Origin of the sequence: Streptomyces muensis (assembly GCF_021474425.1) — a bacterium.
GTDB lineage: Bacteria > Actinomycetota > Actinomycetes > Streptomycetales > Streptomycetaceae > Streptomyces > Streptomyces muensis.
Genome location: NZ_JAKEIP010000013.1, coordinates 1 through 56623, shown reverse-complemented (window position 1 = coordinate 56623; position 56623 = coordinate 1). Strand labels below are relative to the sequence as shown.

At 68.1% G+C, this 56623-nt stretch carries 59 protein-coding genes and 2 tRNA genes (1 of these 61 cut by a window edge); 30 read left to right on the top strand and 31 right to left on the bottom strand.

Annotation, left to right across the window (positions count from 1 at the left end):
* From L0P92_RS06190 to trxA, 7 genes are all read left to right on the top strand, one after another.
* Positions 1-182: the 3' portion of a DUF6049 family protein gene (locus L0P92_RS06190; protein ID WP_234761492.1), read on the top strand. 2227 nt of this gene lie to the left of the window's left edge; only the last 182 of its 2409 coding nucleotides appear in the window; its start codon lies beyond the left edge, outside the window; it ends in the stop codon at positions 180-182.
* A 45-nt stretch (positions 183-227) separates the two neighbouring features.
* Positions 228-2468: a murein biosynthesis integral membrane protein MurJ gene (gene murJ, locus L0P92_RS06185; protein ID WP_234761491.1), complete on the top strand. Its 2241-nt coding sequence runs from the start codon at positions 228-230 to the stop codon at positions 2466-2468.
* Positions 2469-2604: 136 nt separating this feature from the next.
* Positions 2605-4320: a protein kinase family protein gene (locus L0P92_RS06180; RefSeq protein WP_234761490.1), complete on the top strand. Its 1716-nt coding sequence runs from the start codon at positions 2605-2607 to the stop codon at positions 4318-4320.
* A gap of 30 nt (positions 4321-4350) precedes the next feature.
* Positions 4351-5091, top strand: a complete 741-nt coding sequence (gene sigM, locus L0P92_RS06175; protein ID WP_234761489.1) for an RNA polymerase sigma factor SigM — start codon at positions 4351-4353, stop codon at positions 5089-5091.
* The gene (locus L0P92_RS06170) at positions 5088-6026 is read left to right on the top strand and encodes an anti-sigma factor family protein (protein WP_234761488.1); all 939 of its coding nucleotides are present in this window, start codon (positions 5088-5090) and stop codon (positions 6024-6026) included. The genes sigM and L0P92_RS06170 overlap by 4 nt, the downstream gene beginning before the upstream one ends.
* 170 nt (positions 6027-6196) lie before the next feature.
* A complete protein-coding gene (gene trxB, locus L0P92_RS06165; RefSeq protein WP_234761487.1) occupies positions 6197-7165 on the top strand; it encodes a thioredoxin-disulfide reductase in 969 nt (322 codons plus the stop codon).
* Positions 7166-7218: 53 nt separating this feature from the next.
* Positions 7219-7551: a thioredoxin gene (trxA, locus tag L0P92_RS06160; protein ID WP_234761486.1), complete on the top strand. Its 333-nt coding sequence runs from the start codon at positions 7219-7221 to the stop codon at positions 7549-7551.
* Positions 7552-7618: 67 nt separating this feature from the next.
* Here the strand turns inward: trxA and L0P92_RS06155 are convergent, their stop codons facing one another.
* The 9 genes from L0P92_RS06155 to rpmH form a co-directional block, all read right to left on the bottom strand.
* The gene (locus tag L0P92_RS06155; RefSeq protein ID WP_234761485.1) at positions 7619-8236 is read right to left on the bottom strand and encodes a GNAT family N-acetyltransferase; all 618 of its coding nucleotides are present in this window, start codon (positions 8234-8236) and stop codon (positions 7619-7621) included.
* 319 nt (positions 8237-8555) lie between these two features.
* Entirely contained in the window at positions 8556-9653 is a 1098-nt protein-coding gene (locus tag L0P92_RS06150) for a ParB/RepB/Spo0J family partition protein (RefSeq protein WP_234761484.1), read from the bottom strand.
* A complete protein-coding gene (locus tag L0P92_RS06145; RefSeq protein ID WP_273634001.1) occupies positions 9650-10723 on the bottom strand; it encodes a ParA family protein in 1074 nt (357 codons plus the stop codon). The genes L0P92_RS06150 and L0P92_RS06145 overlap by 4 nt, the downstream gene beginning before the upstream one ends.
* Before the next feature lie 298 nt (positions 10724-11021).
* Positions 11022-11738, bottom strand: coding sequence for a 16S rRNA (guanine(527)-N(7))-methyltransferase RsmG (rsmG, locus tag L0P92_RS06140; RefSeq protein WP_234761483.1), 717 nt, complete (start codon positions 11736-11738; stop codon positions 11022-11024).
* A 122-nt stretch (positions 11739-11860) separates the two neighbouring features.
* Positions 11861-12373 (bottom strand): Jag family protein, encoded by a 513-nt coding sequence (locus tag L0P92_RS06135; RefSeq protein WP_234761482.1) that lies wholly within the window; start codon positions 12371-12373, stop codon positions 11861-11863.
* Between the two features lie 15 nt (positions 12374-12388).
* A complete protein-coding gene (yidC, locus tag L0P92_RS06130; protein WP_234761481.1) occupies positions 12389-13678 on the bottom strand; it encodes a membrane protein insertase YidC in 1290 nt (429 codons plus the stop codon).
* Positions 13679-13681: 3 nt separating this feature from the next.
* On the bottom strand, positions 13682-14035 hold the full coding sequence (gene yidD / locus L0P92_RS06125) for a membrane protein insertion efficiency factor YidD (protein WP_234761480.1): 354 nt from the start codon (positions 14033-14035) through the stop codon (positions 13682-13684).
* Positions 14032-14403, bottom strand: a complete 372-nt coding sequence (rnpA, locus tag L0P92_RS06120; RefSeq protein WP_234761479.1) for a ribonuclease P protein component — start codon at positions 14401-14403, stop codon at positions 14032-14034. Before rnpA ends, yidD begins: the two co-directional genes overlap by 4 nt.
* Before the next feature lie 21 nt (positions 14404-14424).
* Positions 14425-14562 carry a 50S ribosomal protein L34 gene (gene rpmH, locus L0P92_RS06115; RefSeq protein ID WP_015659252.1) on the bottom strand — a complete coding sequence of 46 codons (138 nt, stop codon included), beginning with the start codon at positions 14560-14562 and terminating at the stop codon, positions 14425-14427.
* A gap of 382 nt (positions 14563-14944) precedes the next feature.
* Between rpmH and dnaA the strand changes: the two genes are divergently transcribed.
* Positions 14945-16261 carry a chromosomal replication initiator protein DnaA gene (gene dnaA, locus L0P92_RS06110; protein ID WP_234761478.1) on the top strand — a complete coding sequence of 439 codons (1317 nt, stop codon included), beginning with the start codon at positions 14945-14947 and terminating at the stop codon, positions 16259-16261.
* On the opposite strand, the gene L0P92_RS45165 is transcribed toward dnaA, so the two are convergent.
* On the bottom strand, positions 16258-16380 hold the full coding sequence (locus tag L0P92_RS45165) for a hypothetical protein (RefSeq protein WP_273633999.1): 123 nt from the start codon (positions 16378-16380) through the stop codon (positions 16258-16260). The two genes, dnaA and L0P92_RS45165, sit on opposite strands and share 4 nt — an antisense overlap.
* Before the next feature lie 832 nt (positions 16381-17212).
* Between L0P92_RS45165 and dnaN the strand changes: the two genes are divergently transcribed.
* The 8 genes from dnaN to L0P92_RS06070 all read left to right on the top strand — a co-directional run bounded on the left by dnaN (position 17213) and on the right by L0P92_RS06070 (position 27403).
* Positions 17213-18343, top strand: coding sequence for a DNA polymerase III subunit beta (gene dnaN, locus L0P92_RS06105; RefSeq protein WP_062707841.1), 1131 nt, complete (start codon positions 17213-17215; stop codon positions 18341-18343).
* Between the two features lie 176 nt (positions 18344-18519).
* Complete coding sequence (gnd, locus tag L0P92_RS06100) at positions 18520-19395, top strand: phosphogluconate dehydrogenase (NAD(+)-dependent, decarboxylating) (RefSeq protein ID WP_234761477.1); 876 nt, start codon at positions 18520-18522, stop codon at positions 19393-19395.
* Positions 19396-19547: 152 nt separating this feature from the next.
* Positions 19548-20669 (top strand): DNA replication/repair protein RecF, encoded by a 1122-nt coding sequence (recF, locus tag L0P92_RS06095; RefSeq protein ID WP_234761476.1) that lies wholly within the window; start codon positions 19548-19550, stop codon positions 20667-20669.
* Positions 20666-21214 (top strand): DciA family protein, encoded by a 549-nt coding sequence (locus L0P92_RS06090; protein WP_234761475.1) that lies wholly within the window; start codon positions 20666-20668, stop codon positions 21212-21214. Before recF ends, L0P92_RS06090 begins: the two co-directional genes overlap by 4 nt.
* Positions 21215-21688: 474 nt before the next feature.
* Entirely contained in the window at positions 21689-23761 is a 2073-nt protein-coding gene (gene gyrB, locus L0P92_RS06085) for a DNA topoisomerase (ATP-hydrolyzing) subunit B (protein WP_308289632.1), read from the top strand.
* Positions 23762-23803: 42 nt separating this feature from the next.
* On the top strand, positions 23804-26395 hold the full coding sequence (gene gyrA, locus L0P92_RS06080) for a DNA gyrase subunit A (RefSeq protein WP_234761474.1): 2592 nt from the start codon (positions 23804-23806) through the stop codon (positions 26393-26395).
* A gap of 18 nt (positions 26396-26413) precedes the next feature.
* The gene (locus L0P92_RS06075) at positions 26414-27217 is read left to right on the top strand and encodes a DUF3566 domain-containing protein (RefSeq protein WP_234761473.1); all 804 of its coding nucleotides are present in this window, start codon (positions 26414-26416) and stop codon (positions 27215-27217) included.
* 109 nt (positions 27218-27326) lie between these two features.
* Positions 27327-27403, top strand: a tRNA-Ile gene (locus tag L0P92_RS06070).
* Between the two features lie 68 nt (positions 27404-27471).
* Here the strand turns inward: L0P92_RS06070 and L0P92_RS06065 are convergent.
* The 13 genes from L0P92_RS06065 to L0P92_RS06005 form a co-directional block, all read right to left on the bottom strand.
* Positions 27472-28629, bottom strand: a complete 1158-nt coding sequence (locus L0P92_RS06065; protein WP_505016536.1) for a tyrosine-type recombinase/integrase — start codon at positions 28627-28629, stop codon at positions 27472-27474.
* Positions 28629-28820: a helix-turn-helix domain-containing protein gene (locus L0P92_RS06060; protein WP_234761471.1), complete on the bottom strand. Its 192-nt coding sequence runs from the start codon at positions 28818-28820 to the stop codon at positions 28629-28631. Before L0P92_RS06060 ends, L0P92_RS06065 begins: the two co-directional genes overlap by 1 nt.
* A complete protein-coding gene (gene repSA, locus L0P92_RS06055) occupies positions 28817-30208 on the bottom strand; it encodes a replication initiator protein RepSA (protein WP_308289631.1) in 1392 nt (463 codons plus the stop codon). The genes L0P92_RS06060 and repSA overlap by 4 nt, the downstream gene beginning before the upstream one ends.
* Positions 30205-31260 (bottom strand): DNA cytosine methyltransferase, encoded by a 1056-nt coding sequence (locus tag L0P92_RS06050; RefSeq protein ID WP_234761470.1) that lies wholly within the window; start codon positions 31258-31260, stop codon positions 30205-30207. Before L0P92_RS06050 ends, repSA begins: the two co-directional genes overlap by 4 nt.
* A gap of 5 nt (positions 31261-31265) precedes the next feature.
* On the bottom strand, positions 31266-31448 hold the full coding sequence (locus L0P92_RS06045; RefSeq protein ID WP_234761469.1) for a hypothetical protein: 183 nt from the start codon (positions 31446-31448) through the stop codon (positions 31266-31268).
* 92 nt (positions 31449-31540) lie between these two features.
* Positions 31541-31921, bottom strand: a complete 381-nt coding sequence (locus L0P92_RS06040; RefSeq protein ID WP_234761468.1) for a hypothetical protein — start codon at positions 31919-31921, stop codon at positions 31541-31543.
* A gap of 16 nt (positions 31922-31937) precedes the next feature.
* Positions 31938-32123 carry a mobile element transfer protein gene (locus L0P92_RS06035; RefSeq protein ID WP_234761467.1) on the bottom strand — a complete coding sequence of 62 codons (186 nt, stop codon included), beginning with the start codon at positions 32121-32123 and terminating at the stop codon, positions 31938-31940.
* A 19-nt stretch (positions 32124-32142) separates the two neighbouring features.
* Positions 32143-32667 (bottom strand): DUF2637 domain-containing protein, encoded by a 525-nt coding sequence (locus tag L0P92_RS06030; RefSeq protein ID WP_234761466.1) that lies wholly within the window; start codon positions 32665-32667, stop codon positions 32143-32145.
* 79 nt (positions 32668-32746) lie between these two features.
* Entirely contained in the window at positions 32747-32917 is a 171-nt protein-coding gene (locus tag L0P92_RS06025) for a hypothetical protein (protein ID WP_234761465.1), read from the bottom strand.
* 5 nt (positions 32918-32922) lie between these two features.
* Positions 32923-33132 (bottom strand): hypothetical protein, encoded by a 210-nt coding sequence (locus tag L0P92_RS06020; RefSeq protein ID WP_234761464.1) that lies wholly within the window; start codon positions 33130-33132, stop codon positions 32923-32925.
* Positions 33133-33146: 14 nt separating this feature from the next.
* Entirely contained in the window at positions 33147-33323 is a 177-nt protein-coding gene (locus L0P92_RS06015; protein ID WP_234761463.1) for a hypothetical protein, read from the bottom strand.
* A gap of 55 nt (positions 33324-33378) precedes the next feature.
* Positions 33379-34719 (bottom strand): FtsK/SpoIIIE domain-containing protein, encoded by a 1341-nt coding sequence (locus L0P92_RS06010; RefSeq protein WP_234761462.1) that lies wholly within the window; start codon positions 34717-34719, stop codon positions 33379-33381.
* Between the two features lie 2 nt (positions 34720-34721).
* Positions 34722-35057, bottom strand: a complete 336-nt coding sequence (locus tag L0P92_RS06005; RefSeq protein ID WP_234761461.1) for an SCO3933 family regulatory protein — start codon at positions 35055-35057, stop codon at positions 34722-34724.
* Between the two features lie 190 nt (positions 35058-35247).
* On the opposite strand from L0P92_RS06005, the gene L0P92_RS06000 reads away from it, so the two are divergent.
* On the top strand, positions 35248-36006 hold the full coding sequence (locus tag L0P92_RS06000; protein ID WP_234761460.1) for a GntR family transcriptional regulator: 759 nt from the start codon (positions 35248-35250) through the stop codon (positions 36004-36006).
* Positions 36007-36011: 5 nt separating this feature from the next.
* Here the strand turns inward: L0P92_RS06000 and L0P92_RS05995 are convergent, their stop codons facing one another.
* Positions 36012-36632 carry a nuclease-related domain-containing protein gene (locus tag L0P92_RS05995; RefSeq protein WP_234761459.1) on the bottom strand — a complete coding sequence of 207 codons (621 nt, stop codon included), beginning with the start codon at positions 36630-36632 and terminating at the stop codon, positions 36012-36014.
* 1362 nt (positions 36633-37994) lie between these two features.
* On the opposite strand from L0P92_RS05995, the gene L0P92_RS05990 reads away from it, so the two are divergent.
* Positions 37995-38141, top strand: a complete 147-nt coding sequence (locus L0P92_RS05990; protein ID WP_234761458.1) for a hypothetical protein — start codon at positions 37995-37997, stop codon at positions 38139-38141.
* A gap of 260 nt (positions 38142-38401) precedes the next feature.
* Positions 38402-39145 carry an AAA family ATPase gene (locus L0P92_RS05985; RefSeq protein WP_234761457.1) on the top strand — a complete coding sequence of 248 codons (744 nt, stop codon included), beginning with the start codon at positions 38402-38404 and terminating at the stop codon, positions 39143-39145.
* 111 nt (positions 39146-39256) lie between these two features.
* On the opposite strand, the gene L0P92_RS05980 is transcribed toward L0P92_RS05985, so the two are convergent.
* On the bottom strand, positions 39257-39634 hold the full coding sequence (locus L0P92_RS05980) for a DUF6344 domain-containing protein (protein WP_234761456.1): 378 nt from the start codon (positions 39632-39634) through the stop codon (positions 39257-39259).
* Positions 39635-39971: 337 nt separating this feature from the next.
* Between L0P92_RS05980 and L0P92_RS05975 the strand changes: the two genes are divergently transcribed.
* On the top strand, positions 39972-40100 hold the full coding sequence (locus L0P92_RS05975; RefSeq protein WP_003999697.1) for a DLW-39 family protein: 129 nt from the start codon (positions 39972-39974) through the stop codon (positions 40098-40100).
* Positions 40101-40449: 349 nt separating this feature from the next.
* Positions 40450-41727: a hypothetical protein gene (locus tag L0P92_RS05970; RefSeq protein ID WP_234761455.1), complete on the top strand. Its 1278-nt coding sequence runs from the start codon at positions 40450-40452 to the stop codon at positions 41725-41727.
* A 181-nt stretch (positions 41728-41908) separates the two neighbouring features.
* Here the strand turns inward: L0P92_RS05970 and L0P92_RS05965 are convergent, their stop codons facing one another.
* The gene (locus L0P92_RS05965; RefSeq protein ID WP_234761454.1) at positions 41909-43633 is read right to left on the bottom strand and encodes a serine/threonine-protein kinase; all 1725 of its coding nucleotides are present in this window, start codon (positions 43631-43633) and stop codon (positions 41909-41911) included.
* 151 nt (positions 43634-43784) lie between these two features.
* Positions 43785-44333, bottom strand: a complete 549-nt coding sequence (locus tag L0P92_RS05960; protein ID WP_062721195.1) for a helix-turn-helix domain-containing protein — start codon at positions 44331-44333, stop codon at positions 43785-43787.
* A 182-nt stretch (positions 44334-44515) separates the two neighbouring features.
* On the opposite strand from L0P92_RS05960, the gene L0P92_RS05955 reads away from it, so the two are divergent.
* A tRNA-Ala gene (locus L0P92_RS05955) sits at positions 44516-44588 on the top strand.
* A gap of 476 nt (positions 44589-45064) precedes the next feature.
* On the opposite strand, the gene L0P92_RS05950 is transcribed toward L0P92_RS05955, so the two are convergent.
* Entirely contained in the window at positions 45065-45781 is a 717-nt protein-coding gene (locus tag L0P92_RS05950) for a DUF5324 family protein (RefSeq protein ID WP_234761453.1), read from the bottom strand.
* Between the two features lie 326 nt (positions 45782-46107).
* On the opposite strand from L0P92_RS05950, the gene L0P92_RS05945 reads away from it, so the two are divergent.
* Together L0P92_RS05945 and L0P92_RS05940 are read left to right on the top strand one after the other, a co-directional pair.
* Positions 46108-46641, top strand: a complete 534-nt coding sequence (locus L0P92_RS05945) for a peptidylprolyl isomerase (protein ID WP_234761452.1) — start codon at positions 46108-46110, stop codon at positions 46639-46641.
* A 119-nt stretch (positions 46642-46760) separates the two neighbouring features.
* Positions 46761-47648 (top strand): rhomboid family intramembrane serine protease, encoded by an 888-nt coding sequence (locus L0P92_RS05940; RefSeq protein WP_234761513.1) that lies wholly within the window; start codon positions 46761-46763, stop codon positions 47646-47648.
* Between the two features lie 315 nt (positions 47649-47963).
* Here the strand turns inward: L0P92_RS05940 and crgA are convergent, their stop codons facing one another.
* Positions 47964-48218 carry a cell division protein CrgA gene (gene crgA / locus L0P92_RS05935; RefSeq protein ID WP_062721281.1) on the bottom strand — a complete coding sequence of 85 codons (255 nt, stop codon included), beginning with the start codon at positions 48216-48218 and terminating at the stop codon, positions 47964-47966.
* A gap of 141 nt (positions 48219-48359) precedes the next feature.
* On the opposite strand from crgA, the gene L0P92_RS05930 reads away from it, so the two are divergent.
* Genes L0P92_RS05930 through L0P92_RS05905 form a run of 6 tightly spaced genes read left to right on the top strand, consistent with a single transcriptional unit; the run spans position 48360 to position 52803 of the window.
* Complete coding sequence (locus L0P92_RS05930) at positions 48360-49136, top strand: DUF881 domain-containing protein (RefSeq protein ID WP_234761451.1); 777 nt, start codon at positions 48360-48362, stop codon at positions 49134-49136.
* Between the two features lie 29 nt (positions 49137-49165).
* Positions 49166-49879 carry a class E sortase gene (locus L0P92_RS05925; protein ID WP_234761450.1) on the top strand — a complete coding sequence of 238 codons (714 nt, stop codon included), beginning with the start codon at positions 49166-49168 and terminating at the stop codon, positions 49877-49879.
* Positions 49880-49896: 17 nt separating this feature from the next.
* Positions 49897-50094 (top strand): hypothetical protein, encoded by a 198-nt coding sequence (locus L0P92_RS05920; protein ID WP_199830144.1) that lies wholly within the window; start codon positions 49897-49899, stop codon positions 50092-50094.
* Complete coding sequence (locus L0P92_RS05915; protein ID WP_217212288.1) at positions 50091-50729, top strand: aminodeoxychorismate/anthranilate synthase component II; 639 nt, start codon at positions 50091-50093, stop codon at positions 50727-50729. Before L0P92_RS05920 ends, L0P92_RS05915 begins: the two co-directional genes overlap by 4 nt.
* Positions 50726-52006 (top strand): class E sortase, encoded by a 1281-nt coding sequence (locus tag L0P92_RS05910; RefSeq protein WP_234761449.1) that lies wholly within the window; start codon positions 50726-50728, stop codon positions 52004-52006. The genes L0P92_RS05915 and L0P92_RS05910 overlap by 4 nt, the downstream gene beginning before the upstream one ends.
* A 14-nt stretch (positions 52007-52020) precedes the next feature.
* Positions 52021-52803 carry a class E sortase gene (locus L0P92_RS05905; protein ID WP_372497207.1) on the top strand — a complete coding sequence of 261 codons (783 nt, stop codon included), beginning with the start codon at positions 52021-52023 and terminating at the stop codon, positions 52801-52803.
* A 107-nt stretch (positions 52804-52910) separates the two neighbouring features.
* Here L0P92_RS05905 and pknB read toward each other — a convergent pair whose 3' ends face one another.
* Together pknB and L0P92_RS05895 are read right to left on the bottom strand one after the other, a co-directional pair.
* Positions 52911-54935 carry a Stk1 family PASTA domain-containing Ser/Thr kinase gene (gene pknB, locus L0P92_RS05900; RefSeq protein WP_234761448.1) on the bottom strand — a complete coding sequence of 675 codons (2025 nt, stop codon included), beginning with the start codon at positions 54933-54935 and terminating at the stop codon, positions 52911-52913.
* Positions 54936-55104: 169 nt separating this feature from the next.
* Positions 55105-56580, bottom strand: a complete 1476-nt coding sequence (locus L0P92_RS05895; RefSeq protein WP_234761447.1) for a peptidoglycan D,D-transpeptidase FtsI family protein — start codon at positions 56578-56580, stop codon at positions 55105-55107.
* Between the last annotated feature and the right edge of the window lie 43 nt (positions 56581-56623).

The window sequence follows — 56623 nt, the reverse complement described above, 5'->3', positions numbered from 1 at the left end:
CCGACGGCGATCCGCAGAACCCGGAAGGCCCCGAAGACCGTCTCACGCCCGAGGAACTCCTCGAGGAAGAGTCGGACACCGGTATCCGGGCAGACGCGCCGGAGCAGCCGAGTGACCCTGCACCGGACACCGCAGCGGAAAGCAAGGACCCGTCCGGCACGGGTGAGAGAGTGGACCGTTGAGCGATGTCGTGGCCGGTGGGCCCGGGACGATGAGGTGGGGTAACCATGAACGCGCCGTACGACGGTGACCGCGGCCAGCCCGCGGGCCCCCCGGGGCACCCCGAGGGCCCGCCGCCCGAGCATGGCCAGGTACCGCCGCAGCACCCCGCGGACATGTACCTCCAGGACGCCTACGACCAGGACCCCTACCGTTCGCAGGACCTCTCCGCGCAGGACCCGGTCGCCGAGGCGCTGTACGACCGCGCCGCCCATCCGCCGCCCCCGCCGGGCACGTACCAGCCGCCCCAGGCGCTGTACGCCCAGCCACCGCAGTCGCCGTACGCCCCCGACCCGAACGTGTGGGCGCAGACGCCGGCACCCGAGCCGGAGGGCCCGACCCAGTACCTGCCGTACGGCGACGATCACCGTACGACCCAGTACGTGGGCGTCGACGATCTCGTCACGCACTCCACCGAGGAGCGCCCCGAGCACGACGCCTTCGCACACCTCTTCCGGGACCAGCAGCAGGGCGGCCATCCGCAGTACCAGCCGCCCGCGGTGCCGTCTCCGACCCCGGCGCCGCCCGCGGGCCCCTACCAGGGGGCTCCGCCGCCTGCCGCGGCCGACAGCACCCCGCCGGCACCCGCTCCTGCCACGCCGCCTGCCGCGAAGAAGGGCGGGCGGGCCGGCGGTCTGCTGAAGTCGAGCGCCGTGATGGCCGCGGGCACGATGGTGTCCCGGCTCACCGGCTTCGTCCGGTCCATGATGATCGTCTCGGCGCTGGGCCTCGGCCTGCTCGGCGACTCGTTCCAGGTCGCCTACCAGCTGCCGACGATGATCTACATCCTGACCGTCGGCGGCGGCCTCAACTCGGTCTTCGTGCCGCAGCTGGTACGCGCGATGAAGGACGACGAGGACGGCGGCGAGGCCTATGCGAACCGTCTGCTGACCCTGGTGATGGTGGCGCTCGCCGCCCTCACCGCACTCGCGATGGTCGGCGCGCCGCTCCTGGTCAAGGCCCTGTCCACCCCCGTCGCCAACGACCCCGCCGCCAACGAGGTCGCCATCACCTTCACCCGCTACTTCCTGCCCTCGATCTTCTTCATGGGCGTCCACGTGGTGATGGGTCAGATCCTCAACGCCCGCGGCAAGTTCGGCGCAATGATGTGGACCCCGGTCCTGAACAACATCGTCATCATCGTGACGCTCGGGATGTTCCTCTGGGTGTACGGCACCGCGGAGCACTCCGGCATGGCCGTCACCAGCATCCCGCCGGAGGGCCAGCGGCTCCTCGGCATCGGTGTGCTGCTCGGCCTGGTCGTCCAGGCCCTGGCGATGATCCCGTACCTGCGCGAGACGGGTTTCCGACTGCGGCTGCGCTTCGACTGGAAGGGCCACGGTCTCGGCAAGGCGGCGATGCTCGCGAAGTGGACGATCCTCTTCGTCCTCGCCAACCAGGCGGGCGCCCTCGTGGTCACCCAGCTGTCCACCGCCGCCGGCGTCAACTCCGACGTCGACGGAACCGGCTTCGCCGCCTACGCCAACGCCCAGCTGATCTGGGGTCTGCCGCAGGCCATCATCACCGTCTCGCTGATGGCCGCCCTGCTGCCGCGTCTGTCGCGCTCGGCGGCCGAGGGGGACAGCGGGGCCGTCCGGGACGACATCTCCCAGGGACTGCGGACGACTGCGGTCGCGATCGTCCCCATCGCCTTCGGATTCCTGGCCCTCGGCATCCCGATGTGCACCCTGATGTTCGGCACGTCGGGCGCGAGCGAGGCCACGAACATGGGCTTCATGCTGATGGCCTTCGGTCTCGGCCTGATCCCGTACTCCGTGCAGTACGTGGTCCTGCGCGCCTTCTACGCCTACGAGGACACCCGGACCCCCTTCTACAACACGGTCATCGTGGCCGCCGTCAACGCCGCCGCCTCAGCCGTCTGTTACTTCGTCATCCCGGCCCGCTGGGCCGTCGTCGGCATGGCCGCCTCGTACGGACTGGCCTACGCGATCGGTGTCGGCGTGGCCTGGAGCCGGCTGCGCAAGAAGCTCGGCGGCGACCTCGACGGCGCCCGCGTGATGCGGACGTACGCCAGGCTCTGCATCGCCTCGGTGCCGGCGGCGCTGCTGAGCGGCGCGGCCTGCTACGGCATCGCCCAGAGCCTGGGGCAGGGCGTTCTCGGCTCGTTCGCCGCGCTGCTGGCCGGCGGCGCCGTACTGCTCGGGGTCTTCTTCGTCGCCGCGCGCCGGATGCGGATCGAGGAGCTGAACTCACTGGTCGGCATGGTGCGCGGACGCCTGGGTCGCTGAGGTGGGGGTACGCGCACAACCATCGTCCGCCATCGTGTGTCGTGCATAGCGGCGGACTGTGGGCACAATTGGTTCGGCGTCGGACGGCGCGCACGGAGTCGGACGGCGCGCAATGGATGGGGAGGCAGGAACGACGGTGGCGGAACGGAGCACGGCTGCCGTCGACGTGGCAGACAACAGCGGCGACGAGCCGCTGACCGCTCAGGCGGACCAGTCCACGGCCGACGGGGTGGCCAAGAATCGGGAGCGGGACACGGACATCGACGAGGCACAGGGGAGTGGCGGGACCGAGGGTCCCGGAAAGGCCTCACCGCCCGAACTGCACAGCGGTCACAAACTCGCCAGACGCTACCGCCTCGAGGAGTGCGTCACCCGTCTGGACGGTTTCAGCAGTTGGCGTGCGGTCGACGAAAAACTCCGTCGCGCCGTCGGCGTCCACATCCTGCCGGCGGACCACGCGCGGGCCCGGTCCGTCCTGGCCTCGGCCCGGTCCTCCGCGCTTCTCGGCGACCCCCGCTTCGTCCAGGTCCTCGACGCCGTCGAGGAGAACGACCTCGTCTACGTCGTCCACGAGTGGCTCCCCGACGCCACCGAGATGAGCACTCTGCTCGCCGCGGGCCCGCTGGAGGTGTACGACGCCTACCAGATGGTCACGCAGGTGTCCGCGGCCATGGCCGCCGCCCACCGCGAGGGCCTGGCCCATCTCCGTCTGAACCCGAACGCCGTGCTGCGCACCTCGACCGGCCAGTGGCGCATCCGGGGCCTCGCGGTGAACGCCGCGCTGCGCGGCATCAGCTCCGACACCCCGCAGCGCACCGACACCGAGGCCATCGGCGCCCTGCTGTACGCCGCGCTCACCCAGCGGTGGCCGTACGAGAGCGACGCCTACGGCTTGTCCGGGCTGCCCAAGGATGTCGGTCTGATCGCCCCCGACCAGGTCCGTGCCGGCGTCCACCGTGGCCTGTCGGAGCTCGCCATGCGTGCGCTGGTCAACGACGGCGCGACGGCGTCCCGCCACGAGTCCGCGTGCACGACGCCGGAGGAACTGGTGAAGGCGATCGGCGAGATGCCCCGCATCCGCCCGCCGGAGCCCTCTTTCACGGCCCCGCCGGACTATCAACGCACGACGTACCAGCAGGGCAACTACGGCCGCCAGGCACCCCACCCTGGCGCCACCCAGCCGGTGCCGGCCCCGCCGCCTCCACTGCAGAGCCGCACGGGCAAGGCCCTGAAGTGGGCCGTCTCAGCCCTCCTGATCGCCGCACTGGGCCTTGGCAGCTGGCAGCTGGCGGACGCGCTCATGGACCAGGGCGGCAAGTCCGAGGACAGCAACCAGACGCAGACGACGGACGACAACGACAAGAGCAGCGACAAGGCCAAGCCGGTCAAGCCGATCGAGATTCAGAACGCCCAGGAGTTCGTCGCCAAGGGCGGGGCGCAGGCGCCGGAGGACGTGGGCAAGACGTACGACGGCGACAGCTCGACGTACTGGCGCAGCAAGAGCTTCGTCGACGGTCCGGACATCACCGCCTACAAGTCCGGGGTCGGCATCGTCTACGACCTCGGCTCGGCTCAGACGGTGTCGGCCGCGTCGATAGGGCTGCTGTACCCCGGCAATCACACCACTGTCTCGCTCTACGCCTCGGACTCGCTGACGCCCTCGTCGCTGGACTCGATGGAAAAGATCGGCAGCGTCACGACGAGCGGCACGAGTGCGACAGTGAAGGTCACCAAGCCGGTGAAGACCCAGTACGTTCTCGTATGGCTCACTGCCATGCCCCATGCGGACGGGGACCAGTACAGCGGCTCCGGGTTCAAGCAGGCCATCACCGACCTGAAGTTCACCGGCTAGAACTCACGAGATCCAAGGGGAGGGGGTCCGATGGCAGATGGCACCGCTCACCGCGACGTGAGCGACCGGGATCTCCTCGCCCTCCACGTGAAGGGCGACCCCGACGCCTTCGGTGAGCTCGTGCGGCGGCATCGGGATCGGCTCTGGGCGGTGGCGCTGCGGACGCTGGGCGACCGCGAGGAGGCCGCTGATGCCGTCCAGGACGCCCTCGTTTCCGCCTACCGGGCCGCCCACACCTTCAGGGGCCAGTCGGCCGTCACGACCTGGCTGCACCGGATCACCGTGAACGCCTGCCTGGACCGCGCCCGCAAGGCGGCCTCCCGCAAGACCTCCCCCGTCGACGACACCGAGCGCCTGGAGCAGTTGCTGGAGCCCCACGAGGAGGCGTCCGCGCCGGCAGAGCGCAACGATCTGCACCGCCAGCTCCTGGAGGCCCTCGGCACGCTGCCGCCGGACCAGCGCGCGGCGCTCGTCCTGGTGGACATGCAGGGCTACCCGGTCGCGGAAGCGGCCCGCGTACTCGATGTGCCCACCGGCACGATCAAGAGCCGATGCGCACGCGGCAGGGCCAGACTCCTGCCTCTGCTCACGCATCTGAGGCCGGAAAGCGCCAGCGACGGCAAGGACACCGGTGAGAGGCGGAACCGGACGCAGGGGACATCCGTCCCACCGGCAGCGGGTCCACCGACCACGAGGCCACCGGCCACGGATCCGCGAGATACCGGGCCGAGTGATTCAGCTGCAGTGAAGGGCGGAGGTGGGCGAGCGTGACATCCACGACGGACACGGCCGGGCACCCGGACGTCGCCGAGATCTCCGACCTCACCGAGGGCCTTCTCTCCCCGTCCAGGACCGCCGACGTGCGCCGGCATCTGGAGCAGTGCGAGCTGTGCGCGGACGTCCACGCCTCGCTGGAAGAGATCAGGGACCTCCTGGGCACCCTGCCCGGCCCTCCGCGCATGCCTGCCGATGTCGCGGGCCGCATCAACGCCGCTCTCGCAGCGGAGGCACTGCTGAACGCCACGACGTCGGATGACGCCGAAGCGACGACGCCCCACACCGAAGCGGCCCGCTCGGCCTCCGGTGCGCACGACAGCGCGCATGTTTCACGTGAAACATCGGCCACGGCAGACCGTCCGGCGGGCCACGCCCGCTCCGCGGCCACCGGTCCCGGCCGCAAGAACCGCAAGAACCGCACGAAGGCAGGGCGCCGCAAGGTCGCCGTCCTCAGCGCCGCGTTCACAGCCGCCGCCGTGGGCCTCGGTTCGGTGTTGCTGACCTCGCTGATGGGTGGCGGAGGGGCCGGTCCCACGGCCGACGGCGGGCAGACCGCCACCGACACGTTCTCCGCAGCGAAGCTGGAGACGCAGGTCGCCGATCTCCTCGCCAAGAGCGAGAGCTCCCCAGAGAGCTCCGGCAAGCCCGACCGCAGTCTGGGTACGCAAGGCGGACCCGACACCAAGAGCCCTCAGATCCTGCGTGAGATCACGGTGCCCGAATGTGTCAGGAAGGGCATCGGCCGGGACGAGGCAGCACTCGCGGCGGAGGAAGGCGTCTACAAGGGCAAGGACGCCCTGCTCGTCGTGTTGCCGGATGCGACCAACAACAGCAGGGTCACCGTCTACCTGATGGACGCGACCTGTGTGAAGCATCCGTCCTCCACCACGGCCAAGGTCCTTCTCCAGAAGTCCTACGCGCGTTCCTGACAGCCCGGCGGTTCGTCTCCGTCTGCCCTGGCAACTCCTACGGTGTGGCGTCACCGTGTGCCCGGACACAGTGGGAATGCGCGCCCCTTAGGATCCGTTGGGTGGGATGAGAGTTCTGAAAGGGGCTCCCCCCGGTCCGACGACGCAGTCCAGAGACGAGGAATCAAGCCGTGAGCGACGTCCGTAACGTGATCATCATCGGCTCCGGGCCCGCCGGCTACACGGCGGCGCTCTACACCGCGCGCGCGTCGCTGAAGCCGCTTGTGTTCGAAGGTGCCGTCACCGCAGGCGGTGCGCTCATGAACACGACCGACGTGGAGAACTTCCCGGGCTTCCAGGACGGCATCATGGGCCCCGAGCTCATGGACAACATGCGCTCCCAGGCCGAGCGCTTCGGAGCCGAGCTCGTCCCGGACGACATCGTCAACGTCGACCTGAACGGTGAGATCAAGACCGTCACGGACACCGCGGGCACGGTCCACCGGGCCAAGGCCATCATCGTCGCCACCGGCTCGCAGCACCGCAAGCTCGGCCTGCCGAACGAGGACGCCCTCTCCGGCCGTGGCGTCTCCTGGTGTGCCACCTGCGACGGCTTCTTCTTCAAGGACCAGGACATCGCCGTGATCGGCGGCGGCGACACCGCGATGGAGGAGGCCACCTTCCTCTCGCGCTTCGCCAAGTCGGTGACCATCGTCCACCGGCGTGACACCCTGCGCGCCTCGAAGGCGATGCAGGACCGCGCCTTCGCCGACCCGAAGATCAAGTTCGTCTGGGACAGCGAGGTCGCCGAGGTCCAGGGCGACCAGAAGCTCTCCGGCCTGAAGCTGCGCAACATCAAGACCGGCGAACTCTCGGACCTGGCGGTCACCGGCCTGTTCATCGCGATCGGCCATGACCCGCGCACCGAGCTGTTCAAGGGCCAGCTGGAGCTGGACGAGGAGGGCTACCTCAAGGTCGCCGCCCCCTCCACCCGCACCAACCTGACCGGTGTCTTCGGCGCCGGCGACGTGGTCGACCACACCTACCGCCAGGCGATCACCGCCGCCGGTACCGGCTGCTCCGCCGCTCTCGACGCCGAGCGCTTCCTCGCCGCCCTTGCGGACGAGGAGCAGGCCGAGCCCGAGAAGACCGCTGTCTGACCCCCTGCCTGATCCCCATCCGCCCCACGCACCACATAGTTAAGGAGCCCGCCGTGGCCGGCACCCTGAAGAACGTGACCGACGACTCCTTCGAGCAGGACGTCCTCAAGAGCGACAAGCCCGTCCTGGTGGACTTCTGGGCCGCCTGGTGCGGACCGTGCCGCCAGATCGCGCCGTCCCTTGAGGCCATCGCCTCCGAGTACGGCGACAAGATCGAGATCGTCAAGCTCAACATCGACGAGAACCCGGGTACGGCCGCCAAGTACGGCGTCATGTCCATCCCGACGCTGAACGTCTACCAGAACGGCGAGGTCGCCAAGACCATCGTCGGCGCGAAGCCGAAGGCCGCGATCGTTCGCGACCTCGAGGACTTCATCGCCGAGTGATGTTTCACGTGAAACACGAATGGGCCAACCCTCAGGGGTTGGCCCATTCGCTTTCGATGCACCCGCTCTAGAGCGGCCTCAACGCCGGTTCCTTCTGTACGGCCCCCAGCAGCCGGTCGATCGCCATCTCCACGTCTTCCTTCCAGGACAGCGTCGTCCGCAGTTCCAGCCGCAGACGCGGGAAGGTGGGGTGGGGGCGCACCGTCTTGAACCCCACGGCGAGGAGATGGTCGGCAGGCAGCACACACGCCGGCTCTTTCCAGCGTGCGTCTCCGAAGGCCTCGATGGCCTTGAAGCCTCGCCGTAGCAGATCCTTGGCGACCGTCTGGACCATCACTCGGCCCAATCCCTGTCCCTGGTAGCCCGGCATGATGAACGCGGTCATCAGCTGCACCGCGTCCGGCGACACGGGGCTCGTGGGGAACGCCGTCGCGCGGGGCACATAAGCCGGCGGGGCGTAGAGCACAAAGCCCACAGGCACATCATCGACGTAGACGACCCGACCGCAGGAGCCCCAGTCCAGCAGGACGGCGGAGATCCAGGCTTCCTTCTCCAAGCCGGCGGTACCGGTCTTTACCGCGGCTTCACCGCTGACCGGGTCCAACTCCCAGAAGACACACGCGCGGCAGCGCTTGGGAAGGTCCGGAAGGTTGTCCAGCGTGAGCGGTACGAGCCGACGCCCCATGAAGGCTGTTCCTCGCTTCCTTCGCCCGCGGCATCACGGGCGGCCGTCAGGGCGCTCCGTTCCCTGAGCAGGCTGCCGACGAACCCGCCGACCGCGCCCAGCCCAAGACCCGCGCTCACCAGTCCGGTGCGGCTCACCGTTCGCATGGACCCCGCCTCCCCTTAGAGGTCTTGCCAGGTGGATGCGCCATACCCGATCGCATCGTATCCACGAAGCGATTCCCTCGATACCGCCAGAAAGCAAAGTGCGGGCCGTGTTCCGGTACACACCGGACACGGCCCGCACAGGCAGCCAGGAAGGAGACCTCGCCGACCGAACCTCAGAGCTCGGTGTCGTCCGCGTCGCCGTCCAGGAGACTCTTCTGAAGAGCCAGCTTCTCGCCTGGAGCGAGCGTGCTGAGGATGCGCTCAAGGTCGTCCGGGGAGGCGAACTCGACGGTGATCTTGCCCTTCTTCTGGCCCAGTTCGACCTTCACCCGTGTCTCGAAGCGGTCCGAGAGGCGGGTGGCGAGGTCGGAAAGCGCCGGGGAGGGCACGGAGCCGGCCCGCGGCCCCCTGGAGCGCTGAGCCTTCTGCGGACGGGAGTCCATCAGACTCACGATCTCTTCGACGGAACGAACCGAGAGACCCTCGGCCACCACCCGGTAAGCCAGCCGCTCCTGCTCCTCCGGATCGTCGACGGAGAGCAGCGCCCGAGCATGTCCAGCGGAGAGCACTCCGGCGGCCACCCGGTTCTGGACCTTCGGCGAGAGCTTCAGCAGCCGCAGGGTGTTGGAGACCTGCGGGCGAGAACGGCCGATGCGGTCCGCCAGCTGATCGTGGGTGCAGTTGAAGTCCTTCAGCAGCTGATCGTAGGCAGCCGCCTCTTCGATCGGATTCAGCTGAGCCCGATGCAGGTTCTCCAGGAGGGCGTCCAGGAGAAGCTTCTCGTCGTCCGTGGCCCGCACGATCGCCGGGATCGCTTCGAGGCCGGCCTCACGGCAGGCCCGCCAGCGCCGCTCGCCCATGATGAGCTCGTAGTGCGCGGGACCGATCTGTCGTACGACGATCGGCTGGAGGAGACCGACCTCCTGGATGGAGGTGACCAGTTCTTGCAGCGCATCCTCGTCGAAGACCTCACGCGGCTGCCGTGGGTTCGGCGTGATCGCCTCAAGGGAGATCTCCGCGAAATGGGCGCCCATGGGAGGTGCGGGCGTCTCCACGGCACCGTGGGATGCCGGCTCCTCGGTTTCATGTGAAACAGGCGGCAGTGTGGCCACCTTGGCCGCGGCCACCCCGCGCTCGCTCAGCACCGGGACGGCAGCCGGGGACGGGGACGCGGCGCCTCCCATCGCAGCAGGGGGCACCGTCTTCTCCGTCGGTGCAGCAGGGATCAGTGCGCCGAGACCACGGCCCAACCCCCTCCGTCGCTCGCTCACTGGATCCCCTCCGCCATGCTCGGATTGCTCTGGGCGCCGAAGTGGGCGTGCGTCGGGTCGTAACTGACGCCGACACCCTTCAGCGCGATTTCTCGTGCCGCCTCAAGATAGGACAGGGCACCGCTCGATCCTGGATCGTAAGTCAGAACCGTCTGCCCATAGCTCGGCGCCTCGGAGATTCGGACCGAGCGGGGAATGCTGGTCCTCAGCACCTCGTCACCGAAGTGGTTGCGTACCTCGTCCGCGACCTGGGACGCGAGCCGCGTCCGGCCGTCGTACATGGTGAGCAGGATCGTCGAGACGTGCAGAGCGGGGTTGAGGTGCCCCCGCACCAGGTCGACGTTCCGCAGCAGCTGGCCCAGCCCCTCCAGCGCGTAGTACTCGCACTGGATCGGGATCAGGACCTCCTGCCCGGCCACCAGCGCATTGACCGTCAGCAGGCCGAGCGAGGGCGGGCAGTCGATGAGGACGTAGTCCAGTGGCTGCTCGTAAGCCTGAATGGCCCGCTGGAGTCGGCTCTCGCGCGCCACCAGGGATACCAGCTCGATCTCCGCACCGGCGAGATCGATCGTGGCAGGGGCGCAGAAGAGACCCTCGACATCGGGGACCGGCTGGACGACTTCCGCAAGCGGCTTGCTCTCGACCAACACGTCGTAGATGGAAGGGACTTCGGCGTGATGATCGATCCCCAGAGCAGTGGACGCGTTGCCCTGCGGGTCGAGGTCGATGACCAGCACCCGGCCGCCATGCAGGGCGAGCGATGCGGCAAGGTTGACGGTCGTCGTCGTCTTGCCCACGCCCCCCTTCTGGTTGGCGACCACGATGACGCGGGTCTGCTCGGGCCGTGGCAGGCCCTCGCCGGCGCGGCCTAGAGCTTCCACCGCCAGTTGGGCAGCACGACCGATGGGAGTGTCGTCCATCGGGGGCGGTGTTTCACGTGAAACATCCTCCCCCATCGACTCGGTACGGGGACCGGGGACCGGATCGGTCATCGGTCCCGCGATGTTGGCGTCGGACCGCAAGGATTCACTCTCCTCGACTTCAGGCTCGCAATGAACAGAGCCTCCCATGTCTTCGGGGTCGTGAACCAGTGAGGCCTGGTGTTCTGTGGAGAAATCCACCTCTGTGGACAACTCCGTGCCCCTCAAGGGGGACGGAGTGTCGTCAGAAGCACCCTCTCCGAGAGAACCGAGGGGCTTTCGGTCCCGAGGTTCGGCCGCGGCGCGGCCACGACTGATGATGCCGTGCAGCAGTGAGCGACGTTTCACGTGAAACACGATGCACAGCAGCCGACGCCGAACTGTCGCGACACTCCGGCATGGGTAGGTTTGCCAGCTTGTGTGGAGTACGTCTCGTCGTCAGGACGGATCAGCGTCGGCGGCGCGCCCGCCCCGTCCTCGCAGCCTTGGCCCGCTTCGCGGCGAACCGCACACCGCCCGGGCTCTCCCCGACCTCGACCCGCACGACCGTCGACGGGGGATCCACAATGCCGTCACCCACATGCAGGATCGACGTCTCCACCGCACCGAGCTTGCTCAGGGCCGTCGAGGCGCTCTTCAGCTCCTCCTCGGCAGTGTCACCCTTGAGGGCGAGCATCTCGCCGTACGGGCGCAGCAGCGGGATGCCCCAGGTGGCCAGCCGGTCCAGTGGTGCCACCGCACGTGCGGTCACCACATGGACCGGCGGCAACTTCCCCATGACCTCTTCGGCACGACCACGGACGACCGTCACATGGTCCAGCCCCAGCAGTTCCACGACCTCCGTCAGGAAGTTCGTACGCCGCAGCAAGGGCTCCAGCAGAGTGATCTTCAGGTCCTCGCGGACCAGGGCCAGGGGAATGCCGGGCAGGCCCGCACCCGAGCCGACATCGCACACCGTCACGTTCTCGGGCACGACCTCGGAGAGCACGGCGCAGTTCAGCAGATGCCGCTCCCACAGGCGGGGCACCTCGCGTGGGCCGATCAGACCACGCTGCACTCCCGCCTCGGCGAGCAGTTCGGCGTAGCGGACCGCATCAGCGAAGCGATCACCGAACACCTCACGTGCCTGCTCGGGCGCAGGGGGAAGCTCCGCTGCCTCCGTCACGGGGACCGTCCTTCCGTACCGCCGGCGCACCGAGCGCCGACACCAGAACCACCAGAACTATCAGGCTGACAAAGTTCGGCCCCGTCTGCGGGCAGACGGGGCCGGGGGAACGAACGGGCCGATCAGGCGGGGAGCACGACGACGAACCGCTGCGGTTCCTCGCCCTCGGACTCGCTGCGCAGTCCCGCGGACTTGACCGCGTCGTGCACGACCTTGCGCTCGAACGGAGTCATCGGCTTCAGCTTCACGGGCTCGCCCGTGCTCTTGACCTCGGCGGCGGCCTTGGCGCCCAGCTCGGAGAGCTCGGCGCGCTTCGTGGCCCGGTAGCCGGCGATGTCCAGCATCAGCCGGCTGCGGTCCCCGGTCTCCCGGTGCACGGCCAGGCGCGTGAGCTCCTGCAATGCCTCCAGCACCTCGCCGTCACGCCCGACCAGCTTCTGCAGGTCTCGGCTGCCCGCGTCGCTGATGATCGAGACAGCGGCGCGGTCGGCCTCGACGTCCATGTCGATGTCGCCGTCGAGATCGGCGATGTCGAGCAGACCCTCGAGGTAGTCCGCCGCGATCTCGCCCTCCTGCTCCAGGCGGGTCAGGGTGTCTGCACCCTCGGCAGCGGCGGAGGTGGTGCCTTCCGTCACGGGATGGGCTCCTTCTTACTTCTTGGACGGGGACTTGGGGCGCTGCGGGCCGCCCTTGCGCTGCCCGGACTGGGCCTTGCTGCGGGTACCGCCGCCGGACTTCTGCGCGGGCTTCTTGGCAGCGTCGGACTTGGCAGCGCCGGGCTTGGCGTCCTCGGGCTCGTCGGACTTCTGAAGCGAGGCGGTCGGCTCACCACCCTGCTTCGCACCGCCGGACTGACGCTGGGACTTGCTCTGCCGCTTCGGCTGCTGACGCTTGGACGCACCAGCCGTGGTCGGCGTACCGTCCTCGGTCACAGTGGCGACGGCGCCCTCGCTCTTGATCACACTGCCGTCGGTCTGCGCCGCGAGACCCGCCTTGCTCAGGCCGTTGATGAACTTGCGCTCGTGGTCGTTGCGGTCACGACCCTTGGCGACGATCGCCTTGATGATGACGCGCTCACTGCGCCTGCGGGCCTTGCCGTGCTGCGTGACGTGCTTGGTGAGACGCTCCAGGTACGCGGCCTGGGCCTTGGAACCCGGCGTCGGGTTGTTGCGGATGACGTACATCTGCTGACCCATGGTCCACACGTTGGTGGTCAGCCAGTAGACGAGGACACCGACCGGGAAGTTGATGCCGAAGACGGCGAACATGACCGGGAAGACGTACATCAGCATCTTCTGCTGCTGCATGAACGGCGTCTTCACCGTGGTGTCGACGTTCTTCGTCATCAGCTGACGCTGCGTGTAGAACTGCGACGCCGACATCAGGACGATCATGACCGCGGTGACGATGCGGACCGTGACCAGCGAGGCGTTGTCCATCGCCGCGACATCCGCGGAGCTGTCGGTGAACTTCGCGGCGAGCGGGGCGCCGAAGATGTGCGCCTTCTGCGCGCTCTCCAGCAGGCTCTGGTTGATCACACCGATGGTGTCACCGTTGGCGATGCTGTTGAGCACGTGGTACAGGGCGAAGAAGAACGGCGACTGCGCCAGGATGGGAAGGCACGAGGAGAGCGGGTTGGTGCCCGTCTCCTTGTACAGCTTCATCATCTCTTCGGACTGACGCTGCTTGTCGTTCTTGTAGCGCTCCTGGATCTTCTTCATCTCGGGCTGGAGCGTCTGCATGGCCCGGGTCGCCTTGATCTGCTTCACGAAGAGCGGGATCAGGCAGATACGGATCAGGATCACCAGGGACACGATGGACAGGCCCCAGGCCCATCCGGTGTCAGGGCCGAAGATCGCGCCGTACACCGAGTGGAACTGGACGATGACCCATGAAACGGGTGTCGTGATGAAGCTGAAGAGGCTGGCAATCGTGTCCACTAATCATGCTCCTTGCGCATGGGACGAGGTCTCTGCGGCCGGGCTCGAAGGAACATTCTCCTCGGTGGCCGTTTCGGCGGCGGAGGGCCCGCCCTTCCGTGCACGCCACGCATTGCGCAGCGACTCGTGCCACCGCGGGCGCTTGCGTGGCGGGACATGGTCCACACCACCCAGCGACCACGGATTGCACCGCAGGATGCGCCAGGCGGTGAGCGCCGTGCCCTTGATCGCACCGTGCCGGTCGATCGCCGTGTAGCCGTAGTGGGAACACGACGGGTAGTACTTGCACACCGGCCCGAGCAGCGGACTGATCGTCCACTGGTACAGCTTGATCAGAGCCAGCAGTGGGTACTTCATCGCGCGCCCCCTCCCAGGAGCCGCTGCAGAGCGGCATCCAGGTCTCGGGCCAGCTGTGCATGGTCGGCGTCACCCGCACCGGGCAGCGCTCGTACGACTACCAGGCTACCGGGGGGCAGCTGGTCGACTCGGTCGCGCATCAGATGGCGAAGCCGGCGCTTCACCTTGTTCCGTACGACCGCGCCGCCCACAGCCTTGCTCACGACGAAACCCGCACGCGTCGAGGGAGCGCTCTCCCCAGGCGCGTGCGGGTCCGTGGCACCGCTACGAAGGTGGACGACGAGTGTCGGGCGGCCTGCCCGGCGTCCTCGTCGAACCGCGGTCGCGAAGTCCTCGCGCCGCCTCAGCCGGTTCTCGGTGGGCAGCACGACGGCATGACCTGACCGGAATCAGGCGGACAGGCTGGCGCGACCCTTGGCACGACGGTTCGCGAGAATCGCGCGGCCGGCACGGGTGCGCATCCGCAGGCGGAAGCCATGGGTCTTCGCGCGACGACGGTTGTTCGGCTGGAAGGTGCGCTTGCTCACTCGGGGGCTCCAGAAATAAATCGGGGTTTGCGGGTGCCGTCCTGGCTGTCACCGTGCGCCCACGAGTAGCTCGCGTTACGCCCGAGTGCACCGCTTCCCGATCACCCGAGGCGATCTGTGCCCATCGGAGGCAGGCGGCAGCAGCCATCGACAACTCGACCTGGTTACGGTACGCGCGGCTACGCCATCCGGTCAAACCAGAGGTCACTGGGAGACACTATCCACAGGCTGGGGACAACAACTTGAACCGCACCGGTCGCCCTGACTACCGTGGCTGAACTCCGATTCGTTCCCTTGTCCCCTTGATTCTGGCTCCACCCCTTTTGAATCCCGACCCGTCCCACCATCACACGTTCGTGGGACCCGTGAGAGAGCGTGCCCTGTGGCTGACGTACCTGCCGATCTTGCCGCAGTGTGGCCACGAGTACTCGAGCAGCTTCTCGGTGAGGGTCGCGGGCAGGGCGTCGAGGTCAAGGACGAACACTGGATCCGCCGCTGCCAGCCGCTCGCGCTGGTGGCCGACACCGCCCTCCTCGCCGTACCGAACGAATTTGCGAAGGGCGTACTGGAGGGCCGTCTGGCCCCGATCGTCAGCGAGACCCTGAGCCGCGAATGCGGCCGTCCGATCCGCATCGCGATCACCGTCGACGACTCCGCCGGCGAACCCACCGCGCGCCTGAACCCGAAGTACCTCTTCGACACGTTCGTCATCGGCGCCTCCAACCGCTTCGCCCACGCGGCCGCCGTCGCCGTCGCCGAGGCACCCGCCAAGGCGTACAACCCCCTCTTCATCTACGGAGAGTCGGGCCTCGGCAAGACACACCTGCTGCACGCGATCGGGCACTACGCGCGCAGCCTCTACCCGGGCACGCGCGTGCGATATGTGAGCTCCGAGGAGTTCACCAACGAGTTCATCAACTCCATCCGCGACGGCAAGGGCGACAGCTTCCGCAAGCGCTACCGCGAGATGGACATCCTGCTCGTCGACGACATCCAGTTCCTCGCGGACAAGGAGTCGACGCAGGAGGAGTTCTTCCACACCTTCAACACGCTCCACAACGCGAACAAGCAGATCGTGCTCTCCAGCGACCGGCCGCCCAAGCAGCTGGTCACCCTGGAGGACCGGCTGCGGAACCGTTTCGAGTGGGGTCTGATCACCGACGTCCAGCCGCCCGAGCTGGAGACGCGTATCGCGATCCTCCGCAAGAAGGCGGTCCAGGAGCAGCTCAACGCCCCTCCGGAGGTCCTGGAGTTCATCGCCTCCCGCATCTCGCGCAACATCCGCGAGCTGGAGGGCGCGCTGATCCGGGTGACGGCGTTCGCGTCGCTCAACCGGCAGCCGGTGGACCTGGGCCTGACGGAGATCGTCCTGAAGGACCTGATCCCCGGCGGCGAGGACTCGGCCCCCGAGATCACGTCCACCGCCATCATGAGCGCCACCGCCGACTACTTCGGCCTGACCGTCGAGGACCTGTGCGGCACCTCGCGCGGCCGCGCTCTGGTGACCGCCCGGCAGATCGCCATGTACCTGTGCCGTGAGCTGACGGACCTCTCGCTGCCGAAGATCGGCGCGCTGTTCGGCGGCCGCGACCACACCACCGTGATGCACGCCGACCGCAAGATCCGCAATCTGATGGCCGAGCGGCGCTCCATCTACAACCAGGTCACCGAGCTGACCAACCGCATCAAGAACGGCTAGCGGAGCGGGCCGACGCAGCCGGCCGACGGCCGCGAGAGCCGCCGTACGACGCCCAGGGCGCCCCCGGAGAAGGTTCCGGGGGCGCCCTTCGTCATGTCGCTCGTCACGCGGCTCGCCATGCCGCTCCTCATGTCCCTCGTCATGCCACGGCCGAACGTCCGGCCACCGGCTGTTCGATTACCTGCCGGGTTACGGCCGCTCTCCACAGATTCGGTGACTTTCTGGCGTCCACACCCTGGGGACTGGGAAGTTGTCCAGACTGTGTCCACAGGGCCGCCTGTTGAAAGACCATCAGACCAGGTCAGCTGGTTGTGGATTCGTGGACGAACGATCTCCACAGACTGTGGACAGCGAAAAGATCCACAGGCTGTGCATCAAGTTGTCCACGGGCAACCCACAGGCTGTGGCCGGTTGTCCCCAGCGATCCCCACCTTCTCCACATCGCTGTCCACTGTTCGGCAACACGACGCGCCTCCTCACCGGCCCGAGTGAAAGGCGTCACACGAAGGTGCCGGGTTGGGCTGTGGGAAACGTGGGTAAAGCTGGGGACGGCGCTGGGGAGAAGTCGCCCCGACCTGTGCACGGGGTGTGCAGAACTTTCCGTTCTCCACAGAAACGCTGAGTTGTCCACCGCCGCCACCCACAGGCCCCGTGGACAAAATCTCCGCTCTGAGCTGGGCAAACGAGGTTATCCACGGTATCCACAGGCCCTACTACTACTCCCAACTAGAGAGAGCTGGGAATTCGTTTCGAAGAGGGTCCTGTGCACAACTCGCCGTCCGGCCCCCGGCTGCCCCTCGTCACGACTTGACCCCGAGAGGCACCTACTGTCAGTGCCGTGCGTCAGACTGGTCCCCGGTGTCCTTCCCCTCACAGGGGCCGACGACACAGAGACAGACGACGAGGGCCAGGCAGAGCGAGAAGCGCCGGCAACAGCAGGAGGCGGCAACAGTGAAGATCCGGGTGGAACGCGACGTACTCGCGGAGGCAGTGGCCTGGGCGGCACGCAGCCTTCCGGCCCGTCCGCCGGCGCCTGTCCTCGCCGGCCTCCTCCTCAAGGCCGAGGACGGCCAGCTGAGCCTGTCCAGCTTCGACTACGAGGTCTCGGCGCGGGTGTCGGTGGAGACGGAGGTCGAGGAGGAGGGCACGGTCCTGGTCTCGGGCCGACTGCTCGCGGACATCTGCCGCGCGCTCCCCAACCGGCCGGTGGAGATTTCCACAGACGGTGTACGGGCGACCGTGGTCTGCGGCTCCTCGCGGTTCACACTCCACACACTGCCTGTGGAGGAGTACCCGGCGCTGCCGCAGATGCCGAACGCCACGGGCACCGTCCCCGGCGAGGTCTTCGCGTCCGCGGCCGCCCAGGTCGCCATCGCGGCCGGCCGCGACGACACGCTGCCCGTCCTGACCGGTGTGCGCATCGAGATCGAGGGCGACACGGTGACGCTGGCGTCCACCGACCGCTACCGCTTCGCGGTCCGCGAGTTCCTGTGGAAGCCGGAGAACCCGGAGGCGTCCGCTGTCGCCCTGGTGCCCGCCAAGACGCTCCTGGACACCGCCAAGGCGCTCACCAGCGGTGACAGCGTGACGCTGGCGCTGTCCGGCTCAGGTGCGGGCGAGGGCCTGATCGGTTTCGAGGGCGCCGGGCGCCGTACGACGACCCGTCTGCTGGAGGGCGACCTCCCGAAGTACCGCACGCTGTTCCCGACGGAGTTCAACTCCGTCGCCGTGATCGAGACCGCCCCCTTCGTGGAGGCCGTCAAGCGTGTGGCCCTGGTCGCCGAGCGCAACACTCCGGTGCGGCTGAGCTTCGAGCAGGGTGTGCTGATCCTGGAGGCCGGCTCCAGCGACGACGCACAGGCTGTGGAGAGGGTCGACGCCCAGCTGGAGGGCGACGACATCTCGATCGCCTTCAACCCGACCTTCCTGCTGGACGGCCTGAGCGCCATCGACTCCCCGGTCGCCCAGCTGTCCTTCACGACGTCCACGAAGCCTGCGCTGCTCAGCGGCAAGCCGGCGTTGGACGCCGAGGCGGACGAGGCCTACAAGTACCTGATCATGCCGGTGCGTCTGAGCGGCTGAGCAGCCGACAGTTGTCCACAGGCCGGTGGAGAAGTGCCCCCGGCCTGTGGGAGAACGCGCAGGTGAGGGCGTACGTATGAGCGCGTATGCCCACGGATGTGCACGTGCGTCCGGGTTTAGGCTCTGGCGTGGGCACGAAGGTGCCTCACACGCCACAGCGACCTAAGGAACAACTGATGGAGCTCGGTCTCGTCGGCCTCGGCAAGATGGGCGGCAACATGCGCGAGCGGATACGCCGCGCGGGCCACACCGTCGTCGGATACGACCGCAACGCGGACCTCGCGGATGTCCACAGCCTGGAAGAACTTGTGGGCAAGCTGCCCGGGCCGCGCGTGGTCTGGGTGATGGTCCCGGCCGGTGCCCCGACCCAGTCGACCATCGACGAGCTCGCCGAGCTGCTGGAGCCCGGTGACGTCGTGGTGGACGGCGGGAACTCGCGCTGGACGGACGACGAGCGGCACGCCGAGGAGCTGGCGGCCAAGGGCATCGGCTTCGTCGACTGCGGCGTCTCCGGCGGCGTCTGGGGCCTGGAGAACGGCTATGCGCTGATGTACGGCGGCGACGCGGAGAACGTGGCCAAGGTGCAGCCGTTCTTCGACGCCTTGAAGCCGGAGGGCGACTTCGGCGCCGTGCACGCCGGCAAGGTCGGCGCGGGGCACTTCGCGAAGATGGTCCACAACGGCATCGAGTACGCGATGATGCAGGCCTACGCCGAGGGCTGGGAGCTGCTGGAGAAGGTCGACTCGGTGACCGACGTCCGGGAGGTGTTCCGCTCCTGGCAGGAGGGCACGGTGATCCGTTCCTGGCTGCTGGACCTCGCGGTGAACGCCCTCGACGAGGACGAGCACCTGGACAAGCTCAAGGGTTTTGCACAGGACTCCGGTGAGGGACGCTGGACTGTGGAGGCCGCGATCGACCACGCGGTGCCGCTGCCGGCGATCACCGCGTCGCTGTTCGCGCGGTTCGCGTCCCGCCAGGACGACTCTCCGCAGATGAAGATGATCGCGGCGCTGCGGAACCAGTTCGGTGGCCACGCGGTCGAGACGAAGTAGTCCACAAGGGCACAAGAGGACACAAGGACCACAGAAGTCCACACAGAAGTTTCCACACCCTGGGGGTGACACCCTGGCACCCTCGGGAGTGACCCGGTTGTCCACAACTGGGGAAGGTTGAACCACACGTTGGGGGAGGTCGGCGAACGACCATGCACGTCACGCATCTGTCGCTGGCCGACTTCCGCTCGTACGCCCGGGTCGAAGTTCCGCTCGACCCGGGCGTCACCGCCTTCGTCGGCCCCAACGGCCAGGGCAAGACCAACCTCGTCGAGGCCGTCGGCTATCTCGCCACCCTCGGCAGTCATCGCGTCGCCTCCGACGCCCCCCTGGTCCGCATGGGCGCCGACCGGGCGATCATCCGGGCGCAGGTACGTCAGGGCGACCGGCAGCAGCTGGTCGAGCTTGAGCTGAACCCCGGCAGGGCAAACCGGGCCCGTATCAACAGGTCCTCGCAGGTCAGACCCCGTGACGTGCTCGGCATCGTGCGGACCGTCCTGTTCGCGCCGGAGGATCTCGCCCTGGTCAAGGGCGACCCCGGGGAGCGGCGCCGCTTCCTCGACGAGCTGATCACCGCCCGCTCCCCGCGCATGGCAGGCGTGCGCTCCGACTACGAACGCGTCCTCAAGCAGCGCAACACCCTCCTGAAGTCGGCCGCGCTCGCCAGAAGGCACGGCGGCCGCTCCATGGACCTGTCCACACTCGACGTCTGGGACCAGCATCTCGCGCGCGCGGGCGCCGAGTTGCTCGCCCAGCGCCTCGACCTGATCGCCGCGATCCAGCCGCTGGCCGACAAGGCGTACGAGCAGCTGGCCCCAGGGGGCGGCCCGGTCTCCCTGGACTACAAGCCGTCGGCTCCCGGCGAGGCGCACACGCGCGAGGATCTCTTCGAGCAGCTGATGGCGGCACTCGCCGAGGCCCGTAAGCAGGAGATCGAGCGTGGCGTCACCCTCGTAGGCCCTCATCGGGACGATTTGCTTCTCAAACTCGGTCAGCTGCCCGCCAAGGGGTACGCCTCGCACGGCGAGTCCTGGTCGTACGCGCTGGCGCTGCGGCTGGCCTCGTACGACCTTTTGCGGGCCGAGGGCAACGAGCCGGTGCTGGTGCTCGACGACGTCTTCGCCGAGCTGGACGCCCGGCGCCGTGAGCGGCTGGCCGAGCTGGTCGCGCCCGGCGAGCAGGTCCTGGTGACGGCCGCGGTCGACGACGACGTACCGCACGTGTTGGCGGGGGCGCGGTACGCGGTGGCCGAGGGGTCGGTGGAGCGCGTATGAGCGAGAACCCGTCCGAGAAGGCCCCGGAGGCCGCCAGGAAGGCTCCGGAACCCTCTGGCGTCGACCTCGCGCGCGTGGCGCTGAGGGCGGCCAAGGAACAGGCGCGCGCGCGTGGGGACGCGGCGCAGCAGAAGAAGCAGGCGCGGCGCGGGGGATTGCGCTCGGGCGCGCGTGCCGACGGCCGCGACCCCTTGGCGCTCGGCGCTGCCATTAACCGCTTGATCACCGAGCGGGGCTGGGAGGCGCCGGCCGCGGTGGGCGGTGTGATGGGCCGTTGGCCACAGATCGTCGGCGAGGACGTCGCCAAGCACTGTGTGCCGGAGAAGTACGACGAGGACGAGCGGGTTCTGGTCGTTCGCTGCGACTCGACGGCCTGGGCGACGAACCTGCGGCTGCTCGCCCCGACTCTGGTGGCCCGTCTGAACGAGGACCTCGGTCATGGCGCGGTGCGGCAGATCAAGGTGCAGGGGCCGGGCGGCCCGGCCCGCCGGTACGGCCCGCTGCGCGCGCCCGGCAGCACGGGGCCCGGCGACACCTACGGGTGACGGGTGCGGGGCGACGCGTGATCGGGCGGTCCGTGAAGGGCCGGCAGGGCCTGCCGAGCGGCCGTCACAGCAGTCTCCGAGGCCTCTTCAGCCACAGGTGACCGACATCACATCAGCAGTTGCCGACGGGCCCGAAGCGCGGTCGGCGACCTCCTCGTCGTACCACCGCACGCGGTTGCGAATCGCGACCTGACTCCGAAGTAGCCAAGGGTTGACGCCCGGAAGCGCTGAGTGGCTCCCTGAGCCTCTTGGAGACCCCATCCGCATATCGGGAGTCGGCCGAGCCGGGTTCAGGGCGGCACATGCGGACTCAGGTACCGGCAAACCCCCATCACTGTCGGCGCAACCGGTAGACTGGAAGCCAATCCCGCCCCAATCGTGGGGACCGTCCGGGAAAAGCTGAGCAACGCTGATCAAGGCTTACCAACGCAACATGCCGCAGCCGCTCCGGCAACCCGCCGACGAGCCTGGCTCGTGCTGTGCCAGAAAGGGCGCTTCGTGGCCGATTCCGGCAACCCCAACGAGAACATCCCGTCCACCGACGCCGAGGCGGCCTCGTCGAACGGCGAGGTAACCGCCTCGTACGACGCCAGCGCCATCACCGTCCTCGAGGGTCTGGACGCGGTCCGCAAGCGACCCGGTATGTACATCGGCTCGACCGGCGAGCGCGGCCTGCACCACCTGGTGCAGGAGGTCGTCGACAACTCCGTCGACGAGGCGCTCGCGGGCCACGCCGACACCATCGACGTGACGATCCTGCCCGACGGCGGCGTCCGGGTCGTGGACAACGGCCGTGGCATCCCGGTCGGCATCGTGCCCTCCGAGGGCAAGCCGGCCGTCGAGGTCGTGCTCACCGTGCTGCACGCGGGCGGAAAGTTCGGCGGCGGCGGCTACGCGGTCTCCGGCGGTCTGCACGGCGTGGGTGTCTCCGTCGTGAACGCCCTGTCCACCAAGGTGGCCGTCGAGGTCAAGACTGACGGCTACCGCTGGACGCAGGACTACAAGCTCGGCGTTCCGACGGCTCCGCTGGCCAAGCACGAGGCCACGGACGAGCACGGCACCTCGGTGACCTTCTGGGCCGACCCGGACATCTTCGAGACCACCGACTACTCCTTCGAGACGCTCTCGCGCCGCTTCCAGGAGATGGCGTTCCTCAACAAGGGTTTGAGGATCAAACTCACTGACGAGCGGGAGTCGGCCAAGGCGACGTCCGGCGCGGACGAGGCGGGCGCGGACGAGAGCGCCGAGGTCAAGGCGGTCGACTACCACTACGAGGGCGGCATCGTCGACTTCGTGAAGTACCTCAACTCCCGCAAGGGAGACGTGGTGCACCCCACCGTCATCGACCTCGAGGCCGAGGACAAGGAGCGCAGCCTCTCCCTCGAAGTCGCGATGCAGTGGAACAGCAGCTACACCGAGGGCGTGTACTCCTTCGCGAACATCATCCACACGCACGAGGGCGGTACGCACGAAGAGGGCTTCCGGGCCGCGCTGACCTCGCTGATCAACAAGTACGCGCGCGACAAGAAGCTGCTGCGCGAGAAGGACGACAACCTCACGGGTGACGACATCCGCGAGGGTCTGACCGCGATCATCTCGGTGAAGCTGAGCGAGCCGCAGTTCGAGGGGCAGACGAAGACCAAGCTGGGCAACACCGAGGTGAAGACCTTCGTCCAGAAGGTCGTCTACGAGCACCTCAACGACTGGCTGGACCGCAACCCGAACGAGGCGGCGGACATCATCCGCAAGGGCATCCAGGCCGCCACCGCGCGCGTGGCGGCCCGCAAGGCCCGTGACCTGACGCGTCGCAAGGGCCTGCTGGAGACCGCGTCCCTGCCGGGCAAGCTCTCCGACTGCCAGTCGAACGACCCCACCAAGTGCGAGATCTTCATCGTCGAGGGTGACTCCGCCGGCGGCTCGGCCAAGTCCGGTCGCAACCCCGAGTACCAGGCGATCCTCCCGATCCGGGGCAAGATCCTCAACGTGGAGAAGGCGCGGATCGACAAGATCCTGCAGAACCAGGAGATCCAGGCGCTGATCTCGGCCTTCGGCACCGGGGTCCACGAGGACTTCGACATCGAGAAGCTGCGCTATCACAAGATCATCCTGATGGCGGACGCCGACGTCGACGGCCAGCACATCAACACCCTGCTGCTGACCTTCCTGTTCCGCTTCATGCGGCCGCTGGTCGAGGCCGGGCACGTGTTCCTGTCCCGTCCCCCGCTCTACAAGATCAAGTGGGGCCGGGACGAGGTCGAGTACGCGTACTCCGACCGTGAGCGCGACGCCCTGCTGGAGATGGGCCGTCAGCGCGGCAAGCGCGTCCGTGAGGACTCGATCCAGCGCTTCAAGGGTCTCGGCGAGATGAACGCCGAGGAGCTGCGCATCACGACCATGGACCAGGAGCACCGCGTCCTCGGCCAGGTCACCCTCGACGACGCCGCGCAGGCCGACGACCTGTTCTCGGTCCTCATGGGCGAGGACGTCGAGGCACGCCGCCAGTTCATCCAGCGCAACGCCAAGGACGTCCGCTTCCTCGACATCTGAGTCGGTCTCAGCTGACCGCACCAGGAAGGACTTTCACCAGCAATGACCGACGAGAACACTCCCGTCACGCCTGACGAGGGACAGACCCTGCGTGTCGAGCCCGTGGGGCTCGAGACGGAGATGCAGCGCTCCTACCTCGACTACGCGATGTCCGTCATCGTCTCGCGTGCGCTGCCGGACGTCCGCGACGGCCTCAAGCCCGTCCACCGCCGCGTCCTGTACGCCATGTACGACGGCGGCTACCGCCCCGAGCGCGGCTTCTACAAGTGCGCGCGCGTCGTCGGCGACGTCATGGGCAACTACCACCCGCACGGCGACTCCTCCATCTACGACGCCCTGGTGCGCCTCGCCCAGCCGTGGTCGATGCGCATGCCGCTCGTCGACTCCAACGGCAACTTCGGCTCTCCGGGCAACGACCCGGCGGCGGCCATGCGCTACACCGAGTGCAAGATGGCGCCGCTGTCGATGGAGATGGTCCGTGACATCGACGAGGAGACCGTCGACTTCACGGACAACTACGACGGCCGCTCCCAGGAGCCGACCGTCCTGCCGGCCCGCTTCCCGAACCTGCTGATCAACGGCTCGGCCGGGATCGCGGTCGGTATGGCGACCAACATCCCGCCGCACAACCTGCGCGAGGTCGCGGCCGGCGCCCAGTGGTACCTGGAGAACCCGGAGGCCTCGCACGAGGAGCTCCTGGACGCCCTTATCGAGCGCATCAAGGGCCCCGACTTCCCGACGGGCGCCCTTGTGGTGGGCCGTAAGGGCATCGAAGAGGCGTACCGCACCGGCCGCGGCTCCATCACCATGCGCGCGGTCGTCGAGGTCGAGGAGATCCAGAACCGCCAGTGCCTGGTGGTCACGGAGCTGCCCTACCAGGTCAACCCCGACAACCTCGCGCAGAAGATCGCCGACCTGGTGAAGGACGGCAAGATCGGCGGCATCGCGGACGTCCGTGACGAGACCTCGTCCCGTACCGGTCAGCGCCTGGTCATCGTGCTCAAGAGGGACGCGGTCGCCAAGGTCGTACTCAATAACCTCTACAAGCACACGGACCTTCAGACGAACTTCGGCGCCAACATGCTGGCGCTCGTCGACGGTGTCCCGCGCACCCTCTCCCTGGACGCGTTCATCCGCCACTGGGTGACGCACCAGATCGAGGTCATCGTCCGCCGTACGAAGTTCCGGCTGCGCAAGGCCGAGGAGCGGGCGCACATCCTGCGCGGCCTGCTGAAGGCCCTGGACGCCATCGACGAGGTCATCGCACTCATCCGGCGCAGCGACACCGTCGAGATCGCGCGCGGGGGCCTGATGGAGCTCCTGGAGATCGACGAGATCCAGGCCAACGCCATCCTCGAGATGCAGCTGCGCCGGCTGGCCGCCCTGGAACGCCAGAAGATCATCCAGGAGCACGACGAGCTCCAGGCGAAGATCACCGAGTACAACGAGATCCTGGCCTCCCCGGTCCGCCAGCGCGGCATCGTCAGCGCGGAACTCGCCGCGATCGTCGAGAAGTACGGCGACGACCGCAAGACCATGCTGGTCCCCTACGACGGTGACATGTCCATCGAGGACCTCATCGCCGAAGAGGACATCGTGGTCACCGTCACGCGCGGCGGCTACGTCAAGCGCACCAAGACGGTCGACTACCGGGCGCAGAAGCGCGGCGGCAAGGGCGTACGCGGCACGAAGCTGAAGGAAGACGACATCGTCGACCACTTCTTCGTCTCGACCACGCACCACTGGCTGCTGTTCTTCACCAACAAGGGCCGGGTGTACCGGGCGAAGGCCTACGAGCTGCCCGACGCCGGGCGTGACGCGCGCGGGCAGCACGTCGCGAACCTGCTGGCCTTCCAGCCGGACGAGGCCATCGCCGAGATCCTCGCGATCCGTGACTACGAGGCGGCGCCTTACCTGGTGCTGGCCACGAAGGCGGGTCTGGTGAAGAAGACGCCTCTGAAGGATTACGATTCGCCGCGCTCCGGCGGTGTCATCGCGATCAACCTCCGTGCCATGGAGGACGGTTCCGACGATGAACTGATCGGTGCCGAACTCGTCTCGGCCGATGACGATCTGCTTCTGATCAGCAAGAAGGCACAGTCGATCAGGTTCACGGCCACGGACGAGTCGCTGCGTCCCATGGGCCGCGCCACCTCCGGCGTCAAGGGCATGAGCTTCCGCGAGGGAGACGAGCTGCTCTCGATGAATGTTGTTCGAACCGGTACGTTCGTGTTCACTGCCACCGACGGTGGGTACGCGAAGCGGACCCCCGTCGACGAGTACCGCGTACAGGGTCGCGGTGGCCTCGGTATCAAGGCCGCCAAGATCGTCGAGGACCGCGGCTCGCTCGTCGGTGCGCTGGTGGTCGAGGAGACCGACGAGATCCTCGCCATCACGCTGGGCGGCGGTGTGATTCGTACGCGAGTCAACGAGGTCAGGGAGACGGGCCGTGACACCATGGGCGTCCAACTGATCAACCTGGGCAAGCGCGATGCCGTCGTGGGTATCGCACGTAACGCCGAGGCGGGACGCGAGGCGGAGGAGGTCGACGGCGATGTGGCCGTCGACGAGACCGCCGAGGATGCCGCCGCGACCATCGGCACGGACGAGGGTGAGGCACCCTCGGCCGAGTAGCACGAGGAGTGAGTCATCGTGAGCGGAGCCACGGGCGCCGGATCGTCCGGAACCCCGACCGGTTCTACGGCCGGTAAGGAGACGGACGGCGGAGGCCGTGGCTCCGCCGCGCGTGCGACGGACACGCACACCACGCAGCTGAAGGCGATCAAGTCGCCCGCGAAGGACTCGCCCTCGTCAGGCGCGCCTGGATCCCAGGGGGGAACCGTGACGGACACCCGAGGCACCGGGCAGTCCCAGCAGTACCCGGCCGGCGCGGGCTCGGCCGGTCCGGGCGCCCAGCCGCAGCCGGCGCCCTCAGGGACGCAGCAGACGGCCGCGTCGCCGCTGCCCGGGGAACGCCAGGCACAGCAGCCCGCCGCGGGGCCCTACCACCCGCCGCAGGCCTACCAGACGCCCGCTCCGGCGAGCGCGGTACGCCGGCCGCGCACGGGGGCCAGTACGACGCCCCGCACCCGTAAGGCGCGCCTGCGCGTGGCCAAGGCCGACCCCTGGTCGGTGATGAAGGTCAGCTTCCTGCTCTCCATCGCGCTGGGCATCTGCACGATCGTCGCGTCCGCGGTGCTGTGGATGGTCATGGACGCGATGGGCGTCTTCTCGACGGTCGGCGGCACGATCTCCGAGGCGACCGGTTCGAACGAGTCGAACGGCTTCGACCTGCAGTCCTTCCTGTCGCTGCCGCACGTCCTGATGTTCACGTCGATCATCGCGGTCATCGACGTCGTCCTCGCGACGGCGCTGGCCACACTCGGCGCGTTCATCTACAACCTCTCCGCCGGCTTCGTGGGCGGCGTCGAGCTGACCCTGGCCGAGGACGAGTGACCTGCGGCTGAACCGCGGCTGACGGTCCCCCGACAACCGATTTTGGGACTGCCCCGGTCGTGCGCTAATCTTCAGGAGTCAGCGCGCGGGACACACCGCAGAGCGCGGCGGGGCTATAGCTCAGTTGGTTAGAGCGCATCCCTGATAAGGATGAGGCCACAGGTTCAAATCCTGTTAGCCCCACCAGCGAAAAGACCCCCGGATCATCGGTCCGGGGGTCTTTTGACACCAGTGGTTGACACCAACAGCGGCGATCAGCCAATGAGCGGATCCTCGAGCAGCTCCGCGAGCATCCCGACGGCTTCCCGCTCACTGTCGCCGACCACGTGCGTGTAGACGTCCATGGTCATGCTGATCTGGCTGTGCCGGAGGATCGCCTGTGCCACCTTGGGGTGCACCTTCAGGAAGGCGAGCAGGGTCCCACAGGTGTGCCGGGCGAGGCGGACTGTGATGCGGCGGACGCCGGCGCGCTTGACGAGCCGATCGAAGGTGCGGGAGAAGCCCACCGGGTCGATCATGCCGCCATGCTCAGACGAGAAGATCAGGTCTTGATCCGGCTCCTGAGTCCAATGCTCACCAGCGATCTTCCGTTCCAGGTCTTGTAGCTCCCGCCGCTCTTCCAGGGCACGGGCGCAGAACTCCGGCAGGGGGAGCACGGCCTGTGACGACTCGGTCTTGAGGTCCTTGAGGACCAGGCCGACGGCCTTCACGCGCTGCACCTGCTTGACCGGGGTGAACTGTCGTGCCTCGAAGTCGATGTCTTGCCAGCGCAGGCCCAGCACCTCACTGCGGCGGAGACCGAGCACCAAGACGAGCACGCAGGCCGCGTAGAGGCGGTGGGCACGAACGGCGCGGAGGAACATGATCGCCTCACGGGCGTTCCATGCCGTGCCCTTGTCCTTGCTGACCTTGGGCATGTCGACCAGGAGAGCGACGTTGCGCGTCAGCAGCTCTTCGCGGATGGCCCGGTTGAGGGCGTTCCGGAGCACACGGAGCACCTCGAAGCGCGTGGGGGCTGGTACCTTGTCCCGCTTCAACGTCGCCATGAAAGCGCGGACCTGTGCAGGAGTCAGCTTGACCAGCGGCTTCTTGCCGAGATGCGGCACCAGGTACAGCCTGACCTTGGACTCGTACTTGACGTACGTGTTGTGCTCGGAGTCCGGCTCAACGATGTGCTCAAGCCAATAGGCCAGCCACTCCCCGAGCGACCAGGCACGGGAGGGCACCGGGACACCGTTGCGCTCTTGGTCTTGGAGCTTGCCGAGCTTCTCGTTGGCTTCATCCCATGTGGCGCCGTACACCGTCTTGCGGACGCGGTGGCCGTCCGTGTCGGTGACGTACGCACGGCCCATGTATCGGCCGTCCGCCCGCTTCGAGATAGTGCCCCCGCCGTTGGGGCGCCTCTTGGCCATCAGGCATCACCCCGCTCGATCTGCCCGCGGATGAAGTCCCCGACCGAGTCAGCGGGGATGCGACGGCAGCCGTCGACTTTGATCGAGACCAGGCGATGAGTGCGGATCAGGTCGTAGACCTTGGTCCGGCCGACCTTGAGACTCGCCATGACCTCCGGCACGGTCAGCAACTCGGGGGTGGCGGTGGTCATGCGGCGGCTCCTTCCAGGTCGAGCAAGGCGGGTAGTTCCTCGCGGGCGGTCTCGCGGTTCTGTTGGATGTCGCGACGGATGTTGGCGGCGAGCCAGGACTCGCCGAGGGTGTGGCCGTGGCCGGCGTAGGTCCAGTGAGCGAGGGTCAGGGTGGTTGCCTCCACGTCGTCGGGGTCGGGCAGGCCGAGGGATTCGCGCTGTTGGGCGGCGCGGTAGTCAGCACGAACCTGGCGCAGGGCTCCTAAGGTGGTGGAGTAGCGGCGGGACTTGGTGGAGAAGTGGCCGCGGAAGCCGAGCATGTGAGCCCAGTCCCGCAGCTTGCGATCCGGGTAGAGCGGATGCAGATCAAGGCACGCCTCGATCAGCCGGCGGGGATGGTCGGGCACCTCGAGCAGCTCGAGGGCTTCCTTGTTGCCGATGCGGCGGTCGACGGTGCCGGTGGTCTCGGCTGCCTTGGTGGCGTACTTGGCGACGTAGGAGGCGACCGCCTGTTCGGTGATGTCCTCGCCGTGGCCGAAGGCGCCGATCGGCTGCACATCGAGCTGCGTGCCCCAGCGCAGAGTGCGGGCTGGCTCATCCCCGGCCGGGGAGACGTCGACCGCGACGCGGACGGCGGCGGCATGGATGGCGTCGGTGAGAAGATCGAGGGTGGCCCAGGTCGGCGGCGGGGAGTTCGGTCCTTCCGGTCCGTCGAAGCGGATCACGGCGTGGAAGTGCACGGCCCCGCGTTTCTGGTACTCCGCGACCTTGCCGAACGAGACGCGGGATTGCTCGCGGGCGGCTTTCTGCGTGAGACCGGCTCGGCGGGCGATCTCGCGGCGCAGGTAGATCGTGAAGTAGCGCCACAGCTCCGAGGCGTGGTTGTTCCACAGCACCGCGCCTGCGTAGTCGTACGACGCGGGGTCGAGCGGCGTGCCGAGTTCCAAGGCGTCCTCGGAGTGCCGGCTACCGCAGCGGCAGGGCCTGTTGCCGGGGCGGTTGTGGACCGGGCCGAACGAGGGGGCGGTGAGGGTGGCGAAAACGCGGGGGTGATCCCGAACCGTCTCAGGGGTGCCCTTGCTCGGGTCGCCGGTGAGTCCGGCGCGGATGAGGTGGTAGGTGTCGCCGGCGTACGTCCAGGCACACGCCGGGCAGCGCGAGGCACGGCGGTTGCCGCACGCGATGCGGAGCATGCCGCCCGGCTCGTGCTCAGTCGTGTACGAGTGGAGCACGGTCTTGGTCGTCGGGTCGACGGTCTTGGTGCCGCCGGTGAGGCGGATCGGGTCGGAGCAGCCGCCGGTGCGGCGGATCTGTTCCTGCCAGCGGTCGAAGTCGGCGGAGCCGGCCACCCTCAGCACGTCGGCGAGGGTGGCCGCATCCAGGCCCGCCATGGTGGCGGTGTCGGTCACGCAGCCACCTCCAGGACGGCCGGGACCAGGGAGCGCAGCACAGCGGTGGCGAGAGGTGCGGGAACAGCGTTGCCGATCTGCTCGAACTGCTTGGTGCGGGAGCCAGCCCACGGGTAGTCGACGGGGAAGCCCTGAAGTACGGCCGCTTCCTCGACGGCAAGGCGGCGTATCGGGGTGCCGTCCGCGTCGATCCAGGCGACGTGGTTCATGGCCTTGCCGAACAGCAGGGTCGGGGCGGGTTGGTCGAGGCGCCGGCGGGTGGCGGTGGGACGGCTGCCGACCTTGAGCAGCCAGGACCGAGCGCGGCCGGTGATGGCCCAGGACGGGCCGGTGGTGGGAAAGCGGCTGCCGCCGGTGGTGTGGTTGCCGCGGGTGTGGACGACGGCAGGCGGGCAGCCCAGGACGCCGCCCATGGTCCGCCAGGGCGGCAGGCCGGTACCGAAGAGGTCGTCGGGGGTGCCGCCGTCGGCGTGGGTGGGCTCCGGTGGCAGGGCCGGAGCGGTGCGGGAGGCGATCAGGAAGGCGCGGCGGCGGGTCTGGGCAACGCCGAAGTCCGCCGCGTTGAGGACACCGGTCCACGTCGAGTAGCCGACTCGCGCCAGGAGGTGGGCGGTGTGCTCGAACAGGGGCGCCACGGCGGGAACCTCCTCGAGGGCGATCCAGTCGGGGCGCAGGTCGAGGGCGTAGCGCAGCGGCTCAACGACCAGGAGGGAGCGCGGGTCAGTGCAGGCGGCGCGCAGGTGCTCGCGGGTGTCGTTCCCGCGGGCGAGGTCGTCAAGGCCCTGGTGGCACAGCGGCAGGTCGTCGTTCCCGGCACGCAGGCCGGCGGCGCTGAAGGTCTGGCAGGGCGGGGAGCCGATCAGCCCGGACACCTTCCCGTAGAACGGTGCGGTGGGGTAGGCGGCGACATCGGCGCGGATGGTGGTGTGTCCGGCGGCGGCTCGGGTCGCGCACACAGCGGCGTCGATCTCGATGCCCACTTCCCGAACGCCCAGGGCGCTCAGGCCCTGGGACCAGCCGCCGGGGCCGGCGAAGAGGTCGAGGACGGTCATGGCCGTCACCTCCCGGCCGGGATCACAGCGCGGGCGGGGTGGGTGTGGCCGGTGCCCTGGCAGGTGTGGCAGACGACGTGGAGCAGGACTCGGGAGCCGTCGTGGTGGCGGTCGCCGGTGGTGATGGCGACGACGGGGAAGCCGCCGCAGTTGCGGCAGAGCGGACGGTTCGGGACGCGGGCAGGCATGATGAGGGAGCCCTTTCGGATCGAGAGATCTGGAGTGGGTGGAGCCGTCCGGGACGGCGGATACTTGGCGGTCGAGGCCGTCCCGGAGGGCGCTATTTGCGGTAGCGGTGCTTGGACCGGACAGACCGGGGGCGCACGGGGTGCTTGCGCGGCGAGCGGGAGCGCTGGCGGGTGCCCGCGCGGGATAACTCCCGCTTCTTCTTGGAGGCCCGGTTGATCGTGTAGCTGAGTCCGCCGGTGGCCGACAGGACCGCGACGGCCGCACCGGCGACGACCTGGGCGACGAACGTGATCACCAGGAGCACGGCCACGGAGGCCGTGGCGATGACCAGGGTGAGGACGATGGGGCCCGTGTAGTTGCGCGGGGCTTCCTGCACGATCACGACCTTGTGCACGTCGGTGCCGTGCGGGAGCTGCCGGTAGATCTCTGTGGGGATGTGACCGGCGCGGAGCTGGTCTTCGGGTAACTGCATCGAGCGGCCCTCCGGGTCAGGCGGTGCAGCGGTGGGTGCGGGCGGCGAGTTCGGCGGCCGAGCGGTTGCCGTGTTCGGTGGAGAATCCACAGTCCGGGGCGGTGCAGGCGGCGGTGTGCTTGGTCTGGCCACGGCCGTTGTTGAACGTGCCGACCTGCACCGGGCCGATGCGGATGACGTGGTAGAAGCGGTTCGGGCGCACGGGTCAACTTCCTTGTCTGTCAGGCGAGTTGGGTGACGATCGCGCCGGCGAGGTCTTCCGGGATGCCGAGCCGGGCGCGCAGCGTGGCTGTGTCGATCTCGGTGCCGGTGCGGGTGCGGTGCTCGGTCGCGACCTTCCGCGCGTGGTCGATCAGTGCCGGGGGCACCACCGGGGCGGGCTGGTGGTCGGTGGGCTGGTGGGCGAGCAGGGTGCCGCCGAGGAAGGCGAGCGCGGGCCAGCCGGCGACGAGGATGCGCAGCCAGGCCGGAACGTGTTCGAGGTCGAGGAGTCCGGCAGTGGCGATGTTGGCGCCCAGCGAGGCGACCAGGGCGACCAGGAACCAGAACCAGGCCAGCCGGGACCGTTCGGTACGCAGCCGGCGCCACACGGCGACCAAGAGCAGGTCGACCGAGACCGGGTAGGCCCATGCCTTCCAGCCGGTCTGTCCGGCGGCTTCGGCAAGGTCGTGCAGGTGGGCGAAGGACAACGCGCCAGCGATCACGGCCTGAACGAGCACGGCGTCAATCCGGAACGAATGGGACACGAGTCTTCACCTCCTTTGCGGGGATCGGGCCGGGGGCTGGGCGGTGATCAGGTGTCCTACCGCCCGGCCCCGGCGGTGTTCAGTCGTCGGCGGGGATCTCGCCGGAGCCCAGGCATCCCAGGCAGATGCCGGACTGTTCGCCGGCGTAGCGGCGCTTGCGGCCGACGCGGACGGGGCGGGAGACCTCACCGGTGCCCTTGCAGGTCGGGCACTGCTTGACCTGAGGCTTGGCGGTCTTCCGAGCAGCCATGACGATCACGACTCCAGACGCGGGTAGCCATGACCGGCGGGCGGGTAGAGGCCCGCGTCCCGGACCGCGAACTCGGCCTCGAAGGCGCCGTGCAGGACCGCGACGAAGGAGTCCACGGGCAGACCGAGGTACAGGTCGTTCTGCAAGGTCTCGTAGAGGCCACCGAAGCGGTTGACGTCGTCGCGTTCCGCCGGGGTGAACTCGAAGTCGGGCATGCCGGCCATTGCGGTCAGCCGTCCGAGTCGTCGGTGCCGACAGCGGTGGGCTGGTCGGAGTCGTCCGGGGTCCACGACGGTTCCCAACCGCCGCACTGAGCCTGCCGGTTGTAGCCCGCCAGCTCTTCCGGGCTGTTGACGCCCTCGTCGTCGTAGTCGTAGTCCATGGCGTTCCCTTCTGTTTTCGGCATGGGTCGGGTAGGGACCTGGCGCGAGGCGGTCACGCCGACCGTGGAACGGGGGGTGTTACTCGCCGTCCGGCTCCGGCCGCACGAGGGGCGGCGCGGTGGGCATCGGCGGCATCTGACCGACCGGGCGGAACGGGGCCAGGAACGGCAACTGCGGGGTCAGGTGGGCGAATTCGCGGCAGACGGCCGCCGCCTGAGCCGGGGTGACCTCGGGGGTGCGGATGCGGGACCAGTAGCCGGAGGCATCGCCGGCCACCGCGACCCCGGGGCGGTCGGCGCGAATGCCGGTCACGGAGACCACGGCGTCCGGGGCGATGTCACCCAGGCCCATCTCCGCCGTCTGCTTGTCGTTGACGCGGTGCACCACCCGGCCCGTGAGCTGGGCACGCAGGGCGGTCGCGCCCTTGCCCAGGTCGGAGCCGAAGCGCTGCCCGCACACCTCCAGGTAGATCCCGATCGCGCGGGCCATCTGCCCGAGCCGGACCAGCTGCATGACCGTGTGATCGCGAGCCGCTTCGTCCTTCCTGGACGTCACCAGGAACAGCTCCGCGACCTCATCGATCAGCACGATGAGCGGCACCGGCCGCACCTCAGCGGGCAGTTCCCACAGGTCCGAGACGCCGTACAGGGCGAGGAGATCGAAGCGGTCTTCCATCTCCGTGACCAGCGCGTCAGCCAGGCGGCCGGCGCTCTCACGGTCGGTGGCCAACGCCGACAGGCGCGGGGCATACCGGGACTGCTCGACACCGCGCTTGCAGTCGATGCCGACCAGGCCCACCGGCAGCTTCGCCAAGCCCTTGATCAGGTTGCGCTGATACATCGACTTGCCGGAGGAGTTCGCGCCCAGCGTGAGCGCCATCGGGATCTTGCGGTAGTCCCGCTCGAAGACCGTGCCGTCCTCCCGCAGCGCGACCGGGACGATCAGGTCACGGGGTGTGGCGTTGCGCGGCATCTTCACCCGCTTCAGCACGTCGTAGCCGGTCATGCGCAGCTCGACGTAGCCGGGCTTGGTCTCCGCGACGTTCACCGAGTGGACCCCCCACGCGTGGCGGAGACGCTCAGAGGACGCGGAGAGGTCGGCGGGCTCCAGGCCGGCGGGAAGCCGGAGGGTGACCCGCAGCCCGGTTGAGGTCGGGCGGACCCGACGCACCTTGGGCGGCACCGGGCGGACCTCACGGCGAGTGAGGTTGCGGGACATGAAGGCCCGGAAGCCGGACGGCTGCACCGTCAGCCCGCAGACCTCCATCGTGTCGCGGTAGGTCCAGGTGAACCGGCCCCAGGTGACCGGCAGGCCGACCGCCGACCAGTACACGCGCGGGGCGCGGTACTTGGCATAGCCGATCCCACCGGCACCAGCCGCAGCAGTCCCGGCCTCCAGCCAGGTGACCACGTCAGCCATGGTCAGGACCCCAGCGACGTGATCGCGACCGCGCGGAACGAGATCCCGTGCCGCTTCTGGCCGTTGAACTCGTTCTCCCAGTCACGGGCCTTCAACCCGGTCACGGCCACCGGGGTACCCGGCGACAGGCTCTGCGGGATGCCCGTCTCGGGCACGGTGACCTGGTAGAGGTTGCCCTCTCCCTCGTCCGACACCAGCAGGCCCACCGTGGACAGACCCACGTCGGGGTTGTCACGGTCCATGGCCCGCTCACCGGTCTTCTTGTTGATCAGCTTCGGTTCCGGCGCGGTCGCCACGAACACCACAGCGGTCGAAAGGTCGATCTTGAAGGACGGCATGCGTCATCTCCTCATCCATGAGGTCGCCCCTTCTGAGCAACCTCTCTAGAGATGACTCAATGGAACATCTCTAGAGAGGAGATGTCAACACGTCTCTAGACATGTTTCAGGTTGGCTACCGGGGCCAGCCGCCAGTTATGTCGTCCGACACAACTCGCCTAAGGTGTCTAGAGAAGAGAGGAGGGATCACATGGCCACCCAGGGCAGCGGACGCCAGCCGAAGTACCAGCGGATCGCCGACGAGCTGAGGGAAGCGATCCAGGCCGGCGAATACGGCCCAGGCGATCGGCTACCAGGAGAGAACGACCTCATGGCCACGTACGACGTGGCCCGCATGACGGCACGACAAGCCCTCGGCGTTTTGCAGAACGAAGGCTTGGCCGAGTCCCGCAAGGGCGCCGGCGTCTTCGTCCGTGACTTCAAGCCGCTCAGGCGGCGCGGCATCCAGCGACTCTCGCGTGATCAGTGGGGATCGGGCCGATCTATCTGGTCAGCAGACCTCGACGACCGGACACTGGTCGTAGACCAGGTGCAGGTATCTGAGGTTGGGGCACCGGAGCGCATCGCCCAGGTTCTCGACGTGGAGCCGGGGGCAGCGACCTGCGTGCGCAGTCGACGGTTCGTGCTGGACGGGAAACCCGTCCTCGTATCGACCTCGTACCTTCCGGCCGACCTGGTCGCAGGCTCGGCGATCACCCAGGAAGACACGGGCCCTGGCGGCACGTATGCACGGCTTGCTGAGCTCGGCTACAAGCCGGTCCACTTCCGCGAAGAGATCCGTTGCCGGATGCCGTCGCAGGAGGAGGCGACTCGGCTCAGCCTGTCGCTCGGTACCCCGGTGATCATGATCTGCCGCACAGCGTTCGCCGACGAGGGGCGCCCAGTCGAGATCAATGAAATGGTCCTCGACTCAGCGTCGTACATCCTGGAGTACGACTTCGACGCTTAGGGCGATCATGCACCTGCCCACGTGCGCGGATCGCGAGCCACCGCATAGACCCGGTCTACCTGGTCTTGAGTGAGCAGCGGAGATAGGCCGGACAGAGTTCGGTCTAACTCTTCAACTGGCAGGACAAGGACCAGGGGCGCGGCGTTCTTCACCTTCAACTTGGCAGCGTGGACGACTGAGATCACCGGGCGAACGGGAAGCTCGAACCCACAGTGCCGTGACAAAGTCTGCGCAACCTGTTGGGCCTCTCGCTGACTGGTCACCACGTGGCGCGTCGGCGTGCCGTTGATAGTGATCGCGTGATCGCCGTACCAGACCGACTTGCCCTTGTGCCTCTTCGAGTTGATGGCGAAGACGCCGGCGCGGCCGATGGCCAGATGATCTATGTCTGAACCGCTGTCCCACTGGACAGCATGCAGGATGTGCCAGCCACGACCCTTGAGCCGGTTGAGCCTCCGGCCGGTCACTCGCTCGCCGACCAAACCGTTGCACCAACTGTGGATCTCGGTACCGGGTAACCAGCGGCCGCCAAGCCTCATGAGAGCACTCGGCTGCAACTCGATGATCTTCCGCCGTACAGCGTCACCGGGCCTGTTCAAGGCTAAGTCGTTCGGCGCAGCGTTCATGCCGTGTCCTCCCCCAGAGAGCCAGTCTGTCCAGGTCATCACGGAGGAGCGGCGTGGCCAAGGTCGCTATCGAGCCAGCCGTTGTTACAGGTTTCTCTACCTCATCAAGCCCCGCCGTTCCGGCGGGGAGGGGCTTGATCCCTCCCGGCACGGCCCGCATGATCCGGCACAGCTCCGGCCGTCGCGCACTTGGAAAACAGGAGTCGACAGCAACCGTAAGGTTCCTCAGTTTCCCCGTGCTTCACAGCTCCTCGGGGGTTGAGCCTCCGTCCCCTTGGTCACCGGTCCTCCGGCGGCGCAGGTCCAGGGTGGGGGCTCTTGGCCTTCGGCCATCCGGTCACTGTGTCCCAACTGGCTTCCGGCCGCCACTGCGTTGATCACACACCACCGGCCCGCACTGCGGGCCGGCGCGCGGCTCGGGGCTCGGGGCTGCGCTCCCGCCTACGGCTGCGCGCCGCCCCGGCCCCGGCCCCGCGCCACCTTCGATGCCCCGGGGTGATCACGCTTTTCGCTCTGGCCCCGCCAAGGGTCGACGTACCGGACCGAGCCTGATCCCCAACCATGGCCCACAGCCACCAGGCCCGACCTGGGGAAGACGGCATGACCCACAGAGCATGTCGCTTGGTCCACCACGGACCAACCGACGCTTTGATCCAAAAGCAGATGCGCGACGGCTGGAGCTGTGCCGGATCATGCGGGCCGTGGGTGGGGGGATCGTGAGTGGCTGGGGTGATCGACTCCGTGACTTTAGGCAGCCACTTTGGGGGGAGCCTCGAAGATCATGGCCCCAACGTCGTGCTTTAACGGGCAGGTCAACAGACTGCCCGACTCGCCGGAAGCTTACGGGGCCATGATCACTCCCCCCAAAGCAGCTCCAGCCCAAAGTCACTCCATCGACCACGTGGTCAGGGCGGAGGGGGCGGGTGGGTGCCCTTCGAATAGAAGGCAGCCCCAGGACCTTAGCTGTCAAGGTCGGTTTGACATGTGAGGCGACAGATCGGGTTCCATGACAGCGCTAGCGCCTTTGATTCGAAGGGTTCATGCTAGGCTGTCGACGCGGGCAATCGCCCACCCTTCTCAGCCTGTACGAACTTGCGCACCGAACAGGGATTGAGGGGGTGCGACGGGAAAAACTTCGTTCAGATCGGGGTCGGGCCGAAAGATTTTCGGTGGGGCCCCTTGCGGGGTGTCGCCCTAGCGCTTCATGATGAGCGGCACAAGAGAAAAGCCCGCCCATGTCGCTCTGCCGGCAAGCTGTCGCGACGTGGACGGGCATCAGCCCTGAAAGGCCTTCGTATGCATCTGTACCTTCCATGTCTTGTACCGTCAACCCCGACGTTCCGGCCTTGGCCCATCGGCGTAGTGATCGTGGTCGTTCTGCTGTTGGCAACAGACCCAGGTGTGATCGGCGCGGTCGTCGACGCCAGCACTCTGCTGATGTTGCTGCTGACTGACGGCACCCGCAGTTCGCTGACGGCTGGACCTGTCAAGTGGGCAGCTGATGTCTGACACCACCGGCTGACACCAACAGGGGCGAACAGCAGCGGCCGACGCTGAACCTCAGCGGACCGTCTGTCCAGTCAGGAAGGCGATTCGTCCAGCACCCCGAGCGGACGTGATCGACCTGATAAGGATGAGGCCACAGGTTCAAATCCTGTTAGCCCCACAGACGAAAAACCCCCAACCGATCACGGTTGGGGGTTTTTGACATCCATGGCTGACATCGTCCGGGGGCACGGTTGTCAGTGCCGGATGAGAGCCTGGCAGGCATGATCGTCGAACGGGCATACGCGCACGTCGCCGAGGGCGAGCTGGGGGAAGGCGGCCAGTGGCCCTGGTCGGTGCCGTGCGTGCGGCAGTTGCTGGACGACGGCCTGACGTTCACCGCTCCGATCACGTTCCTGGTGGGGGAGAACGGCTCGGGCAAGTCGACCCTCGTGGAGGCGCTGGCGGAGGGGTTCGGCCTGGACTCCTGGGGCGGATCCGCGGGCTACAAGTACGCGAGTCGGCGGGAGCCGTCGGTGCTTGGCGGGCGGATACGGTTCGAGGCGACGGCGGCCGGGCGTCGGATGCTGCGCGGGCCTCGGACGCGCCGCAGAGGCTTCTTTCTGCGGGCGGAGACGGCGCTGGACGCGCTGGGCCGGGAACAGGAGACGGGAAGGCTGTCCGGGGCCGCGGACGAGATGAGCCACGGCGAGGGCTTTCTGATGGCCTTCCGCGAGCGGTTTCAGGAGCCTGGGCTGTACGTCTTGGACGAACCCGAGGCCGCGCTGTCCTTCGCTTCCTGTCTTCAACTCGTCGGACATCTGCATGAACTGGGGCGTTCCGGCGCGCAGATCGTCTGCGCCACGCACTCACCCGTGCTGACGGCGCTGCCAGGCGCCGAGATCATCGAGGTGGGCGACCACGGAATGCGTCCCGCCGGCTGGCGGGATCTGGAACTCGTCGACCACTGGAGGCGCTACCTCAACGATCCTTGGGCCTATCTGCGGCACATCGTCGAAGCGGGGTGAAGCACGCCCTGGGGGCCGTATTCAGGAATCGGTACTGATCGGTACTGAGGAGAATCAACAGGCCTTGCACAGAGGGGCAAAGGGGGACGGCTCAGAGGGTGAGCCGTCGGCTCAGCGCTGGTGCGGGACGAGCGGTTGAGCCGGTGAGCCGGCGTGGGCGCACTCGCGGGTGGCCGAGTCGGACATGGCCGCTTCGGTGTCCGAGAGCGGGCGGTGGCGGCAGCTGGGGGTCTTGCCGTGGGCCTCGGCCCGGATGCGCTGCTTCATCGTGGGGGGCAGCGCCCTTGCGTAGGACCAGGCCCAGTGAGGCATCGCCGGCACCGTCAGCTCCGCGTTGCGGTCGCTGTCGTCGCTGCCGCTCTTGCGAGTCGTCTCGGTGTGCGGTACGGCCGCGGCAGCGGAGGTCGAGACGAATCCGAGCGCCGAGAACAGCGCGAGGAAGGCGGAGACAATGGCGGTCCACAGCTTCATGACCTTGTTCCTGGTCATGGCCCCTCACTTTCGGGTTGGGCGATTTGCGTACTTTCCTCATGATGTGTATGGGGGCCGAGAAGTCATGGACCAACGCCCATGACGCGTCGATCTTCAGATGAACAACACTCGAATGGGCGCAAGAAACTCGAAGAGTGCGGAAACCCGGAGGAAGAGGAGCGAAGTCACCCTCTGTCGAGGTGTGATCACCCTCCGATCGGAGGGACATAATCCGCTTCTACTGCGGTGTTCCGGCGGGCAGTTGAGCCCCGACGCAGGTCACCGATCGATATCGATCGGTGTGTATAGTCGGGCGCCAGAGGTCCCCTACGTCAAGGAAAGACGAGGTCGCGCGGTGAAGAAGCTTCTCCTGGTCGCACTGGCCGCCATCGGCGGGCTCCTCGTGTACCGCCAGATCCAGGCGGATCGCGCCGAGCAGGATCTGTGGACGGAGGCGACTGACTCCGTGCCCACGGGTTCGTGAGTCACCACATCGGATTCTGAAGCAGACCCCGGCCGCCAAGCGGTCGGGGTTTTGTGTGTCCGGCTCTTCCCGCGTACCACCCCTGCTCGCGTACGGCCCTTCCCGCGTACCGGGCCCTCGCACGCCCGGAGCGTCACGGCTCGAGTTGCGGGAGCGGCGCGCAGACCTTAGAGCCGGGCGTTTCGGACGGCCGTACGGAATGCGTGGGTGGCGGGCGGCCCGGCTGGGCAGGATGGGCGACGGTCCATGGTCCGGCGGCGACGAGGGGTGGCGCGTGATGAGGCGGCGGCGTACGGCGTGGTGGCGCCCGGCGAGGGTGCGGCGCGGCCATCCCGTGGCACGCGCGCGCGTGGCCGTCGTAGTGGCACTGCTGCTGTGCACGACGGCTGCCCTGCCGGGCGGAACCGCGCTCGCGGCCGGAACGCCCAGCCCCTACGCCTTCGCGCCCGACGCGCAGTTCGTCCCGGGAGCGCCGGGCAGCGCGGACGCCGCACTTCTCACACCGGGCACGACGTACCGCAGCTCCCTGCCGAGCGACGGACAGATCTACTACAGCCTTGAACTCGACGACGCCTCGGACGCCTACGTGTCCGCGACCGCCGTCCCCGCCGCCGGCAGCACCATCCGCTCGGGCGACGGCATCAAGATCGCCGTGGAGAACTCCGACGGCCGCGTCTGCTCCTCCGACAGCGAGACCTTCGGCATCGTCCGCACCGCCCGACCGATCGCGACCTGGGCCGGACGCGAGATCTCCGCCAAGCACTCCAGCTGTGGGACCAGTGGCACCTATTACGTGGTGATCGAGCGCGTCAGTACGACGACCTCCGTACCGGACACCTGGGACCTGGAGCTCTTCGCCGTCTCTGAGCCGGCCCTGGAGCAGACCGGTGCGACAGAAGCGCCCGATGACTGGAACTCCGCCCCACCGGCCCCCCTCACCGGCGACGCCACCCGGCGCGAGGGCGGCTCCGGCTTCGCCTCGGCGGCATCCATCGGGAACGGCGTCTGGAGCTCCGACATCGAGCCCGGCCGGACGTTCTTCTACAAGGTGCCGCTCGACTGGGGGCGCCGGCTGTACGCCACCGCCGAACTGGGCAGCTCGAACAGCGGCGAGGGCTCCACGGGCAGCGGCGCCCTGAACCTCTCGCTCTACAACCCCGCGCGCGGCTTCGTCGACGAGGCGAGCGCCACCTACGACGGCAGACAGAAGTCCGCCGAGCTCGACCCCCTGCCTCCGGTCGCGTACGAGAACCGGTACGCCCGGCCCGACCACCTCAATGGGATGCGGTTCGCCGGTTCCTACTACCTCGTGGTGAACCTCGCGGCCGAGGTGGCCGAGAAGTACGGCGAGGGGCCGTTCCGGCTGACGTTGCGCGTGGGGGTGGAGGGGGCGTCGCAGGCCGGTCCCGGGTATGCGGGGGAGTCCGAGCCCGAGGGCCTCTTCCAGATCGGGCAGGCCGGAGCGGCCGGCGGCGATCAGGCGGCCGCTGCGGCGGGCGCGGCCGGGAGCGGCGGGGGCTCTGCGATGACCGTGCTCGCGGTGAGCGGGATCGGCACGGGGACTGTGGTGCTGGTGGTGCTGGGGGTGTGGACGGTGGTGGCTCGGCGGAGGGCTGCGGCGCTGTAGGGACGGCCGGGGCGGCGCGGGGCAGGGTCTGGCAGTGCGGGGCAGAGCCTGGCAGGCCGGGTTGCGTCCAGGGCTCGCCCGTGGAGTGCTCGGGGCGTGCCCGGGCATGACGAGGCAGCGGCACGGCACGGGGCGGCTCCGGGCGGTGCGTGGACTGGACTCCGTCGGCGCGGCGGCCAGCTCAGATGTGGGCCAGCGCCCAGAAACCCACGGCGTAACAGGCCAGCGCCAGCAGCAGGAGCGGTACGGCCACCTTCGCGGGCGGTCCGGGACGCCGACGTGCGAGGCGGCGGGCGGCGCGGTGGCCGCCGCGGCGGTGCGGCTGCGGAATTGAGGGCGCCGAAGGTGGAACCTGCGGGCTCTGAGCGGTGTACGAAGCAGTAGAGGAATCGACGCGTTGGTGTTGCACCGGCGTCGGGGGCTGGTCCGGGTACTGCGGTGTACGGGGTCGGGGGGAGGACAGGACGTGGGTGGTGTCGTAGGGGGAGGTGGCGTGGGTGAAGTGGTGCTGCGCGCTCTGATGTGCCTGGTCCGGCTGGCTCTGGGCGTGGATCGGCGCCGAGACGGGGGGCGGGGCCCAGGTTGGCCGCGGCGGAGGTGTTCGAGGCTGCGAGGAGGAGACGGTGTCCTGAGGGGGCGGCAGGTGGAAGCTGCCAGTGTCCGACATGCTGAGGGGCGTGCCCGGGTCGCCGGACCGGGAAGGGACGGACGACTCCCGGGATGCCGGGGCCGATCCGGCCGCGCCCTGGCGCGGATCGCTCTGCGCGATGCCCGAGCCGGTGCCTACTGTCCCGGAGCCGGAGCCGGAGCCGGAGCCGGAGCCGGAGCCGGAGCCGGAACCAGGGCCGGAGCCGGAACCAGGGCCAGGGGCAGGTCCAAGGCCAGTGCCGTAGCCCGAGCCGGCGACGCCGGCCACCGAACCGCTACCCGTATGCAGGGAACCGGAGTTGGCCGCCCCCACCGAGTCCGCGCTCGCGCCCAACCCGCGTCGGCCACCCGTGTTCTCCTCGACCCCCGGCGCCCGTTTGAGCGGCCCGTCCGGCCCGAACCCCGGGGGCAGGGGCCCGATTTGGTCGAAGATCTCGATGAGCTCGTCGTCAGGGCCGGGTTCCGGCAGGAGCTCGGCGGCCGAGGCCAGGGCCTTGCGCGCCCCGGTGGCCGTGCGGAACCGCGCGTGGGGATCGGGCTGCACGAGCGACGCCACGACCTGCCAGAGCGGTTCGGGAATGCCCTTGGGCGCGCCGGGTGTCCCGTGATCCGCGAAGTACTGGACGAGCGCCTTCACGTCGGGCTTGGCGCCCTCCAGGAGATACAGCGCGACAAGTCCCACGGCGAACAGATCGGCGGGGAAGTCCGGTTCCGCGCCCATGAGTTGCTCGGGCGCGAGATAGCCGGGGGTGCCCACCACGAGGTTGGTCTCGGTCAGCCGGGGCTCACCCAGCCGCATGGCGATGCCGAAGTCGGACAGACGCAGCCGCGGACGTGCCGTGCCGGTGGCTTCGAGGAGCAGGTTGGCGGGCTTGATGTCACGGTGGACGACGCCTTCCGCGTGCACCGCGGCCAGCCCGGCGAGGAGTTGGTCGAGGAGGGTACAGACGAACGAGGGCGCCAAGGGGCCGTAGTCCCCGACGAGATGGACCAGCGAACCGCCGGCCACCAGGTCCATGGTGAACAGGACCTTGTCGTCGTCGGCGGCCCAGCTGGCCGGCGCGAGCACATGAGGGTGATCGATACGGAGGGCCTGTTCGCGGACGAACCGCAGCAGCGAGTGCGCGTCGCTCTGCTGGAGCACCTTCGCCGCCACATACCGGCGGCGCCGGTGGTCCCAGGCACGCCAGACGGCACCTACGCCGCCGCGTCCGATCGGGTCGACCAGTTCATACCGGCCGGCGAAGACCTCACCCATGGCTGTGCGTCGCTCCTCCCCCTTCGGCTACCCCCTTTGCTTCCCCCTCGACGAGCGATACGACTCCCCCTCGCTGACGCATCCGCGTCCTTCCGGAACGTGGGCCGTCGGCCCGGTTGCCGAACCCCCTTCGGCGACCGGGCCTCGGGGGTCAGTTCTGGTGGGACTGGTAGTGCGCGACCGCGTCGGAGGTGCGGCCCGCGCCGTACACCCGGAGGAACTCTGCCAGTTCCGGGTGGGTGGGGGCGAGGGTGTCGGCGGCCTCGATGATGTCCCCCGCGGCCGCGACCGAGCGCAGCAGCGACTGGATCTCCCGGACCACCCGCTTGACCGTGGGCGCTCCCGAACTGTTCGTCGTCTGTGTGGTGTTGCTGAGCACCGAGCCCCCCTGCGACTTCTTGATCTCGTCCATGCGCTCGGTCGCCTCGGCCGCGCTCACGCTGCCGTCCGCGACCTGCCCCGCCAGGTCCTGCAGCAACTGCACCCGCTGGACCACGGCGGGATTGCCGATCTTCGCCCGCTGACCGCTCATCAGCTGCGACAGCATCGGTGCGGACAGTCCCAGCACCCCCGCGAGACGAGCCTGGTTGAGACCAAGATCGTCGATGAGCTTACGGAAGAGCGTCCCCAGCGGCTCCCCGTACCAGTTCCGCTGCAGATCCCGCGCTCTTGCGGTGGCTTCCTGCTGTGCGGCGTCCATTGCGTCTCCCCATCGCTTCCCCAAAAACTGCGGTTCGCTGTAGCGAACCACGCCGAGCATCTTACGGAGAGTGGTCGTTCACCGGGACCCCCAATCTTTTTGCGAGATACGGGGGGCGACCCGGTACTCTGGTCTGCGACGCCCGCCGGTGGACGGTTCTTCCGGTTGGACGCTCCTCATCCGGGGCCTTAGCTCAGTTGGTAGAGCGCTGTCTTTGCATGGCAGATGTCAGGGGTTCGACTCCCCTAGGCTCCACACCTCGGACCGGTCAGACGCTGTATCGCCTCTGGCCGGTCTTCGCATGCCCGGACCCGCACAGGCGCGACGCCTCCAGTGACGCGTGTCACAAGGTTGGGGAGGTGGCGTCATTGCAGACGTTTGCGCAAACGGCCGGGATGAGTGGCGTCCTCAGGCGTTGCCCAGGTCGTAGACGCGGTGCCGGAGTACCTGCCCCCGCGTGGAAGCGCTTGTGTGAGCTGGTGTGAATGCCGTCGGGTAATCGGAAGGACGCAGCCTGTTAAGGGAATCTACGCGGGACGTACACACGGCAGCCGTTGCAAACGTCATCGTGACGGGAGGGCGTAAACACGCCCCGGCTCGGAGCCTGCCGCCGGCCCGCCAAGGGAAAGCCGGGCGGTGTTCCACGTGAAACATCACTGTGGGGCGGGAGACTCTCAAGTCTCCCGCCCCACAGCGCAGTTCGATGCCCAGGCCGTCACCGGTCCTTCATGTCATCGGCCCTCGTCGCGCCGGGCCGCCTCCTCCTCGGCTTCCTTCGCCTGGACCTCGGGATCGAGGACCGACTGGCCACTGCCGTCCACCGACGACAGCCGGTTCGACTCGGCGGGGACCTCGGTCGCGGCCGGAGGCTCGACCAGCCAGTCGGGATTGGCCTGCTTGTCCCACCACTTCCAGGCGGCGAAGGCGCCACCCGCGAGAACACCGAGCACGGCCAGCACCTTCGCGGCACGGCCGGCCTTGGCACGCCGCTGATGCTTACGGACCAGCTTCTGGATCTCCTTCGGCGAGACCTGACCGCGCAACGCGGCCAGCGCGGCCGCACCACGCGCGGTGGCCTCGTCCCTGACGGGCCCGGCCGCGGCCACTGCCTGCTCCAGCTTCGGCCGGGAGTAGACGGCGGCCTGCCGGGCAGCCTGACGCGTACGGACGGCAGCCTCATGGGCGGCGTGGTCGACCTTCGGCGGCACATGCGCACGGGCCTGCTCCAGGCGCGGTGCGACATACGTGCCGTACTGCATAAGGGCCTGCGCGCGGGCCTGCTCGGTGGCCTGCGTCACCTTCGGCGCGAGCCGTACGCGTGCCTCGTGTGCGTAGTGCGTAGCCCTGTCCCTGGCGGTGTCGGCGTAGGGCGCCACCACTTCCGCGGCGTGCAGCACGCTGTCCTTCGCCGAGCCGGTCGCGGCGCGCACGCTGTCGATGCGGGTCACGGGTTCCTCCTCCTCGGTGGCGTACGGTATTTCGACTTTCCACCCTTTTACGGATCATGCCTGCCGGAACGCTCCGCGGCATGTGAGGGCGGGCATATGGGTGCCGATGTGCTTGATCAAGTGCGATAACGGATCAATACGGGGCAACGGTGGCTTGTCGTCGACAATGCCACGGTTCTTCCCGTCGCGCCCCCGGCACGGACCGACTCGATGGGTTTTCTGCAAGGAATCAGCCCGGTTGCGTGCGGGTGAACCAACGCCGGGGGACGGACACCGCCGTCCGTGCGAGGATCGGGGAGTCACAGGAAGACAACGGAAGGCAGATCGTGGCCGAGCAGCTGTACGCCACCCTGAAGACCAACCAAGGCGACATCGAGGTCCGGCTCCTCCCGAACCACGCGCCGATCACGGTCAAGAACTTCATCGAACTCGCCCAGGGCGAGCGTGAGTGGACGAACCCCACCACCGGCGAGAAGTCCACGGCCAAGCTCTACGACGGCACGGTCTTCCACCGCGTCATCAGCGGCTTCATGATCCAGGGCGGCGACCCTCTCGGCAACGGCACCGGCGGCCCCGGCTACCAGTTCCAGGACGAGTTCCACCCCGACCTGCGCTTCGACAAGCCGTATCTGCTCGCCATGGCCAACGCCGGCCCGGGCACCAACGGCTCCCAGTTCTTCATCACCGTCTCCCCGACCACCTGGCTGAACCGCAAGCACACCATCTTCGGCGAGGTCACCGACGCCGCCAGCCAGAAGGTCGTCGACACCATCGCGGCCGTCCAGACCAACCCGCGCACCGACCGGCCCGTCAGCGACATCGTCATCGAGTCGGTCGTCATCGAGACCCGCGAGAGCTGAGACCACGACGCGACAGCGTCCGACACCTCCCACAGGGAACCAAACGCCCCGCTCGTCCGTAAGGATGAGCGGGGCGGTGTATGAGGACGTGCACCGCGTACGACGACCTAGGGGACCTCATGGACCAGCCGGCAGGCAGCCCGCAGGACGCCCAGAGCCTGCCCGTCTGCTACCGCCATCCGGACCGCGAGACCGGCATCCGCTGCACCCGCTGCGAACGCCCCATCTGCCCCGAATGCATGGTCGACGCCTCCGTCGGCTTCCAGTGCCCCAACTGCGTCCGCACCGGCTCCGGCACCGGCCACGCCCCCAGCGCCTCCCAGCCCCGCACCCTGGCAGGCGGCACCCTCACCGCCGACCCGCGCCTCTTCACCAAGATCCTCATCGGGATCAACCTGGCGATCTTCATCGCCGTCCAGACCAGCGACGCCCTCCTGAACGACCTGGTCCTCCTCGGCGCCTGGCCACCCGCGCCCTACACACCCACCCAAGGTGTCGCGGGAGGCGAGTGGTACCGCCTGGTCACCTCGATGTTCACCCACGAGGCACCCTGGCACATCGGCTTCAACATGCTCAGCCTCTGGTGGCTCGGCGGCCCCCTGGAGACCGCCCTCGGCCGCGCCCGCTACCTCACGGTCTACTTCGTCTCCGGCCTCGCGGGCAGCGCCCTCGCCTACCTCCTGGCCCCGCCGAACACCGCCACGCTCGGCGCCTCCGGTGCCATCTTCGGCCTGTTCGGCGCCACCGCCGTCCTGATGCGCCGTCTCAACTACGACATGCGGCCGATCATCGCCCTGCTGGTGATCAACCTGATCTTCACCTTCAGCCCGGGATTCAACATCTCCTGGCAGGCCCACATCGGCGGCCTCGTCGCCGGCGTCATCACGGGCTACGCGATGGTCCACGCCCCGCGTCAGCACCGGGCGCTGATCCAGTACGGCACAAGCGTGCTGGTCCTGGCCGTCGTCATCCTGCTGACGGTGCTCAGAACGGCTCAGCTCACCTGAGCCGAGCCGTTATCCACGTGAGCGGCACTGTTGTCCACAGCGTGTGGTGGATCTTGTGCGCATTGTGCGGGACGCGTCACGCCCCCTGCTGATGACCTGTGTTTATGCAGGTCAGGCCGGGGGTGTACACATGTTCGGGGTGTGCGGGGATGGGTGGTGCGACTGTCGTACCGGTGTCAACGCTCGATGAGTTATCCACAGATCGTCTTTCTTTTCCCCAGTCAGCTTGTGGAAATTGCTGCAAGGCTGTGGATAACTCAGCGGATAGCCCTGGGCAGAGCTGCGTTCACCGTGAAGTGACCGCCCGTTCGGCGGCTACTTCCACTGGGTGGAGACGCCGAACCCGGCCGCGATGAAGCCGAAGCCCACCACGATGTTCCAGTTGCCCAGAGCATCGATGGGCAGCGAACCGTCGGTCACGTAGAAGACGACGATCCAGGCCAGGCCGATGAGGAACATGGCCAGCATCACGGGCGCGACCCAGGCGCGGCTGTTCAGCTTGATGGCGGCCGCCTGCTTGGACGGCGGCGGCGTGTAGTCGGCCTTCTTGCGGATACGTGACTTCGGCACGAGGGTCTCTCCTGTCGATGCGCTGCGTGGCCGCGCAGGGAACTGTGGCTGGCTCGGGGCAGCGTACAAGGGGACTCTGATTGCTCCCCCGGGCGTCCGTTAGCGTAGTGCTTCCGCGCCGCCGAAGGAGATAAGGGTACGTTGAGCAATTCTGCCGACTCCCCCGGGACGGGATCCAGTCCTGTCCGTGGCCGATTCCGGCCGGTGCGGGTGCTGACCGCGGCCGTCTTCGCTCTCGCGGGGCTCATTTTCTTCACCAGTTTCAACACGGCCAAGGGCACCAATATCCGTACGGACGCCTCGCTGCTGAAGCTGTCGGACCTCATCCAGGAGCGCAGTCACAAGAACGGCCAGCTCAACGAGTCCAACGCGGTCCTGCGGGATGACGTGGAGGCGCTGGCCGAGCGTGACGACGGCAGCACCAAGGCCGAGGACGACAAACTGGCCGCGCTGGAGGAGAACGCGGGGACGCAGAAGCTGACGGGCGAGGCGATCTCGGTCACGCTCAATGACGCACCGCCGGACGCGACGGCCAAGCTGCCCGGGTATCCGGAGCCGCAGCCCGACTACCTGGTCATTCACCAGCAGGATCTGCAGGCCGTGGTCAACGCGTTGTGGCAGAGCGGTGCCAAGGGGATCAAGGTGATGGACCAGCGGTTGATCTCCACCAGCGCGGTGCGCTGCGTGGGCAACACGCTGATTCTCCAGGGCCGGGTCTACTCACCGCCGTACAAGATCACGGCGGTCGGTGATCCGGAGAAGATGCAGAAGGCGCTCGCGGCGTCGCCGGCGATCCAGAACTACATGGTGTACGTCAACGTCTACGGTCTCGGCTGGAAAGTCACCGAGGACGGGACGGTGACTCTGCCGGGTTACTCGGGCACAGTGGATCTGCAGTACGCCAAGCCCGTGGAGTGAGCCCGCTCTAGCCCTCTCTGGAGCTGCCGGTGCGTGTCGTCGTCAGGACCGTGAGCGAGCTGTGCATCACCGTGGGCACGGTGATCGTCCTGTTTGTCGTCTATGTGCTGTTCTGGACCGGTGTGAAAGCCGATCACGTCATGGACGACCAGATCGATCGGTTACAGGAGCAGTGGGCGCAGGGGGCGGTACGTCCGACGGCTGCCGCTCCCGGTGGTGAGTCCGGTGGCGAGGCGGGTGCGCCGGAGAGCGCGCCGAGTCCTGGCCCGTACAGCACGGACAAGCCCTTCGCGATCATGTACATCCCGCGGCTTGGTTTCACGTGGAACAAGCCGGTGCTCGAAGGCACCGCCACCAAGACCCTGAAGAAGGGGCTCGGCCACTACGCGAACACCGCGCAGCTGGGGCAGAAGGGGAACTTCTCGGTGGCAGGTCACCGGCGTACCTACGGTGATCCCTTCAAGGACTTTCCGAGGCTGCGGCCCGGTGACGCCGTGGTGCTGACCGACGGGACCACCTGGTTCACGTATCGGATCGACAAAGGCCCCTACAAAACGCTGCCCACGGACATTGAGGTGATCGACGCTGTGCCCCGTAAGTCGGGGTACACGCGTGAGGGCCGCTATCTGACTCTGACCACGTGTGATCCGGAGTGGGGGCACAGCCACCGGCTGATCGTGTGGGCCCATCTGGACTCCACCCAGCCTGTGGAGGCCGGGAAACCGGAGGCGTTGCGCCGTTAGTCTGTTGGCTGTACGGCGTGAGTCTGGTGCCGTGGTGCGACGGAAGGGACGGCATGTACGGCTGGATCTGGCGGCATCTGCCGGGGAATGCGTGGGTGAGGGCGCTGATCTCGCTCGCTCTGGTCGTGGCCGTGGTCTACGTCCTGTTCAACTACGTCTTCCCGTGGGCCGAACCGCTGCTGCCCTTCAACGATGTGACGGTGGACAACCAGTGAGCGCGCGCATTCTGGTCGTGGACAACTACGACAGCTTTGTCTTCAACCTGGTCCAGTACCTCTACCAGCTGGGTGCCGAGTGCGAGGTGCTGCGCAACGACGAGGTGTCGACGGCGCATGCCCAGGACGGCTTCGACGGCGTGCTGCTGTCGCCGGGGCCGGGCACGCCGGAGGAGGCCGGGGTGTGCGTGGACATGGTCCGGCACTGTGCCTCGACCGGGGTGCCGGTCTTCGGCGTCTGTCTCGGTATGCAGTCGATGCAGGTGGCGTACGGCGGTGTGGTGGACCGTGCGCCGGAGCTGCTGCACGGCAAGACCTCGCTGGTCGAGCACGAGGGCAAGGGTGTCTTCGCGGGCCTGCCGACGCCCTTCACTGCGACCCGCTACCACTCCCTGGCGGCCGAGCCGGGGACGGTACCGGCCGAGCTGGAGGTCACGGCCCGCACGCACGACGGGATCATCATGGGTCTGCGCCACCGTGAACTCGCGGTCGAGGGCGTGCAGTTCCACCCCGAGTCGGTACTGACCGAGCACGGGCACCGGATGCTGGCCAACTGGCTGGTGGAGTGCGGCGACCAGGGTGCGGTGGCGAGGTCGGCGGGGCTCGCCCCGGTGGTGGGCAGGGCCACGGCGTGACCGCGCTGCGCCCCGAGCGCGAGTCCGGCGCCTCGTACGGGGAGTCCTTCACGGACTCCTACGGCGGCGCCGGCGACCAGGGCACCTCGTACGGGCAGCAGCCGTACGAGGGCTCCGGTGCGCTCGGGGAGTGGCAGGGCGGGGAGGACTACGTCACGCAGGGGCAGGCGCCGACGCAGGCCCAGGCCCAGGGGGCCGAGGGGTACGACGCCGGCTACGGCAGTGCCGGCTACGCGACTGACGGCTATGGCGGCGGGTCCTATGAGGGGCCGTACGAGGACCTGTACTCGGAGCAGCACTCGGAGCCGTACTCAGAAACGTACTCGGAGCCGTACATACCGCCCGCGGACGACGAGACCGTAGCGCTGCGGATACCGGATCCGCCGGCCACCGGCGAGTCCATATCGGCTTCTGCCGCCTCCTCCGCCACTTCGACCACTGGACCCCCAACGGGTGGCCGTGCGGCCCGCAGAAAGGCCGCCAGGCGGCGTCATGGGCGCCACGGCGGTTCCCGGGAGGAGTCGGAGGCCGCGGAGACGAGCCCGGAGACCTCTGGTGCGCCTCTGTCGCGGATGGAGGCCCGCAGGCAGGCCAAGGCGCGCAAGCCCAGTCCGGGGGTGCTGGCCAGCCGGGCCATCGGTGAGGTGTTCATCACCACCGGTGTGCTGATGCTGCTGTTCGTGAGCTACCAGCTGTGGTGGACGAACGTCCGGGCGCACGCACAGGCGGACAAGGAGGCGAGCAGCCTCCAGGACGACTGGGCGAGCGGCAAGCGCAATCCGGGGACGTTCGAGCCGGGGCAGGGCTTCGCCATCCTGCACATCCCGAAGCTGGACGTCGTCGTCCCCATCGCCGAGGGCGTCAGCAACAAGAAGGTGCTCGACCGGGGCATGGTCGGCCACTACGGCGAGGGCAAGCTGAAGACCCCGATGCCGGACGCCAAGACCGGCAACTTCGGGCTGGCCGGGCATCGCAACACCCATGGCGAACCGTTCCGGTACATCAACCGGCTCACCCGGGGCGACGCGATCGTCGTGGAGACGCAGGACAAGTACTTCGTGTACAAGATGGCGTCGATCCTGCCGGTGACGTCGCCGAGCAATGTGAGTGTGCTGGATCCGGTTCCGCCGGGGTCGGGGTTCACCAAGGCCGGCCGCTACATCACACTCACCACGTGTACGCCGGAGTTCACCAGCAAGTACCGGTTGATCGTCTGGGGCAAGATGGTCGAGGAACGGCCGCGCAGCAAGGGCAAGCCGGATGCGCTCGTCAGTTAGGGCAGATGAAAAAAGTGGCAGCCACCACCGACGGCACGGACACCTCTGACGGCACGGCGGAGGACACGGCCGCCCCCGCGTCACGGCGCCGCCCGGCGCGCCGCCGCGGCACGGGCCGGATCGCGATGGCGGTCAGCGTGTTCGGCGAACTCCTCATCACGGCGGGCCTGGTGCTCGGGCTGTTCGTCGTCTACTCGCTGTGGTGGACGAACGTCGTCGCCGATCGCGCGGCGGCGAAGCAGGCCGACAAGGTGCGTGACATCTGGGCCCACGAGGACGACGGGGGCTCCGGCCGGCCCGCCGAGTTCGACTCGAAGAACGGCATCGGCTTCCTGCATGTGCCGACGATGAGCGGGGACGACATCCTGGTCGAGAAGGGCACGTCGACGAAGATCCTCAACGACGGCGTCGCCGGCTACTACACCGACCCGGTCAAGGCGACCCTGCCCACCTCGGGCAAGAAGGGCAACTTCTCGGTGGCCGCCCACCGGGACGGGCACGGGGCGGAGTTCCACAACATCCACAAGATCGAGAAGGGCGACCCGATCGTCTTCGAGACGAAGGACAAGTGGTACGTCTACAAGGTCTACGGCATCCTTCCCGAGACCTCGAAGTACAACGTCAAGGTCCTCTCCGCCATCCCGAAGGAGTCGGGCAGGACGAAGGCGGGCCACTACATCACGCTGACGACCTGCACGCCGGTGTACACGAGCCGCTACCGGTACATCGTGTGGGGGGAGTTGGAGCGGGTGGAGAAGGTGGATGCGCAGCGGACGTTGCCGGAGGAGCTGCGCTGACCCGCCCGCCGTGGCCGTGGGCCACGCGCCGGGCCTGAAGCCGCACGGTCATGGCTGAGCCCCGGCACCCTGCTCAGGGTGCCGGGGCTCAGCCATGTGTGTGAGGGTCAGTCCTCCGAGCGGGCGGACGTTCCCGTCACGCCGCCGAAGATCTGGCCGCCGTTGTTCCCTCCGTTGTTGCCGCCGTTGCCGCCGGCTCCGAAGGTGGTCAGCGTCACCTGGGTGTTCGCCGGGTCGTCGACCTCCTGGTCGCCGTCCGGGTCCTGGTCGGTGACGAAGGCGGTGTCGCTCTGGTCGCTGCCCTCGGCGAACTGGATGTTGGTGAATCCGCTGGCCGCGAGGATCTGCTTGGCCTGGCCGACCGTACGCCCGACCACGTTCGGCACCTTGGCCTTCTGCGCGGCCTGCTTGCCGATCTGGATGGTCACCGTGGAGTTCTTGTCCGCCTGGCTGCCGGCCTCCGGCGAGGTCGCGATGACCTTGCCGACCTGGTTCGGGTCCTGGGTGTCGACCTCGGTGCAGGTGCCGACCAGGTCGTTGGCCGCCATCTGTGCCTTCGCCTCGTCGCAGGTCTTGCCGACGACCGGCGGAACGGTGGACTTCTCCTCTTCCTTGGCGACGGTGAGGGTGATCGTCGAGCCCTTCTCGACCTCCTCGCCACGCTGCGGGTCCTGGTCGAGGACGGTGCCGGGGTCGTCGGAGGACACCTCACGTGTCTCCGTCTTGATGGTGAAGTCGTAGTCGTCGGCCTCGAGCTTCGTCTTGGCGTCCTCCAGGCTCAGACCGATCACGCTCGGCACCGTCACCTTCGGGGCGCCGGTCGAGATGACCAGGTTGACGATGGACTGCTTCTTCACCTTCTTGCCGGGGTCCTGGTCCTGACTGCAGACCTTGCCCTTGACCTGGTCCTCACAGGGTTTCTCCGTGAACTCCAGTTTCAGTTCGGCGTTCGTGGCCGCTTCCCTGGCTTCGGCCTTGGTGTTGCTCACGAAGTCGGGGACGGCGGTGGTGTCGTTGGCCACCCCGTCGCCCGCGAAGATCCACTTGCCGATCAGAATCGCGCCCACCAGGACCAGCACAGCCGCGACGACCAGCAGGATCGTCGAGGTGTTGGACTTCTTCTGGCGGCGGCGGTCGACGCGGTCGTCGTAGCCGTAGCCGCCGTCGTCCGGGTTCATGGGCGGCAGCATCGACGTGGCGCCGGCGTCGGTGGCGCGCAGGGCCGTGGTGGGCTGGTCGTCGGGGTAGCCGCCGTAGCCCACGGAACCCATCGCGGCGGTGGCGGCGACGGGCTGGCCGTCGAGGCAGGCCTCGATGTCGGCGCGCATCTCGTCGGCCGACTGGTAGCGGTAGTTGGGGTCCTTGGTGAGGGCCTTCAGCACGATCGCGTCCATCTCGGGCGTGATCTCGGGGTCGAAGACCGAGGGGGCCTGGGCCTCCTCGCGGACGTGCTGGTAGGCCACGGCCACCGGGGAGTCGCCGACGAAGGGCGGGCGGACCGTCAGGAGCTCGTACAGCAGACAGCCGGTCGAGTAGAGGTCGGACCTCGCGTCGACCTGCTCGCCCTTGGCCTGCTCCGGTGAGAGGTACTGGGCGGTGCCGATGACGGCGGCCGTCTGGGTCATCGTCATGCCGGAGTCGCCCATGGCGCGGGCGATGCCGAAGTCCATCACCTTGACCTGGCCGTTGCGCGTCAGCATGACGTTGGCCGGCTTGATGTCGCGGTGGACGATGCCGCTGCGGTGGGCGTATTCCAGGCCCTGGAGGATGCCGATGGTCATCTCCATGGCGCGCTCCGGCAGCAGCTTGCGGCCGGAGTGAAGAAGCTCACGCAGGGTGGAGCCGTCCACGTACTCCATGACGATGTACGGGATCGACACGTTGTCGATGTAGTCCTCGCCCGTGTCGTAGACCGCGACGATCGCGGGATGGTTGAGCGAGGCGGCCGACTGGGCCTCCCGGCGGAACCGGGCCTGGAAGGACGGGTCGCGCGCGAGGTCCGCGCGCAGCGTCTTCACCGCCACGGTGCGGCCGAGGCGGGTGTCATGCGCGAGGTAGACCTCCGCCATGCCACCACGACCGAGCACCTGGCCCAGTTCGTACCGGCCGCCGAGGCGACGCGGCTCTTCCATAGCTACCTACCAGCCCTCTCCGTCGGTCCCGCCGTCACCCTTGTGGGTGTGGCGGTGGTCCGTCCGGGCATACCGTACCCGGCTCGTCTTGTGTGACCTGGCCAAGCCCGTAACCCGATACAGGACCGGTATCGCAACGTGCACCGATGTGAAGGGGACGTGAGCGGGGTCACTTCTTGCTGTCGATGACCGCCTCCATGACGCTCTTGGCGATGGGGGCCGCGAGGCCGCCGCCGGAGATGTCGTCGCGGACGGCGTTGTCGTCCTCGATCACCACGGCCACGGCCACCGGCGAGCTGTTGTCGCTGAGCTTGGCGTAGGAGATGAACCACGCGTAGGGGTTCTCGCTGTTCTCGACACCGTGCTGGGCGGTACCGGTCTTGCCGCCGACCTTGACGCCGTCGATCCGGGCGTTCTTGCCGGTGCCGTCCTCGACGACGGTCTCCATCATCGACTGGAGGATCTGGGCGTTCTCCGCGGACAGCGGCCGGCTCAGCTCCTCGGGGTCGGTCTTCTCGAGGGCGTCGAGATTGTGCGTCTGGAGCTCGTCGACCATGTACGGCTTCATCAGGGTGCCGTTGTTGGCGACCGCCGAGGCCACCATGGCCATCTGCAGCGGGGTGGCGGCGGTGTTGAACTGGCCGATGGAGGACAGCGCGGTCTGCGAGGGGTTCATGTCGTCGGAGAAGACCGAGGCGCTGGTGCGGGTCGGCGTGAACTGCTCCTCGGTGAAGCCGAACTTCTTGGCTTCCTCCAGCATCTTGTCGTTGCCTAGGTCGGAGCCGATCTTGCCGAAGACGGTGTTGCAGGAGTACTGGAGGGCGACGCGCAGAGTGGCGTTCTCGCAGGGGATGTTGCCCTCGTTGGGCAGCTTGGTGGTGGTGCCCTCCATGACCCACGGGTCCGGCGACTTGGTCTTTTCGTCGGCGGTCTTGTAGAGGCCGTTCTCCAGGGCCGCGGCGGCGGTGACGACCTTGAAGGTGGAGCCGGGCGGGTAGACCTCGCGCAGCGCCCGGTTGAGCATCGGGTCGTCGGGGTTGTTCTTCTTGTCGAGCTTCTTCCAGGCCGCCGCGTCGGAGTCGCCGCCGCCGGCGATCGTGGAGGGGTCGTACGACGGGAAGGAGGCCAGCGCCAGGATCTTGCCGGTGGCGGGCTCGATGGCGGCGACGGCGCCCTTGCCGCCCTGCTTCTTCAGGCCGTTGTACGCGGCCTTCTGCGCGGCGGCGTTGAGGGTGGTGACGACGTTGCCGCCCTCCTTCTCCTTACCCGTGATCATGTCGAGGGTGTTGCGGAAGAAGAGCCGGTCGTCGGTGCCGCTGAGGATGCCGTCCTGGATGGACTCCAGCTGGTTGGCGCCGTAGGCCTGCGAGACGAAGCCGGTGACGGGCGCCCACATGGCGCCGTTCTTGTACGTGCGCTTGAACTTGAAGTCGCCCGAGGTGGTCTCGGTGTGCCCGGTGATCGGGTTGCCGCCGACGATTATGTCGCCGCGGGGGGTGGCGTAGCGGGCGATGAGGACGCGGCGGTTGTCGGGGTCCTCCCGCAGGGAGTCGGCCTTGACGTACTGGAGCCAGTTGTCGCGGATGAGCAGGGAGAGGACGAGGAGGCCGCAGAAGATCGCGATCCGGCGCAGGGGTTTGTTCATGACGGGCGGACCACCTGGGTCATCTCGGCGTCGGGGTTGGGGG

Coding starts and splice junctions, on each gene's coding strand:
- murJ (WP_234761491.1), top strand. CDS start 228: ATGAACGCGCCGTACGACGGTGACCGCGGCCAGCCCGCGGGCCCCCCG.
- sigM (WP_234761489.1), top strand. CDS start 4,351: ATGGCAGATGGCACCGCTCACCGCGACGTGAGCGACCGGGATCTCCTC.
- L0P92_RS06155 (WP_234761485.1), bottom strand. CDS start 8,236: ATGGGGCGTCGGCTCGTACCGCTCACGCTGGACAACCTTCCGGACCTT.
- L0P92_RS06145 (WP_273634001.1), bottom strand. CDS start 10,723: ATGGGAGGCTCTGTTCATTGCGAGCCTGAAGTCGAGGAGAGTGAATCC.
- yidD (WP_234761480.1), bottom strand. CDS start 14,035: ATGAAGTACCCACTGCTGGCTCTGATCAAGCTGTACCAGTGGACGATC.
- L0P92_RS45165 (WP_273633999.1), bottom strand. CDS start 16,380: ATGGCGAGCCGCGTGACGAGCGACATGACGAAGGGCGCCCCCGGAACC.
- gnd (WP_234761477.1), top strand. CDS start 18,520: ATGGAGCTCGGTCTCGTCGGCCTCGGCAAGATGGGCGGCAACATGCGC.
- recF (WP_234761476.1), top strand. CDS start 19,548: ATGCACGTCACGCATCTGTCGCTGGCCGACTTCCGCTCGTACGCCCGG.
- L0P92_RS06090 (WP_234761475.1), top strand. CDS start 20,666: ATGAGCGAGAACCCGTCCGAGAAGGCCCCGGAGGCCGCCAGGAAGGCT.
- gyrA (WP_234761474.1), top strand. CDS start 23,804: ATGACCGACGAGAACACTCCCGTCACGCCTGACGAGGGACAGACCCTG.
- L0P92_RS06065 (WP_505016536.1), bottom strand. CDS start 28,629: ATGGCCAAGAGGCGCCCCAACGGCGGGGGCACTATCTCGAAGCGGGCG.
- L0P92_RS06060 (WP_234761471.1), bottom strand. CDS start 28,820: ATGACCACCGCCACCCCCGAGTTGCTGACCGTGCCGGAGGTCATGGCG.
- L0P92_RS06050 (WP_234761470.1), bottom strand. CDS start 31,260: ATGACCGTCCTCGACCTCTTCGCCGGCCCCGGCGGCTGGTCCCAGGGC.
- L0P92_RS06045 (WP_234761469.1), bottom strand. CDS start 31,448: ATGCCTGCCCGCGTCCCGAACCGTCCGCTCTGCCGCAACTGCGGCGGC.
- L0P92_RS06040 (WP_234761468.1), bottom strand. CDS start 31,921: ATGCAGTTACCCGAAGACCAGCTCCGCGCCGGTCACATCCCCACAGAG.
- L0P92_RS06025 (WP_234761465.1), bottom strand. CDS start 32,917: ATGGCTGCTCGGAAGACCGCCAAGCCTCAGGTCAAGCAGTGCCCGACC.
- L0P92_RS06020 (WP_234761464.1), bottom strand. CDS start 33,132: ATGCCCGACTTCGAGTTCACCCCGGCGGAACGCGACGACGTCAACCGC.
- L0P92_RS06015 (WP_234761463.1), bottom strand. CDS start 33,323: ATGCCGAAAACAGAAGGGAACGCCATGGACTACGACTACGACGACGAG.
- L0P92_RS06010 (WP_234761462.1), bottom strand. CDS start 34,719: ATGGCTGACGTGGTCACCTGGCTGGAGGCCGGGACTGCTGCGGCTGGT.
- L0P92_RS06005 (WP_234761461.1), bottom strand. CDS start 35,057: ATGCCGTCCTTCAAGATCGACCTTTCGACCGCTGTGGTGTTCGTGGCG.
- L0P92_RS06000 (WP_234761460.1), top strand. CDS start 35,248: ATGGCCACCCAGGGCAGCGGACGCCAGCCGAAGTACCAGCGGATCGCC.
- L0P92_RS05995 (WP_234761459.1), bottom strand. CDS start 36,632: ATGAACGCTGCGCCGAACGACTTAGCCTTGAACAGGCCCGGTGACGCT.
- L0P92_RS05985 (WP_234761457.1), top strand. CDS start 38,402: ATGATCGTCGAACGGGCATACGCGCACGTCGCCGAGGGCGAGCTGGGG.
- L0P92_RS05980 (WP_234761456.1), bottom strand. CDS start 39,634: ATGACCAGGAACAAGGTCATGAAGCTGTGGACCGCCATTGTCTCCGCC.
- L0P92_RS05965 (WP_234761454.1), bottom strand. CDS start 43,633: ATGGGTGAGGTCTTCGCCGGCCGGTATGAACTGGTCGACCCGATCGGA.
- L0P92_RS05960 (WP_062721195.1), bottom strand. CDS start 44,333: ATGGACGCCGCACAGCAGGAAGCCACCGCAAGAGCGCGGGATCTGCAG.
- L0P92_RS05940 (WP_234761513.1), top strand. CDS start 46,761: ATGGACCAGCCGGCAGGCAGCCCGCAGGACGCCCAGAGCCTGCCCGTC.
- pknB (WP_234761448.1), bottom strand. CDS start 54,935: ATGGAAGAGCCGCGTCGCCTCGGCGGCCGGTACGAACTGGGCCAGGTG.
- L0P92_RS05895 (WP_234761447.1), bottom strand. CDS start 56,580: ATGAACAAACCCCTGCGCCGGATCGCGATCTTCTGCGGCCTCCTCGTC.